Source organism: Streptacidiphilus melanogenes, assembly GCF_000787835.1.
In the GTDB taxonomy this organism is placed as follows: Bacteria; Actinomycetota; Actinomycetes; order Streptomycetales; family Streptomycetaceae; genus Streptacidiphilus; species Streptacidiphilus melanogenes.
In genome coordinates, this window is sequence record NZ_BBPP01000024.1 from 55,694 (window position 1) to 113,364 (window position 57,671).

The window sequence follows — 57,671 nt, forward strand, 5'->3', positions numbered from 1 at the left end:
AGTACCCCCGACCGGATTCGAACCGGCGCTACTGCCGTGAGAGGGCAGCGTGCTAGGCCGCTACACAACGGGGGCGAGATCACTATTTCATTGTGAGCTGGGGTACCAGGACTCGAACCTAGACTAACTGAACCAGAATCAGTCGTGCTGCCAATTACACCATACCCCATCGCACTGTCCAGGTGATCTTGGTGAGGACCTCTCGGGTCTCCCCCCGTCCCTCCCGGGCGGCGCAACAAGAAGAACACTACCGGATGGGGGGCGGCGCTCCAAAATCGATAACCCGGAGCAGCTCCGGCAGGTCAGCGAGGGTCCGCACGCGCGGCACGTCGACGCCCTCGCCGACTCCCCTCCGGTCCAGCCAGACGGCCCGCAGCCCGGCCGCGAGCGCGCCGTGCGCGTCGGTCGTCAGCTTGTCCCCGACGTAGACCACCTGGCCGGGCGGCAGGCCCAGCGCGGCGCAGCCGGCCAGGAAGGCTTCCGGAGCGGGCTTGGCGTGCCCGATCTCGCCGGAGCAGACCAGCGAGACGAAGCGCCCGCGCAGGCCGATCGCGGCCAGCTTGTCCTCCTGGTAGCGGCTGGAGGAGTTGCTCAGCAGCCCGTGCCGGTAACCGGACAGCGCGTCGAGCGCCGGTATCACGTCGTCGAAGACGCGACGGTGCCGGGTGAAGGCGTCGAGGTAACCGGCGAACCACACGTCGGGGTCCGCGGCGGCACGGCCGATCCGGCCGAGGAAGGCCTCGACCCGGACCCGGCGCTGCTCCTGGAACCCGAGCTCGCCGGCCAGGAAGCGCTCGTAGGCGGCCTCCATGTCCGCGTTCCACGACGCGTGCGCCTCCTCGGCGGAGGTGAAGGCGTCGAGCAGCCCGAGCGCGGCCAGGTACTCCAGGATTCCGGCGCGTTCGGCGCCGGAGTAGTCGAAGAGGGTGTCGTCGATGTCCCAGAGAACGCCTCGGACCTCCTCGGCGACCCTGTCAGCCACGCTTGACCACGCGGTTGCTCAGCGTGCCGATCCCCTCGACGGTGACGGCGACCTCGTCGCCGATCTGCAGCGGGCCGACGCCCGCCGGAGTGCCGGTGAGAATGACGTCGCCGGGGAGCAGCGTCATCGCGTCGGAGATGTGGACGACCAGGTCGGCGATCGAGCGGACCATCTGCGAAGTGCGGCCTGCCTGGCGCAGCTCACCGTTGACGGTGCAGGTGACGGCGAGGTCGGACGGGTCGAGGTCGGTCTCGATCCACGGGCCGAGCGGGCACGAGGTGTCGAAGCCCTTGGCGCGGGCCCACTGGCCCTCGCGCTGCTGGATGTCGCGGGCGGTGACGTCGTTGGCGCAGGTGTAGCCGAAGATCACGTCGGCCACCCGGGCGTGCGGGACCTCGCGGCACATCCGGCCGATGACGACGGCCAGTTCGGCCTCGTACTGCACGTCGGCGGAGAACGGCGGGTAGGCGATGTTCTCCGTCGGGCCGATGACGGAGGTCGACGGCTTGAAGAAGGTGAGCGGCGCCTCGGGCACCTCGTGGCCGAGTTCGGCGGCGTGGGCGGCGTAGTTACGGCCGACGGCCACGATCTTGCTCGGCAGCATCGGAGTCAGCAGGCGTACGTCGGCCAGCGGCAGCACCGCGCCGGTCGGCTGGAGTTCGCCGAACGGATGGCCGGCGAGCGCGGCGACGGTCTCGGCCTCGGCGTCGATGACCCCGAAGGTGACCTCGCCCTCGTGGGTGTACCTGGCGATGCGCACGGTGCGGACGTCTCCTCGGAGCAGAACGGGTGGATCACGACCCACCCTAGTCCGGACGACGCCGGCGGTCCGGGCGACGCGAAGGGCCCCGCCGAAGCGGGGCCCTCGACGAAGCGTGGCGCGGTTACTCCGCGACCTGCACCGGCGGCGCGACCATCAGGTTGGTCCGGCGCGGGTTGGCCGTCTGCTGCGGGAGCTCCGCGGGCCGCTCGGCGGACTGGCGCAGCGCGGGGCCGGCGTTCTCCGGCAGGGCGGCGAGCTGGGTCCGGCGCGGGTTGGCCGTGGGACGGAAGCTCATGGTCGTCTTGAAGGTCACCGGTGACTCACCTTGGTCTCGATCGGCAGGGGGCCACGTGCTGTGCCCACATCCAGGATCTCATTCCACAGGAGAGGCACTCGGCACCACCTCATATGCTGTGAGGTTGGTCACTTCCCGGCACTCCAGAACCGACAGTTACGGCATTGTGCCCCCATCCATAGGTTGGACATAAAGGCCATATCGGACAAAATCATGACGCGCCGTCACCCGCTCACGCGCAGCTCGGACGCACGCATGTCCGAAACGTACGGTTTCCTCGACCCCATTTCGCACGTTGCGTCACAGCCACACCACTGATGGTCACACGCTTCACTACCGAGCGTCGCCCCTTGTTGGAGATCGGGGGCTGTGCTGGAATGCCACGGACCGCCGGAGCCGCCCCCACCCAGCAAGAAGCTCGGCACCGGGGCTCCCGACGGCGGCTTGGAGACAAACTCCACCGGGCGAGGCTCGGACCCGACCGGGGTCCACGCCCTCCGAGAACTCGACACCGTTCCGCTGCTGCGCACAGCGCGGGACGCCTGGTCCAGAGGTTGCGACGCTAGTGCAGGGACGTATCAAGAGGGGCGGCGGCGCGGGCAACCCGGCGGACCGCGGAGCAGCTGGCCACCAGCAGCCGTCGCCGAATGCCCCCCACGCCGCCGAGGGCTCGCGCCCCGGAGCCGCCGCGGGCCGACCCGGCCCCGAGACCGCCGGTCCGGGCGCCACATCGGGCGCCGGGAACGCCAAGGGCGACCAGAAGGACGGCCCCTCCGGCGCGAGCCGGATCGGGCGGGTGACCCCGCCCAAGGCCGTCAGGACACGTCGGTACTCCCTCGGCAACTGGCGCATCCGCTCCAGGCTGACCGCGCTGCTGGTGCTCCCCGTGGTCGCGGCCATCGTCCTCGGTGGTCTGCGTATCCAGGGCTCGCTCCAGACCCAGCAGCAGCTGGACAACGTCGCCAAGCTCGGTGACGTGGCCCAGGCCGCCACGCTGCTCGCCATCGCGCTCGAGGACGAGCGCGACGACATGGCGCTCGCCAGCGGCATCCAGGGTCAGAGCGTGCAGAGCAACAGCCAGGTGCTCTACGACATGTCGCAGACCGCCAAGCGGCACCAGACGCTGAGCAACCTGATCGACTCGCTCGACAAGTCGCAACTCCCCGGCAACGGCGTCGACATCGTCTCGGTGCAGCTGAAGCTCGGACAGCTCCCGACCATCGAGAAGAACGCGTTCCAGTACCCGGCCGACGCCGGGAACGGGCCTGAGCTGCAGAAGACCGTCGCCGCGTTCGACGGCCTGATCACGCCGCTGACCCAGGTCACCCAGGACCTCGCCCTCGCGTCCTCCAACCTCCAGCTGGTCCAGGCGACCCGGTCGCTGCAGGCCTTCACGCAGTGGCACGAGGACATGGCCATCGTCCGCTCCACGCTGCTCGGCGCGCTCGCCTTCCAGCAGCCGAACGCGACGCAGCCGACGCCGACGATCGCCCCGAGCGACCGGGAGTACGCCAACTCGGCGCTCCAGGACGCGGCGACCGCGCAGACGGAGTTCCAGGCCCTCTACGGCACCTCCAAGGCGACCAACCTGATCGGCGCCTGGCAGTCGAACACCAACATCGACCTGGCCCAGCGCTGGGCCAAGAAGGTGCTGACGGCGACCACGCCGCTCGACGCCGAGACCGAGACCGCGCAGGACTGGTACTCGCAGTCCCACACGCAGATGCTGCAGATGGCCCAGGACGAGTCCTTCCTGGTCCAGGAGCTGAACACGACGTCCGCCAACCTGCGCTCGCAGGCCCAGGCCGACGCCTACGCCAACGCCGGTCTGATCGTCGCGGTCCTCCTGGTCGCCATCCTCGGCGCCGGTCTGGTGGCCCGCTCGATGGTGCGCACCCTGGCCAAGCTGCAGCAGACCGCCGAGGACGTCGCCGAGCACACGCTGCCGGAGATGGTCCGCAAGCTCTCCGAGGCCGACCCGCAGGACGTGGACGTCACGATCCAGCCGATCGGTATCGACACCAGGGACGAGATCGGGCACGTGGCCCGAGCCTTCGACAAGGTCCACAGCCAGGCCGTCCGACTCGCCGCCGAGCAGGCCCTGCTCCGAGGCAACATCAACGCGATGTTCACCAACCTCTCGCGCCGCTCGCAGGGTCTGATCCAGCGCCAGCTGGCGATGATCTCCGAGCTGGAGTCGCGTGAGGCGGACCCGGACCAGCTGGCCCAGCTGTTCAAGCTCGACCACCTCGCGACGCGTATGCGTCGTAACGGTGAGAACCTCCTCGTCCTCGCGGGTGAGGACCCGGGCCGCCGCTGGACCCGCCCGGTCCCGCTGGTCGACGTGCTCCGTGCCGCCGCCTCCGAGGTGGAGCAGTACGAGCGCATCGAACTGGCCTCGGTGCCGACCGCCGAGGTCGCCGGCCGCGTCGTCAACGACCTCGTGCACCTGCTCGCAGAGCTGCTCGAGAACGCGACGTCGTTCTCCAGCCCGCAGACCCGCGTCCGGGTCACCGGTCACGCGCTGCCCGACGGCCGCGTGCTGATCGAGATCCACGACACCGGCATCGGTCTCTCCCCCGACGACCTGGCCGAGATCAACGAGCGCCTGGCGAACCCGCCGGTGGTGGACGTCTCCGTCTCCCGCCGCATGGGCCTCTTCGTGGTCGGTCGACTCTCGCTGCGCCACGGCATCCGCATCCAGCTGCGTCCGAGCGACTCCGGCGGCACCACCGCGCTGGTCATGCTCCCGGTCGACGTCACCAACGTGGCCGAGCGCCGCGCCGGTGCTGCGGGCGGTGCCAAGGCCGCTCCGGGGGGTCCGCAGCGCACGGCGGCTCCCGCCGGGCCGCAGCGCACCCCGCTGGCCTCCGGCCCGCAGGGCGGCCTCGACGGCCGTGGCGGCCGTCCCACGCTGCCGCAGCAGTCGCAGCCGAACCTGGGCCTGCCGCAGGGCTCCTCGGCCGGCTCCACCACGCAGAGCGGCCTGCCGCAGCGCGGCGCACAGCCGACCGACGGCCGCGGCCTCCCCACCGGCCCGGGCGCCGGCCAGGACAACACCTTCGGTGGTCAGCCCCTCCCGCAGCGCGGCGCACAGCCGACCGACGGCCGCGGCCTCCCCACCGGCCCGGGCGCCGGCCAGGACAACACCTTCGGTGGTCAGCCCCTGCCCCAGCGCGGCGGCGCGGCGACGCCCGCCGCCCCGGCGGCCCAGCAGGGCTTCCCGCAGTCGGCGCCGACCGGTCAGCCGGGTGGCTTCGACTCCAGCCGCACCGACGGCCGCGGCATGCCGCTGCCCGGTGCCGGTCCGCTGCCGCAGCGCGGCGCGCAGGCCCCGGCTCCCCAGCAGGGCCAGCAGCAGCCGTTCGGCATCCCCGGCACTCCTGGTGCTCCCGGTGCCTCCGGCAGCCGCGGCGAGGCCGGTTTCGGCCAGGAGCGCGGCCTCGAGCCCTCGCTCTGGGCCGAGCAGCCGCAGCACGGTTCGCCCGCGGGCGGTCGCCACGACGGTGGCCAGAACCTCGGTGGTCCCAACCCCGGCGGGCAGAACCTCGGCGGGCAGAACCTCGGCGGGCAGACTCCCGGCGGGCAGACCCTCGGTGGCCAGCCGCTGGGCGGTCAGGGCCTCGGCGGCCAGAACGTCCCGGGTGACAGCACCGCGCAGTTCGCCCGGCCGCGCTTCGACGAGGAGCCTCCGGCCCGCCCGGTGCCGCCGGCTCCGGTCCCGCCGCAGCCGCAGGCCACGCCGCAGCAGGACTTCGCCTCCGACCCGCTCACTCGCGCGCTGCCTCCGGCGAGCGAGTCCGCGGCCCCGTCGCCGATCTTCGAGCAGATGGAGACGACCTGGTTCCGCGCCGGTCGCGCCGAGCGGATGCGCGGCGTGCAGGTGTCCGGCACCGAGGCGGGCGACCAGTCGGCCTCCGGGACCGCGCAGTTCGGCGGCCCGTCGGCCACCGGCCAGTTCGACACCGCGCAGTTCGGCGCGGACCAGTTCGGCGGCCGTCCGGCCGACGGCGGTCCGGCCCGTCCGGCGCAGGGCCCCACGGGCTCGACCGGTGTGACCGGCATGGGCGCCGACCAGACGCCGTGGCGCAGCTCGGCCAACGACGAGACGTGGCGCCGGGCCGAGCAGGTGCGCGAGCCCAGCGCGGGCGGCGTGATGCCGTCCGGTCTGCCGCGCCGCGTGCCCAAGGCCAACCTGGTCCCGGGCCAGGCGGAGTCCCAGGCTCTTCCCGGTCCGCAGGTCTCCCGCAACCCGGACGAGGTCCGCGGGCGTCTCACCAACCTGCGTCGCGGCATCCAGCAGGGCCGCGCCGCCGGTTCGTCCGGTCCCGGTCAGGGCTCCGGCCCGTACGGCAGCAACTCCCAGGAGCGTTGATCAATGAGTCAGATGAGCCAGGCGGCCCAGAACCTCAACTGGTTGATCACCAACTTCGTCGACAACACCCCCGGGGTGTCGCACACCGTGGTGGTCTCGGCAGACGGACTGCTGCTCGCCATGTCCGAGGGCTTCCCCCGCGACCGCGCCGACCAGCTCGCCGCCGTCGCCTCCGGCCTCACCTCGCTGACCCAGGGCGCCTCCCGCATCTTCGAAGGCGGAAAGGTCACCCAGACCGTCGTCGAGATGGAACGCGGCTTCCTCTTCATCATGGCGGTCTCCGACGGCTCCTCCCTCGCCGTCCTCGCCTCCCCCGACAGCGACATCGGCCTCGTCGGCTACGAAATGGCCCTCCTGGTCGACCGCGCCGGAACCGTACTCACCCCGGCCCTCCGCGCCGAACTCCAGGGCAGTCTTCTGCACTGACGCGGTGTCGGTCCGGTGTGGAACGGATGAGAGATAGACCACCTCGGCCCGTGAATCCCGACCCGGTCGGGACTCACGGGCCGTCGGCCCCGTACACTCCGGTGCCACTCGTGTCGCGGCGACCGCCGCGGCACCCCACGACAAGACCGACGGCCCACAGCAGCACCCCGCACGAGCAGCACCGCATCAGCAGCACGCCAGACCCGCAACAAGGCACCACCCACCCTCGCCGCGGAAAGGCACGACGGCCGCTGCAGCACTAGGAGGACTGATGACGACACCGCACGGAGGCCAGGGCGGCGCACGCCAGCCGCTGGTACGCCCGTATGCGATGACCGGCGGCCGTACCCGTCCGCGCTACCAGCTCGCCATCGAGGCGCTGGTCACCAGCACGCCCCAGGCGTACCGCTCGGGCACGCTGCTGCCGGAGCACGCGCGGATCGTCGACCTGTGCCGCGAGGTCAAGTCGGTGGCGGAGGTCTCCGCCCTCGTCCCCATGCCGCTCGGCGTCGCCCGCATCCTCGTCGCCGACCTGGCCGAGGCGGGCCTGGTCGCCATCCACCAGCCGGCCGCCGCCTCCGACAACGGCGGCGCCCCCGACGTCACGCTGCTCGAAAGGGTGCTCAGTGGACTTCGCAAGCTCTAGCCCGGCCACGGCCACCCGGGCCACCACCTCCGCGAAGATCGTGGTGGCGGGCGGGTTCGGCGTGGGCAAGACGACCCTCGTCGGCGCGGTCTCCGAGATCAACCCGCTGCGCACGGAGGCCGTGATGACCTCGGCCTCGGCCGGGATCGACGACCTGACGCACGTCGGCGGGAAGACCACGACCACGGTCGCGATGGACTTCGGCCGCATCACGCTCGACGCGGACCTGATCCTCTACCTGTTCGGCACCCCCGGACAGGACCGCTTCTGGTTCATGTGGGACGACCTGGTCCGCGGCGCCATCGGCGCCGTCGTCCTGGTCGACACCCGCCGCCTCGCCGACTGCTTCCCCGCGATCGACTACTTCGAGAACAGCGGCCTGCCGTTCGTCGTGGCCCTCAACAACTTCGACGGCTTCGCCACGCACAGCCCCGAAGAGGTCCGCGACGCCCTGCAGTTGGGGCCGGACACGCCCATCATCGCCACCGATGCCCGGCGGCGGGACAGCGCCAAGTCCGCGCTGATCACGCTCGTCGAGCACGCGTTGCTCGCCAGACTTCGCTGAGAGGCGGCGACGCCGCCGTCGCCGTTCCCGAGCCGGGGACGACCGCGTGCTGAACTTTCTATAACGGTTCGACACGCATTTCCCACCCGGCTCTCACCAGCGGTAAGCGAACGCATACGCTCCGCCCACAGCGGGGTGAGCATTCGCCGTTCGTGGGTGTTTATGTCCTATTTACACCAGGATCCCAGCGAAGCGGAGGGTGTTTGGCCCAGGCCATTCGCCCGTGCTGAAATGCCAGCCACCGTGGGATGACCCCCGGTATGCACGACAAGGCCGCCCCGGCCGAGAGGTTGAGTCGAGTGAGCCACAACGAGGCAGCTCCAGGTGCCGGTAGCGCACCCCAGGTCCGGCCTGCAGGTCGGCTCTCCCTGAGCAACCGACGCCTGCCCTTCAAGCTGATCGCCATCCTCCTGGTTCCCGTCGTCGCGGCCCTGGCCTTCGCCGGCCTGCGGGTGCAGAGCTCGGTCACGAGCTGGCGGAACGCCCAGGACGCGGAGAAGACGGCGAAACTGGTCGAGGCCGCGGCCGCCGTCGAAGAAGACATCGACCTGGAACGCAACGGTTCCCTTCCCTACCTGATGACGCCGGCCGAGGCGCAGAAGCCCAACGCGACGGTCACCGCCCTGCAGAGCACGACCAACGCTGCGATCGACCACTTCAAGCAGCTGGCCGCGAACGCGCCGAACATCGGCCACGTCCGGACGCGCGTCTCGGATGCCCTGAAGGAACTGCAGGGCATCGACACGATGCGGAAGATGAACTACAGCCAGCCGGGCACCTCGATCGAGGTGAAGTACTCCTCGCTCACCTCCGCGCTCCAGGGTCTCGACAACGAGCTGGTCTTCGGCAACGGCAGCAGCATCAACTCCGACGGCCGCGCGATCTACGCGATCACCCTGGCCAAGGACGCCGACTCGATCGTGCAGGCCATCGTGCTGCACATGCTGCTGGAGAAGTACGAGCCGGACGGCGACCCGAAGAGCGCGGCCTCCCAGGCCTACGGCAGCCAGCAGCTCGGCACCTACGCCTACTACTACCTCGAGGGCATCGCCCAGCAGGAGTTCACCAACGCCGCCGACCCGACGTTCGTCGCCGCGCTGAACCAGGGCCTGCAGAACGTGCAGGCGGCCATGGAGAACGCCTCCCAGCAGGCCGCGGCCGCGGCCCAGGCCAACGGCGGCAAGAGCCAGAAGCCGCTGACCATCGACCAGATGGTCGCGCTCATGTACACCGCCACCTCGTCGAAGGCCGCGAGGGCCGCGGGCGTCACGCCCGCGCTGTGGACCAACGAGACCAGCGCCGTGTTCGACGCGCTGCGCACCGTCGAGAAGAAGCTGATCGCCGACGCGGTGAACCAGTCCTCGACCGCGGCGGACAACGCCCGCAACGACGCCATCATGAACGGCGCCATCGTGCTCGTGGCGGTGCTCCTGGCCGGCCTGGTGACCACGCTCGTCGCCCGCTCGATGATCGGCAACATGCGCCGCCTGCAGCGTGGCGCCCAGCAGGTCGCCCACGAGCGCCTGCCCGACCTGGTGCGCCAGCTCTCCAAGACCGACCCGGGCAAGGTGGACCTCACGGTCGCCCCGATCCAGGTCGCCGGCAAGGACGAGATCGCCGAGGTCGCCCGCGCCTTCGACGAGGTCCACCGCGAGGCCATCCGACTCGCCTCCGAGCAGGCCATGCTCCGTGGCAACGTCAACGCGATCTTCACCAACCTCTCGCGCCGCTCGCACGGCCTGATCGAACGCCAGCTGGCACTGATCACGGACCTGGAGAACAACGAGGCCGACCCGGACCAGTTGGAGAACCTCTTCAAGCTGGACCACCTCGCCACCCGCATGCGCCGCAACGGCGACAACCTGCTGGTTCTGGCGGGCGAGGACCCCGGCCGCTCCTGGGGTGAGCCGATCCCGCTGGTGGACGTGCTCCGCGCGGCCGCCTCCGAGGTGGAGCAGTACGAGCGCATCGAACTGGCCGGCATACCCGAGACCGACGTCGTCGGTCCCGCCGTCACCGACCTCGTGCACCTGCTGGCCGAGTTGCTGGAGAACGCCACCACCTTCTCCAGCCCGCAGACCAAGGTCCGGGTCACCGCGACCCGCCTGCCCGACCAGCGCGTGCTGGTCGAGATCCACGACAAGGGCATCGGCCTCACCGCCGAGGACTTCGCAGAGATCAACGCGAAGCTGGCCGAGCCGCCGACGGTGGACGCCTCCGTCTCCCGGCAGATGGGCCTCTTCGTGGTCGGCCGCCTGGCCGAGCGCCACGGCATCCGCGTCCAGCTGCGCCCCTCCGGCGAGTCCGCCGGCACCACCTCGCTGGTCATGCTGCCCGAGCGGCTGACCCAGGTCGCCGGTGTCGCGCAGCCCGAGGAGCAGTTCACCGTCTCCCGCATCTACCCGGAGTCCGCCCAGGGCGCCGAGATGCCGGGCATGCGCACCGCGAGCGAGCTGGGCTTCGACGACAGCCGCTACGACCGGGCCCTGGGCGCCGGCGACCAGGCCTCCGCGCTCGACTCGGTGCAGCGCTCGCTGCGTCTCGGCCAGCGCCGCAACGCGGCCGCGCTGGAGCCGGGCGAGCCGTTCGACCCCGCCGCCTTCCACAACGGCCAGGCGCCCGCCGAGTACGGCGACTACGGCTCCGGTCAGGACTACGGCAACCGCGGCTACGACCAGAACTTCGAGCAGAACGCCGAAGCCCAGTACCGCTCCGAGTTCGGCACGCAGTTCGGCTCCGAGCCCGGCAACGACTACTCCGGCGCCGGCGAGTACGGCGGCGGCAACGGCTACGGCGGGCAGTTCGGCGCGGAGCCCGCGACCGGCCACCCGCAGGAGTCCGGCTTCGAGACCGGGCGCTACACCTCGCAGCACTTCGAGGCGGGCGTGGCGGACCAGGGCGGCTACGGCCAGGACTACGCCGAGGACACCTACTTCACCCCCGGCTCCACCCCGGGCATGCAGCACTACGGCACCTCCGCACCGGCCTACGAACCCGGCCCGGCCCCCACGCAGGGCGCACAGCCGCCCGCCACGGGCCCCGGCGGGCTGCCGACCCGGCGCCCCGGCGCCGCGCTCGGCGGCAACGCGATCGGCAGCCAGGGGGCCGGCGAGCGTCCCAACTGGTTCACCGGCGCCAGGGAGACCGGCCAGACGACCAGCGCCATGCCGGTCATGCCGCCCTCCAACGGCCGCCCCGCGGCCGCGCTGCCGGCGGCCGGTCAGAGCGGTGCCGCGGCCCGGGAGATCGTCGACGGCGGGAAGACCGTCTCCGGACTGCCCCGCCGCGTCCCCCGGCAGAACCTGCTGCCCGGCCAGATCGCAGACCCGGACGCGGCGGTCACCCCCGACCCGACCGCGTCCCAGCCCCAGCTGTCCCGTTCCCCCGAAGAGGTCCGCGGGCGTCTCACCAACCTGCGCCGCGGCATCCAGCAAGGACACAACGTGGGCGACAACCCCCACCAGGGCTCTGGCCCGTACGGCACCAACCCCCAGGAGCGTTGATCCAAGATGAGTCAGATGAGCCAGGCGGCCCAGAACCTCAACTGGTTGATCACCAACTTCGTCGACAACACCCCCGGGGTGTCGCACACCGTGGTGGTCTCGGCAGACGGACTGCTGCTCGCCATGTCCGAGGGCTTCCCCCGCGACCGCGCCGACCAGCTCGCCGCCGTCGCCTCCGGCCTCACCTCGCTGACCCAGGGCGCCTCCCGCATCTTCGAAGGCGGAAAGGTCACCCAGACCGTCGTCGAGATGGAACGCGGCTTCCTCTTCATCATGGCGGTCTCCGACGGCTCCTCCCTCGCCGTCCTCGCCTCCCCCGACAGCGACATCGGCCTCGTCGGCTACGAAATGGCCCTCCTGGTCGACCGCGCCGGAACCGTACTCACCCCGGCCCTCCGCGCCGAACTCCAGGGGAGCCTTCTGCACTGATCAGACGTCATAGCTGATGACGTCACCAAGAACCACGTCCGCACCATTTCGACTGTGAGGAGGAACCGTGACACCGCCCGAGGACCAGAACGGCCAGTACGGCGCTGCCTATCCGGGGACAGGCCACGACGCGTTCGGCGGTCCCGCCGGCGGCTACGCCCCGGCTCCTGGGTACGCCGGTTACAACCAGGCACCCCTTGCCGGGCAGTCCGGCTACTGGCAGGACCAGCAGCCGCAGGAGTGGCAGCCCCAGTCCCAGCCCTCCGGCCGCCCCCACGCTCCGGTCGAGATGGACCAGGACGACGAGCCGCTCATCCGCCCCTACGCGATGACCGGCGGCCGGACCCGTCCGCGCTACCAGCTCGCGATCGAGGCGCTGGTGTCGACCACCGCCGCCCCGGAGCGGATCGGTTCTCTGCTGCCCGAGCACCAGCGCATCTGCAGCCTGTGCACCGACATCAAGTCGGTCGCCGAGATCTCGGCGCTGCTCTCGATGCCGCTCGGCGTGGCCCGCATCCTCGTCGCCGACCTGGCCGAGTCCGGCCTCGTCGCGATCCACCAGCCTGCCGCCGGGGGCGAATCCGGCGGAACGCCTGATGTGACACTGCTCGAAAGGGTGCTCAGTGGACTTCGCAAGCTCTAGGCCGACTGCCCCGGCCGCGACCGGGGGCCGCAGCACGACCTCCGCGAAGATCGTGGTGGCGGGCGGCTTCGGCGTGGGCAAGACGACCCTCGTCGGCGCGGTCTCCGAGATCAACCCGCTGCGTACCGAGGCCGTGATGACCTCGGCCTCGGCCGGGATCGACGACCTCAGCCACGTCAGCGGCAAGACGACCACGACGGTCGCCATGGACTTCGGCCGCATCACCCTCGACGAGGACCTGATCCTCTACCTGTTCGGCACCCCCGGACAGGACCGCTTCTGGTTCATGTGGGACGACCTGGTCCGCGGCGCCATCGGCGCCGTCGTCCTGGTCGACACCCGCCGCCTCGCCGACTGCTTCCCCGCGATCGACTACTTCGAGAACAGCGGCCTGCCGTTCATCGTCGCGGTCAACGCCTTCGACGGCAGCCAGACCCACACCCCGGAAGAGGTCCGCGAGGCCCTCCAGCTGGGTCACGACACGCCGATCATCACCACGGACGCCCGCCGCCGCGACAGCGCCAAGTCCGCGCTGATCACGCTCGTCGAGCACGCACTGCTGGCCCGCCTGCGGTAGCCGGCACGACACTCGGAAGGGCGCGAGGAACTCTCCTCGCGCCCTTCGTCGTTCCCCGGCGGCGACGCGACGCGCGGAGCCGTACCCGGACATCACCGCCGCGGGCGGTCGCCGACCGGCTCGGGCCGAACATCGGGGAACCCGAGCCGGGCCACCGGGGCCGGGTCCGCATGCCCGGCGCGGTGCCCGCCCGCATCGACGAGCCGGTCGGACCGCTGGTGAGGCCGGGCCATGACGGGATCTTCCGGGTGTGGGCGTCCGATCCGAGGCGGGTGCTCGTTCAGACCCGGAGCCCGCGGGAGGCCGCCGCGGTGGCCGCGGCGGCGCTTGCCGAGGGGTGCGGGCCCGCCGTCACGGAGTGAGGCCGGCCCGGACGAGCCCGAAGGTGTAGGCGTCGTCGAGGGCCTGCCAGGAGGCGCCGATGACGTTCTCGGCGACGCCGACCGTGGACCAGGTGGACTCGCCGTCGGTGGTCTCGATCAGGACGCGGGTCTTGGAGCCCGTGCCGTGCTGGCCCTCCAGGATGCGGACCTTGTAGTCCGTCAGTTCCAGCTTGGCCAGCTGGGGGTAGAAGCGGCCCACCGCGGCCCGCAGGGCGGCGTCCAGGGCGTCGACGGGGCCGTTGCCCTCCCCCGTGGCGACGATGCGCTCGCCCTTGGCCCAGAGCTTGACGGTGGCCTCGTTGGCGGTCGAACCGTCGGCCCGCTGCTCGGCGATGGCGCGCCAGGACTCGAGGGTGAAGAAGCGGTCCTGGACGCCCTGGACCTCGGCACGGAGCAGGAGTTCGAAGGAGGCGTCGGCCGCCTCGAAGGTGTAGCCGGCGAGTTCCTTCTCCTTGACCCGGTCGACCACGCGCCCGGCGAGGTCGCGGTCGGTGGAGAGGTCGTAGCCCAGCTCCTTGCCCTTGAGCTCGACCGAGGCGCGGCCGGCCATGTCGGAGACCAGCATCCGCATGGTGTTGCCGACCAGGGCCGGATCGGTGTGCTGGTAGAGGTCGGGGTCGACCTTGATGGCCGAGGCGTGCAGGCCCGCCTTGTGGGCGAACGCGGAGACGCCCACGTAGGGCTGGTGCGTGGAGGGGGTGAGGTTCACGACCTCGGCGATCGCGTGCGAGATGCGGGTCATCTCGGAGAGCCGGTCCTGCGGCAGCACCCGTCGGTCGTACTTGAGCTCCAGCGCGCCCACGACGGGGAAGAGGTTGGCGTTGCCGACCCGCTCGCCGTAGCCGTTCGCGGTGCACTGGACGTGCGTCGCGCCCGCGTCGACCGCGGCGAGGGTGTTGGCGACGGCGCAGCCGGTGTCGTCCTGGGCGTGCATGCCCAGGCGCGCGCCGGTCTCCGCGAGGACGTCGGCGACGATCTCGCGGACGCCGCCGGGCAGCATGCCGCCGTTGGTGTCGCAGAGCACGACCACGTCCGCGCCGGCCTCGTGCGCGGCGCGGACGACCGACAGGGCGTACTCCCGGTTGGCCTTGTAGCCGTCGAAGAAGTGCTCGCAGTCGATGAACACCCGCTTCCCCTGGGCGCGCAGGTACGCGACGCTGTCGCGGACCATGGCCAGGTTCTCCTCCAGCGTGGTGCGCAGCGCCAGATCCACGTGCCGGTCGTGGGCCTTGGCGACGAGCGTGACCACCGGCGCGCCGGAGGCGACCAGGGCCCGCAGTTGCGGGTCGTCCTCGGCGGTGCCGCCGGCCCGGCGGGTCGCGCCGAAGGCGACCAGCTGGGCGTTCTCCAGCTTCAGTTCGTTCGCCGCGCGGGCGAAGAACTCGGTGTCGCGCGGGTTGGCACCGGGCCAGCCGCCCTCGATGAAGCCCACGCCGAACTCGTCCAGGTAACGGGCGATGGCGAGCTTGTCCGCGACGGTGAGGTTGATGCCCTCGCGCTGTGCGCCGTCGCGCAGCGTGGTGTCGAAGACGTGGAAATCGTCGCTGGGACTGGCGTTCATGGCCGGTGGTCTCCTGTCGGTGGCTGCTCGTTCAACGAAAAAGACCCCTCGCGGATGCGAGAGGTCTGCACGCTGGTCGGTTCCTGCTCAGGAACTCAGACCTGCGCGCTGCAGCTGATAATCAGTGCGAGCTTGGGCACGTTCGCAGTCTGACACAGTGGCCGCGGAACGGGCCGCGCATCTTGCGATGCGAGATACGCGGCCGTCCTACGAGATGCTCAGACGATCGGGTGCATCCAGCCGTGGGTGTCCTCGCGCTGACCGGTCTGCAGCGCCAGCAGCGTCTCGCGGAGCCTCATGGTGACCGGGCCGGGCTTGCCGTCGCCGACCTGCCAGTCGCCGCGGGCGGACTTGACCGAGCCGACCGGGGTGATCACCGCGGCTGTGCCGCAGGCAAAGACCTCGGTGAGGGTGCCGTCCGCGTTCGCCTCACGCCACTCGTCGGTGGAGATCTTCCGCTCCTCGGTGGCGTAGCCGAGGTCGGCGGCGATGGAGAGGAGCGAGTCGCGGGTGATGCCGGGCAGCAGCGAGCCGGAGAGCTCGGGGGTGACGACCTTCGCGTTCTCGCCCTCGCCGAAGACGAAGTAGAGGTTCATGCCGCCCATCTCCTCGATCCAGCGGCGCTCCACGGCGTCCAGCCAGACGACCTGGTCGCAACCGTGGCCGGCGGCCTGGGCCTGGGCGACCAGCGAGGCGGCGTAGTTGCCGGCGCACTTGGCCGCGCCGGTGCCGCCGGGCGCCGCGCGGACGTACTCCTCGGAGATCCAGACGGAGACCGGCTTGACGCCACCGGGGAAGTACGCGCCGGCCGGGGAGGCGATCAGCATGAAGAGGTACTCGTTGGCCGGGCGCACGCCCAGGCCGACCTCGGTGGCGAACATGAACGGACGCAGGTAGAGGCTGGCCTCCTCCTGGGTCGGCACCCACGCCTGGTCCTGGGTGACCAGAGCCTCGACGGCGGCGACGAACAGCTCCTCGGGCAGCTCCGGCATGGCCAGGCGGGCTGCGGACGCCTGGAAGCGGGCGGCGTTGGCCTCGGGCCGGAAGGTCTGGATGCGGCCGTCCGCGGTGCGGTAGGCCTTCAGGCCCTCGAAGATCGACTGACCGTAGTGGATGGTCATGTTGGCCGGGTCGATCTCCAGCGGGCCGTAAGGCACGAGCTGGGCGTCGTGCCAGCCGCGGCCCTCCGTCCAGCGGATGGTCACCATGTTGTCGGTGAAGAAGCGACCGAAGCCGGGGGAGGCCAGCCGGGCCTCCCGCTCGGCGGCGGGCAGCGGGTGGGCCGAGGGCTTGAGCTCGATAGAGAGGGAGGTCATCGACGTTTGTCCTTCACCGTGTCGTCTTGGCGGGGTGCTCGGCGGGCGAGTCCCCAGGGTCGATAGTCGCACTGATCGGGCGGTGAGCGACAGCCAGGTGCGGTGGACCCGCGTCGGTGAGGAGCGCAAACGCGCAGCACCGGGCCGTCGCCGGCCCGGTGCTGGGAGGAGCTGAAACGGGAGCCGGCGGGTCAGCCGGCTACTCGGGCGGCGAGCGCGTCGCCGATCTCGGAGGTGGTGCGCGGGGCGGTGAGCGAGGCGCGCCCGGCCAGGTCGGCGGCGACGGCGGCCTCGATCCTCGCGGCCTCCTCGGCGTAGCCGAGGTGGCCGAGCAGCATGGCGACCGACAGGATCGTGGCGGTCGGGTCGGCCTTGCCCTGGCCGGCGATGTCCGGGGCGGAGCCGTGGACCGGCTCGAACATGGACGGGAACGCGCCGGAGGGGTTGATGTTGCCCGAGGCGGCCAGGCCGATGCCGCCGGTGACGGCCGCGGCGAGGTCGGTCAGGATGTCGCCGAAGAGGTTGTCGGTGACGATCACGTCGAAGCGCTCGGGCTGGGTGACGAAGAAGATCGTCGCCGCGTCGACGTGCAGGTAGTCCGTGGTGACCTCGGGGTACTCGGCGGCGACCGCGTCGAAGATCCGCTTCCACAGGTGGCCGGCGTGGACCAGCACGTTGTTCTTGTGGACCAGCGTCAGCTTCTTACGCGGGCGCGCCTGCGCGCGGGCGAAGGCGTCGCGGACGACGCGCTCGATGCCGAACGCCGTGTTCAGGCTGACCTCGGTGGCGATCTCCTGGTCGGTGCCGGTGCGCAGCGAGCCGCCGTTGCCGACGTACGGGCCCTCGGTGCCCTCGCGGACGACCACGAAGTCGATGTCGGGGTTGCCCGCGAGCGGCGACTGCACACCCGGGAAGAGCTTGCCCGGACGCAGGTTGACATGGTGGTCGAAGGCGAAGCGCAGCTTCAGCAGCAGTCCGCGCTCCAGCACGCCGGAGGGCACGGACGGGTCGCCGATGGCGCCCAGCAGGATCGCGTCGGCGCCCTTCAGCTCCTCAAGGACGCTGTCCGGCAGCGTCTCGCCGGTGGCGTGGTAGCGGCGCGCGCCGAGGTCGTACTCGGCGGTCTCCACCTTCACGTCGGCGGGGAGGGCCGAGATCAGGACCTTCAGCCCCTCGGCCACGACCTCCTGGCCGATACCGTCACCAGGGATCACTGCGAGGCGGAGAGTGCGAGACATGTGATCGACCATACTCCGCAGGTCCAGCAGTTGGTACCGACTGTCCGCGATCCGGACGCAGGTGGCGCTCCGTCAGGTGAAAGAAGGGGCGTACGAACGGTCGGAACCAGAACATGTTCATGAGCGTCCTAGCGGTGAACACCATGTAAGGGGGGATGAAACCGCCTCTTACCGCATGCTCTTGCACGCCTGGTCTATCGTGCAGCGGCAACCTGTTGGCGAGACCAGTGACATGCACCGGAGTTGGTAGGGCTCCCCCCGCAATGAGGAACATTCAGGAGATGGCACCCGTCAGCCGCCGTCAGGCTCTGTGGCTGACAGGCGGAGCCGCCGCCACGGTGCTGGGAGCTGCGGGAGTCTGGCAGTTGCTGCCCTCCGGTTCGGGGGCCTCGGACGACTCCTCCGGGGGCGCCTCGCACGCCCAGAACGCCGCCGAAGTGCGCTCCGCCTCCTACGTGCACGTCATCGCCCACGCCGACGACGGACTGTTCTTCCACAACCCCGACCTGAAGCTCGCGATATCCTCCGGCGCGCCCGCCGTCACCGTCTGCCTGACCGGCGGCGAGTCCGACGGCGTCAACGAGCCGCTGATCGTGCGCCGCAAGGACAAGGGCAGGAAGTTCCCGGCCAGCCGCCCCAACTTCGTCCGCGCCCGGATGAACGGGCTGCGGGCCGCCCACTCCTACATGGCGACCGGCCGCTGGGACGCCCCCTGGACCATCGAGGCCGACGAGCTGATCCCCGGCTTCCAGGTCGAGAAGAACACCCTGCGCGACTTCCCGAACGTGAAGATCTACTGGATGGAGCTCCAGGAGGCGCGCGCCCTGGTGGCCCCGCGGCCGGCCAGCCTCCGCGGGCTGTGGGTCGGTGCGACGCCGACCCTGCCCACGCTCCTCCCGACGGAGAGTCCGGTCGAGGGCGCCTACGCCTACACCCGCCAGAACGTGATCGACAGCCTGGTGAAGCTCTTCTCCCAGCACAACCCCACGGTGGTGCGCACCCTGGACCCGAACCCGGTGCACCGCCCCCAGCAGGACCCGAACTTCGGCAACGGCAAGAAGCCGCCGGTCCCCTCGCTGCGGCTGCCCGAGTACCTGGACCACCAGGACCACACCTACTCCGCCTACTTCACCCTGCAGGCCCTCAACGAGTACTGGGCCCAGACGCGGCAGTCCCTGCGGCACACCTCGGTCGAGCACTACCGCGGCTACATGAACGCGAACCTCCCCTACAACCTGGGCCCGGTGCTGCTCGCGCCCAAGCAGGCCGCCACCGACATCTACGCCTGGAGCGACGGCCGCGACTGCGGCGACCCGGCCGGCTGCGGGGACCTCAAGGTCAGCACCTACGCCAGTGGCGCGTGGTCCCGCTCGACCCGCACCACCGCGCCCGGCGCGGTGGACTGGGTCGCGCAGCTGAGCGACGGTCGACTCGCCGCCTTCGCTGTCATGAACGGCACCACTGCGGTGTGGACCGAGCACCAGGCGGGCCAGGACCTCTGGGACGGTCCGACGCCGATCGCCGGAGGCGGCCTCTTCGGTCAGGTCTCCGCCGTACGGCGCCCGGACGGCAAGCTGGTGCTCTTCGGGGTGCGCACCACGCTGGCCCAGGCCCACACCGAGCAGTTCCGTGAGGTCGTCACCTGCGAGCAGACCGGCTACACCGGTGCGCAGCGGACACCCGCCTTCGGCCCGTGGCAGAGCCTCGGCTCGCCCGACAAGGACCCGCTCAAGTCGATGGAGATGGGCTTCCCCTCCGTCCTGGTCGACGGCAACGGCACCACCACGATGGTGGTCCGCGACTGGTCCGGCTCGATCAGCTACCGGCAGCAGCCCGCGAACGGAGCCTGGTCCGGCTGGACCTCCGTCGCGGCGCCGGCCTCCGCCGGTCCCGCGCCGCGCCAGCCCTACGTGGGCGTCCAGGACGGCATCTCGCTGGTCTCCTCGTCCGACGGCAACCTGCACGTCTTCGCCGCCGCGGCCAGGGCCGTCGTGCAGTGGTCGACCACCGGCCCGGGCGCGCCGCTGCGTCCGGCCCAGCCGACGGGCCTGCCGGCCTCGTGCACACCGGTCACCGCCCTCTCGCTGCAGGACGGCACGATCCGGCTGCTGTACCGCGAGCCGAACAGCGCCCAGGTGATCGTCGCGGACCTCCCGGCCGGCACCCAGAGCTGGCGGGTGACCGACACCCTGGACACCGTCGGCGGCTACGGCCGCGTGGCGGGCGTCGAGGTGAACGCGAGCAGCACCCCTGGGCTGGTGCTGGCCACCCGGAACAACAACGGCGGCGTCTCCGTCGCCGCCGCCTCCGGAGTCCCCGACAGCTGGGTGGACGCCCAGCGCTTCCACCTCCACCTCCCCGGAGTGGTCCTGGACGCCAAGGGCCGGGCGGTCGTCGTCGTGCTCGGCGCGGACGGACAACTGAGCTCCGTGCGCAAGACCCGTACCAGCGCAGATTCGCCGTTGACCCAGTGGCCGACGGCTGCACCGATAAGTCATTCGAACTGAGCACCCGGGTAGGATGCGGAGTTTGGCCCGCGAGAGAGCGCTGTTAGCGTGGCTCACAGCCCTCTCACAGCAGGCCCCGGCGCCGCGACCCGCCCGACGGGCTCGAAGCAGACGCAGGAAGCAGGTAGGCAAGAGGTGTCCGCCACCGCCGACTCCCTCAAGGAGGCGAGCGGCACAACGGGAACGCCGGCCACGGCGCCGTCCCCGGTGCCCTCCCTCCGGCCCCGGACGGAGCTGTCGGCCGGCCTGCTCGCCGCGGCCCTCGCCATGGCGGCGTACTGCGCGGCCATGGCCGCCCGCGGCACCTACCCGTTCGGCCCCCGCGGCCGCGCGATCAACGACCTGGGCAACCAGTTCGTGCCGTTCCACGCCCACCTGTGGGACCTCGCCCACGGCACCGGCCAGGGCGACCTCTTCTACAACTGGAACAGCGCCTTCGGCGTCCCGTTCCTCGGCGACGCGTTCACCTACCTCGCCAACCCCTTCTCCTGGCTCACCGTCGCCCTTCCGCGCGACGCCGTCAACATGTCCGTGTTCCTGGCCACCCTGTTGAGCATCGGCCTCGGCACCGGCCTGATGACGCACTATCTGGGGCGGCTCCGGCCGGGCTCGCCGTGGCTGCGGGCGCTGCTCGCCATCGGGTTCGGCCTCTGCGCCTGGACCGTCAACGACGCCTCACCGGACCCGATGTGGTGCTGGGCGCTCGTCTCGGTCCCCCTGATCGGCATCTGCGTCGACTGGGCTCTCGACGGACGCCGCTGGGTGCTGGGTTCGCTGCTGGTCGCGCTGTGCTGGTTCGGCAACTTCTACACCGCGGCGATGGCGACGCTGGCGGCCGGGCTGATCGCGCTGGTCCGCGTCTGCCTGCGCGACGCCGGACTCGGGGAGAAGGTCCGCTCGCTCCTGCGTGCGGCCGGGATGATGGTCGTCGGCGTCGCCCTGGCCGCCCCGGTCCTGCTGGTCTCGCTCCAGGCCAGCAAGGCGGCCGCGCCGATGCCGGACTCGCAGATCAGCATCCCCGGCGTCGTCGATCAGCTGGCGATGCTGCTGCCCGGCTCGCGCTACACCCTGTCGGTCCCGAACCTCGCCGTCGGCATGCTGGCGCTGCTGCTCCTGCTGGCCTTCCCGTTCGCGAGGAACGTGCCGGTCCGTGAACGGGCGGCCTGGCTCCTCATGTTCGGGTTCACCTGGGCCTCGATGATGTTCGAGCCCACCCTGATCCTGTGGCAGGGCGGCGCCAAGCCGAACGGCAGCCCGTTCCGCGAAGTCTTCGTGCTCAGCGCCATGATGGTGATGATCGCCTGGCTGTGCCTGACCCGGCGGCCGGGTGTGTGGGCGCTGCTGGGCGCCACCGTCCTGCTCGGCGGGGTCCTGCTCTGCGCCCGCCTCGGCCGGGTCGCCTCCGACGCCCAGGGGCCGCAGGGCTACATGCTGACCACGACGGCGGTGGCCGGAGTCCTCGCGCTCGGCGGACTCCTCGCGCTCAACCCGGCCCGCCGCCGGACCTGGGCGAAGCGTGTCGTGGGCGCGGTGCTGGGGCTCTCCGTCCTCACCTGCTCCATCATGTCCGTCTACGGCATCGACTCGCTCCGGGACGCGATCCGCCCGTACTTCGCGCCTCACGAGACCGTCAGCGTGAACACCAGGGCCGCCGCGGCGGCGCTGAAGGCCACGGACGCATGGCCGCTGTCCCGCACCGCACCCGGGCCGCACATCTTCGTCAACAACGACTCCGAGCTCCTGGACGCGCAGGGCGGCGACTACTACAGCAGCTACACGCCGCAGGAGACCACGCAGGCGCTCAGCGATCTGGGTTTCCCGTACACGATGGCCGGGCGCCACGTCTTCACCCCGACCGACCCGGCGTCGCGCGCCGTGTTCGGCATCACGGCGTACCTCGACGGTGACCGGTCCGCACCGGGCGGATTCGTCCAGCGCCACCAGGAGGCGTCACCGCTGCTCACCCTCCACCGCTCGGCTCCCCTGGGCGAGGCGGCGGACAACCCGTTCGCCAGGATGAACGACCTGCTGGGCGCGCCCGTCTGGACCGTGCCGAAGCTGACGCAGACCCAGGGCCCGGCGGTCACCCGGAACCCCGACGGCAGCCTGACGATCCCCTCGCACGTCCAGGGCAAGGCCTTCCCGACGCTCACCGGCTCCTGCACGGTCGGCTCGCGGGTCTTCGTCAACACGGCCTTCGCCACGGGCACCCTCCAGGCCAACGGACGGACCGTCGACCTCAGCGGCTCCTACCCGATGACCAAGGCGGGCCTGCGCCAGGTCGGCACCGTCGGCAAGGACGGCAAGGTCTCCGTGGGCCTCGGCACCTTCGAGGTGCAGCAGCTCCCGGCCGGTGTCCTGGGGTGCCTCGACACGACCGAGCTCGCCTCCGCGGTCGCCGCGCAGCACGCCGCCGCCCCGACCGACCTCAAGGTCGGCGGCCACGCCTTCAGCGCCACCCTCCCCGGCGGCAGCACCGGCTACGCCGTCATGGCCACCACCGTCCGCTCCGGCTGGAGCTGCAGCGTCGACGGCCGGGCCGTGCAGCCGGTCGACTACGACGGCCTCTTCGGGATTCCGCTCGGCGCCAAGGGCGGCAAGGTGCTGTCCTGTTCCTACGCTCCTCCCGGACTGAAGACCGGCCTCGCCGGCTCCGGCGTCGGTCTGCTCGGACTGCTCTCCCTGCCGGGTTACGCCTGGCTCCGCCGCCGCATCACTCTCCCCCGCGCCCGCGCCTGACCAGACCCGGAAACGCCCATGAGACTGTCGATCGTCGTCCCCTGCTACAACGAGGAAGCCGTCCTCGCGCTGTTCGACGCCAAGATCCGGGAGACGCTGGACGAGCTGCCCATCGAGTACGAGCTCTGCTACGTCGACGACGGCAGCCGTGACGGGACCCTCAACCAGCTGCGGACGCTGGCGAAGGAGAACCCGCAGACCACCAGGTACGTCTCCTTCAGCCGCAACTTCGGCAAGGAGGCGGGCATGCTGGCCGGCCTCAAGGAGGCCACCGGCGACGCGGTCGTCCTCATGGACGCCGACCTGCAGCACCCGCCGGCGCTGATCCCCAAGATGCTGGAGCTCTACGAGCTCGGCCACGACCAGGTCATCGCCCGGCGCACCCGCGAGGGCGACCGGTTCGTGCGGACCCTGTTCAGCAAGGCGTACTACCGCCTGATCAACCGCGCGGTGGACGTCGAGCTGACCGACGGCGTGGGCGACTTCCGGCTGCTGTCGCGGCAGGCCGTGGACGCGCTGCTGGCGCTGCCGGAGTACAACCGCTTCTCCAAGGGCCTGTTCTCCTGGATCGGCTTCGACACCGTCACCTTCGACTACCGCAATGCGGGCCGCGAGGCGGGCGAGACCAAGTGGCGCTTCAGCTCGCTGCTGAACTACGCCATCGACGGGCTCATCTCGTTCAACAACCGGCCGCTGCGCCTGGGCATCTACTTCGGCCTGGCGCTCAGCGCCCTGGCGGTCCTCTACGCGGCGATCATCATCGTGCTGGCGATCGTCAACGGCATCACCGCGCCCGGCTACGTCACCCTGATCGTGGCGATCGTGGGCCTCGGCGGCCTGCAGATGTCGATGATCGGCCTGGTCGGCGAGTACATCGGCCGTATCTACTACGAGACCAAGCGCCGCCCGCACTATCTCGTCAAGGAACGCGCCGGGGATCGGCTGGACCGGCGGTGACGGACGTGACCACACAGAGCCCCGAGAGTCCGGAGAACGCCGGGACGTCGCCCGGACAGGCCGCCCGCGGCGGCCCGCGGGTCGGCCGCAAGGACCTGTGGCAGATCATCAAGTTCGGCATGGTCGGCGGTGTGAACACGGCCACGTTCTACAGCTGCTACCTGCTGCTGCACCCGCACATGCCGTACTTTTTGGCCTACACGGTCGCGTTCGTGGTGAGCATGGTCGGCTCGTTCTTCATGAACACCTACTTCACCTACCGGACGAAGCCCACCTGGGCCAAGTTCATCCGCTTCCCGCTGACCAACGTGACCAACTACGTGATCACGAGCGTCGGGACGGTGGTGCTGGTGAGCGGCGTCCACATGAACGACAAGATCGCCCCGCTGGTGGCGGCGCTCGCCGCGATCCCGTTCACCTTCGTGCTGTCGCGGAAGATCCTCACCAGGACGGCGTAGCGCCGCCCACCGGATTTCGCTGTCAGTGGTTCTCGGAAAAAGCGAGGTAGCAGTGCCCCCCAAACCGGTCTCCACGGTGACCGGCGCCATGCCGTCGGCCGATTCGGCGACCACGCCGCAGCGGCCCTCGGGCCGAGGCGGCGTCCGGCTCCCGGCGGCCGTGCCGATCTGGGCGTGGCCCGGGGCTCTGGCGCTGCTGTTCGCCGTCTGGCACATCGGGCGGCCGCAGCTGTGGCGCGACGAGAACGCGACCTGGAGCGGCGTCGGGCGCACCTTTCCCGAGCTCCTGCACCTGCTCGGCAACGTGGACGCCTCCACGGGGCTGTACTACGTGCTGCTCCACGGGTGGACGGACGTCTTCGGCCTGTCGACGGTCGCGATGCGGCTGCCCTCGGCGTTCTTCGTGGCCGTGGCGGCCGGCGCCGTGGCGTGCGTCGGCCGGCGCCTCTTCGGCGACGCCGCGGGGCTCGCCGCGGGCGTCCTGTTCGCGGTCACCCCGGCGGTCTCGCGCTACGGGCAGGAGGCGCGCGCGTACGCCCTGGTCGTCATGGCCGCCGCCGTCGCGCTGCTGTTCCTGCTCCGAGCGCTGGAGCGCCCCGGGGTGACGCGGTGGCTGCTGTACGGCGTGGCGGCGGCGTTCATGGGCGCCGCACACCTGGTGGCGCTCGCGGCGCTGGTGGGACACGGCGTGATCGTGCTGCTCCACGCACGCCGGGACCGGTCGTGGCGGACGGCCGTCACCTTCGCCGGGGTCGTGGCCGGTGTGGCCGCGCTCCTCGCACCGCTGCTGCTGCTCAGCCACTCACAGGTGGGCAGACAGCTCTACTGGGTCCACCGTCCCGATCTCGTGCACCCACAGGTGGCCTTCGGCCATCTGTGGGAGGCGCTGGTCGGCTCGACGGCGAGCGCGGTCGTTCTGGGCCTGTTCGTGGTGGCGGGTCTCGCGCTCGCGCGGGGGAACGGTCCCGCCCGCGGCACGGCGGCCGCCGGCGCGATCCTCCCGATCGTCGCGGTGACCCTGGTCTCGGAGACGGGGACCTCGTACTTCCTGGCCCGGTACCTGCTCTTCACCCTGCCCTGCTGGGCGGTGCTCGCCGGCGCCGGTCTGGTCGCGGCCGGGCGCGCGGTCGCCCGCCTGCTGCCCGTGCCGCGGCAGCGCGCCGTACTGGCCCTGGTGACCGCGTGCGGGCTCGCCCTGACCGTGGCGGTCACGCTGCCGGACCAGCAGCGGCTTCGGTCCTTCCGGGCGCACGAGTGGATCAGCTACCCGGTGAAGCCGCTGGACACCTACTTCTCCTACCAGGGCGCCGCGCGAACCATCACCGCGCACGCGCGGCCCGGCGACGGACTGGTGTACGTGGCCTACTGGGGCGACATGATCGACCTGGGCGTGGACTACTACCTGGGGCCGCAGGCGAGAACGCTGGACCAGTTCTTCATGGCCCGGACCCCGCAGCAGAACGGGACCTACCGGCCGACGTACTGCGCCGTCCCGGCGTCGTGCGTCGCGCATGCGCCGAACCGGGTCTGGGTGGTCCGGCAGACGGCCGGTTACACGCATCCCGCCGCGCCGCTCGCGGCACAGCTGAAAGCGCTGCAGCAGGACTACCGCGTCGCGCAGACCTTCAGGCTGTCCCGCGTCGACGTCATGCTGCTGGTCCGCACGACGCCGTCCTGAGGCCGAGCCGGACCGCCCGAGTCCTCAGACGGAGGGCGTGGCGGCGGCCTCGGCGTGCAGCTCGTGGCCGGTGGCGCCGCCGTTGTCACGACGGTCCAGGGCGCGCTGCAGGGCGGCGGCCGCCTGGTTGCGGTCCTTGGCGGTGGCGGGGGTACGACGGGTACGCGTCTTCACAGAGTGCATGGGGAGACTCCTGGGGGAGATGCCTGCCTCAACAGGCGGCGGTCCGATCTGGGGAGAGAGGGCCGGACAGGGGTCTCCTGCGCAAAGGCCGAGCCGGACATGGCCGTGGATACGGCAGACCATCCGACTGCTTGCCATTTCACGTTACGACAAGCCGTCGGAAGTGTCTGCACGGATACTTGGATTTCCTACTATCCGAGACGGACCGCACACCCGGACGGCGGGACGAGCGGCCCGGCGGCGTCGGGGCGTGCCCGGACTCCCTGCGGTGACTAGGCTCGAAGCATGAGCTTCCAGGGTTGGCCGGCCGAGGCCCTCGAGTTCTACGAGGGGCTCGAGGCGGAGAACAGCAAGGACTACTGGTCGTCCCACAAGGACGTCTACGAGCGCTGCGTGCGCGAGCCGATGGAGGCTCTGCTCGAGGAGCTCGCGGCGCGGTTCGGCGAGGGGAAGATCTTCCGCCCCAACCGCGACATCCGCTTCTCGGCGGACAAGTCCCCGTACAAGACCCACATCGGCGCGGTCCTGGAGGGCGGCGGCTACGTCCAGCTCTCCGCCGACGGTCTGGGCGCGGGCAGCGGCTGCTACGTCATGACACCCGACCAGCTGGCCCGCTTTCGCGAGGCGGTGGCTGAGGAGAAGTCAGGCAGGGCGCTGGAGTCCGTCATCGCGAAGCTGACGAGGGCGGACATCGAGATGATGTCCCACAACCGCCTCAAGAGCGCACCGCGCGGCTACGCCAAGGACCACCCGCGGATCGAACTGCTGCGCCACAAGAGCCTTGCGGCCTGGCGCCAGTGGCCGGTCGAGCCGTGGCTGGGGACGGCGGAGGCGAAGAGCCACGTCGTCGGCTTCCTGAAGGCCACCAGGCCGCTGAACGACTGGCTCTCCGAACACGTCGGCGTCGCCGGGGACTGAGACGCCGACAGTCGCCCTCAGCCGTCCGTGGCGTCGGCAGGCTGCACGGGGCGGCCGCAGTCCGGACGGCCGGGAAGGGGGTCGGGCAGCGGCGTGCGCTTGACGCCGCCGACGCGGTTCGCCCACAGGAGGGTGACTTCGCGGACCACGAAGAGCCGGAGGCGTGGGTACGTCCCGGTCTTACGGAAGACCCCGACGCTGTCGCCCCAGTAGGCGTACCTGGCGTCGATCTCGCCGTACTGGTGCCAGATGCCTTTCTTCGGCGGGAAGTCGGTGTACGCCTCGCGCAGCTCCAGGCCGGAGAAGGCGGCCATGGCCCGGTAGCCGTCCGGGTAGTAGCGCCAGCAGTCCTGCGCGTCGTGGACGTGGCCGCGCGAGGGGGCGGTGATGAAGGCGTGCCCGCCCGGCCGAAGGATGCGGGCGATCTCCAGCATCGACGCCCAGAAGAAGGGGATGTGCTCGAAGGCCTGGCCGGAGAAGACGAAGTCGGCACTCGCGGACCGCACCGGGATCCGGTAGGGCTTCTTCATGACCCGGTCGACGTTCGGGCCGTCCTGGACGTCGACGCCGACGTACTCGACGTCGCGCCCGGTGAGCAGATCCCGGTGGGTCAGGGCCTGGTTCGGGGAGATCCGGGAGCCCAGGTCGACGACGCGGTGCCGACCCTCGGTCGGCATGTACTCCCGCACGCACAGTTCCATGTGCTCATAAGCGGACCTGTGCACGGCGCCCCGACCTTTCGAGCCCGCCGGGACCGGGTCCCGGCGGGGCTCACACGTTGGCGGATCAGGCGGAGAGGTTCACCGAGCGGGCGAACTTCGCACCGATCTCCGCGGCGATCTCGGTCAGCAGACCCTGCGGGATCTCGCTGTCGACCGTCAGGGAGACGAGCGCGTCGCCGCCCTCCTCGTCACGGGAGACCTGCATGCCGGCGATGTTGATGCCGGCGTCGCCGAGGAGCTTGCCGAGGGTGCCGACGACACCCGGACGGTCCTCGTAGCGGAAGAAGCCCATGAAGTCGGTGAGGGCGACGTCCACGTCGAACTCGTTGACGCCGACGATCTTCTGCTGGCGCTTGGGGCCGGTGAGCGTGCCGGCCACCGAGATCTCGCGGCCGTCGTTCAGGGTGCCGCGGACGGTGATGACGTTGCGGTACTCGGGGCTCTCGCTCAGCGTGGTCAGACGGACCTCGAGGCCGCGCTCCTGCGCGAACAGCGGGGCGTTGACGTAGGAGACGGTCTCCGCGACGACGTCCTCGAAGACACCCTTGAGGGCGGACAGCTCCAGCACCTTCACGTCGTGCTGGGTGATCTCGCCGCGCACCTCGACGTCGAGACGGACGGCGACCTCGCCGGCCAGGCCGGTGAAGATGCGGCCGAGCTTCTCGGCGAGCGGCAGGCCCGGACGGACGTCCTCGGCGATGACCCCGCCCTGAACGTTGACCGCGTCCGGCACCAGCTCGCCCGCGAGAGCGAGGCGGACGCTGCGGGCGACGGAGATGCCGGCCTTCTCCTGCGCCTCGTCGGTGGAGGCGCCGAGGTGCGGGGTGGCGACGACGTTGTCGAAGCCGAAGAGCGGCGAGTCGGTGCAGGGCTCCTTGACGAAGACGTCCAGGCCCGCGCCGGCGACCCGGCCCTCCTTGAGCGCGGCGGCCAGCGCCTCCTCGTCGACGATGCCGCCACGGGCGGCGTTGACGATGCGGACGGTCGGCTTGACCTTGTGCAGCGCCTCGTCACCGATCAGACCGACGGTCTCCGGGGTCTTCGGCAGGTGCACGGTGATGAAGTCGGCGACCTCCAGCAGCTCGTCCAGCGAGACGAGCTTGACGCCCATCTGCGCGGCGCGCGCGGCCTGGATGTAGGGGTCGTAGGCGACGATCTTCATGCCGAAGGCGGACATGCGCTGCGCGACCAGCACGCCGATGCGGCCGAGGCCGACCACGCCGAGGGTCTTCTCGGCCAGCTCGACGCCGGTGTACTTGCTGCGCTTCCACTCGCCGCCCTTCAGCGAGGCGTTGGCGGCCGGGATGTGACGGGCCGTCGACAGCAGCAGGCCGCAGGCGAGCTCGGCGGCGGTGACGATGTTGGAGGTCGGCGCGTTGACGACCATCACGCCCGCCTTGGTGGCGGACGGGACGTCGACGTTGTCGAGACCGACGCCGGCACGGGCGACGACCTTGAGCTTGCGCGCGGCGGCGATCGCCTCCGCGTCCACCTTGGTGGCGGAGCGGATCAGGATCGCGTCGACATCGGCGATGGCGGGAAGGAGCTCGGCGCGGTTGGCGCCGTCGCAGTGGCGGATCTCGAAGTCCGGCCCGAGCGCGTCGACGGTGGCAGGAGACAGCTCTTCAGCGATGAGAACTACAGGCTTGCTGCTCACGACAGTTTGTCCTTACTGTCCGGTTCTCCCCGAAGCCGTGCGAATGGGGGCGCACCCGCGTTGCTTGGACGGCATGGAGGGGACGGTGGCATGCCGCGTTGGAGACGCACGACGCTGTGAGCCTGACGCGCAGATTGAGTCTATCGGCGGAGGTGCTTCCGCCGAGCGCCCCTGCGGAAGAATCACCCGCCGGGGATGGTACGGACCGTACAAACGATCCCTACAGGAATGCTGTAATGCGGCGGGGGCGGCCGCTCGACCGCTCGGCCACCCCCAGTCGACTGCTGACGAGACGGACTTACGCCTCCTCGTCCACCCAGCTCATGAGCTTGCGCAGCTTCTTGCCGGTGGTCTCCAGCAGGTGCTCGCTGTCGGCGTTCTTGTACTCGTTGTACTTCGGCAGGCCCGCCTTGTACTCGGCGATCCAGGTGTTGGCGAAGGTGCCGTCCTGGATCTCGCCGAGGACCTTCTTCATCTCGGCCTTGGTCTGGTCCGTGATGATGCGCGGGCCGGTGACGTAGTCGCCCCACTCGGCCGTCTCGGAGACGGACCAGCGCATCTTCTCCAGGCCGCCCTCGTACATGAGGTCGACGATCAGCTTCAGCTCGTGGAGGCACTCGAAGTAGGCGATCTCGGGCTGGTAGCCCGCCTCGACCAGGGTCTCGAAGCCGGCCTTCACCAGAGCGGCGGTGCCACCGCAGAGGACGGCCTGCTCGCCGAAGAGGTCGGTCTCGGTCTCCTCGGTGAAGGTGGTCTTGATGACGCCGGCGCGGGTGCCGCCGATGCCCTTCGCGTAGGAGAGCGCGAGCTCCAGGCCCTTGCCGGTGGCGTCCTGCTCGACGGCCACGATGCAGGGGACGCCGCGGCCCTCCTCGTACTGGCGGCGGACCAGGTGGCCCGGGCCCTTCGGGGCGACCATGCAGACGTCGACGTCGGCCGGGGGCTTGATGAAGCCGAAGCGGATGTTGAGGCCGTGACCGAAGAAGAGGGCGTCGCCCGCCTTGAGGTTCGGCTCGACGACCTCCTTGTAGACGTCGGCCTGGATCGGGTCCGGCACCAGGATCATGATCACGTCGGCCTCGGCGGCGGCCTCGGCCGGCGTGACCACACGCAGACCCTGCTCCTCGGCCTTGGCGCGGGACTTGGACTCCGGCAGCAGACCGACGCGGACGTCGACACCGGAGTCGCGCAGGGAGAGCGCGTGCGCGTGACCCTGGCTGCCGTAGCCGAGGATGGCGACCTTGCGGCCCTGGATGATGGACAGATCGGCGTCGTCGTCGTAGAACAGCTCGGCCATCGCTGGCTTCTCCTTGCGGGATGGATTCCTTGTGGACACCGTACGCCGATGTCGATCAGCGGACGGTTAAGTCTCAAAGCGTGAGATTAGCGTCTCACAGAGGTGCAGTCTCCAGGGGCACGGGGAACTGCGCGAGAACCACCGGCGAGCGGATGGCCCTGCGCGTTCGGGGCTCCGGATCGTGCAACTAGGCCGATCGCTCGACAGCGCGGAGCGACCTGTCGGTAATCGACCGTGCCCCCCTGCCGATGGCGACCATGCCGGACTGGACGAGCTCCTTGATGCCGTACGGCTCCAGCATCTTCAGCATCGCTTCGAGCTTGTCGCTGCTGCCCGTGGCCTCGATCGTCACCGCGTCCGGGGAGACGTCGACCGTCTTCGCACGGAAGAGCTGGACGATCTCGGTGACCTGGCCGCGGGTCTCCGCGTCCGCGCGGACCTTGACCAGCATCAGCTCGCGGCGGACCGCCGCGGCCGGGTCGAGCTCGACGATCTTTATGACGTTGACCAGCTTGTTCAGCTGCTTGGTGACCTGCTCCAGCGGGAGGTCCTCCACGTTGACGACGATCGTCATGCGGGAGATGTCCGGGTGCTCGGTCGGACCGACGGCCAGGGAGTCGATGTTGAAGCCGCGCCGCGAGAACAGCGCCGCGATCCGGGCGAGGACGCCCGGCTTGTTCTCGACCAGGACGGAGAGGGTGTGCTTGGACATGGTTTTCGAAGGTCCCCTTCGTCTCAGTCGTTCTCGTCGCCGAAGTCCGGACGGACGTCGCGCGCGGCCAGGATCTCGTCGTTGCTGACACCGGCCGGGACCATCGGCCAGACCATCGCGTCCTGGTGGACGATGAAGTCGATGACGACCGGCGCGTCGTTGAGCGACATCGCCTTCTCGATCACCGCGTCCAGGTCCTCCGGGCGCTCGCAGCGCAGCGCGTGGCAGCCCATGGCCTCGGACAGCTTGACGAAGTCCGGGATGCGGGTGCCGGCGGCGGGACCGCGGCCGTCGTTGTCCGGGCCGTCGTGCAGGACGGTGTTGGAGTAGCGCTGGTTGTAGAAGAGGGTCTGCCACTGGCGGACCATGCCCAGCGAGCCGTTGTTGATGATCGCGACCTTGATCGGGATGTTGTTCAGCGCGCAGGTGACCAGCTCCTGGTTGGTCATCTGGAAGCAGCCGTCGCCGTCGATCGCCCAGACCTGCGCGTCGGGGCAGCCGGCCTTCGCGCCCATCGCGGCCGGGACCGCGTAGCCCATCGTTCCGGCGCCGCCGGAGTTCAGCCAGGTGGCCGGCTTCTCGAAGGAGATGAACTGCGAGGCCCACATCTGGTGCTGGCCCACGCCCGCGGCGTAGATCGCGTCGGGGCCGACCTTCTGGCCGATCCGCTCGATGACCTGCTGCGGGCTGAGCATGCCCTCCGGGGCCGGCTCGTAGCCCACGGGGTAGGTCTTGCGCCAGGCGTTGAGCTGCTCCCACCACTGGCCGTAGTCGAAGCGGTGCTCGCCCGCCGTCTGGCCGGCGGCCTGCTCCTGCTGGACCGCGACGATCAGGTCCGCGATGATCTCGCGGGCGTCGCCGACGATCGGGACGTCCGCCACGCGGTTCTTGCCGATCTCGGCCGGGTCGATGTCGGCGTGGACGACCTTGGCGTAGGGGGCGAAGGTGTCCAGCTTGCCGGTGACCCGGTCGTCGAAGCGGGTGCCCAGGGCGAACAGCAGGTCCGCCTTCTGCAGCGCGGTGACCGCGGCGACCGAGCCGTGCATGCCGGGCATGCCCAGGTGCTGGTCGTGGCTGTCAGGGAAGGCGCCCAGCGCCATCAGCGTGGTGACGACCGGGGCGCCGGTCAGCTCGGCCAGGATGCGCAGCTCGGCCGTGGCGCCGGCCTTCAGCACGCCACCGCCGACGTAGAGGACGGGGCGCTTGGCGGCCGCCAGCAGTCGCGCGGCCTCGCGGATCTGCTTGGCGTGCGGCTTGGTCACCGGGCGGTAGCCGGGCAGCTGCGGCTCGACCGGCCAGCGGAAGACCGTGCGCGCCTGCAGCGCGTCCTTGGCGATGTCGACCAGGACCGGGCCGGGGCGGCCGGTGCTCGCGATGTGGAACGCCTCCGCGATCACGCGCGGGATCTCGTCCGCGTCGGTGACCAGGAAGTTGTGCTTGGTGATCGGCATCGTGATGCCGCAGATGTCCGCCTCCTGGAAGGCGTCCGTGCCGATCGCCTTGGAGGAGACCTGGCCGGTGATCGCGACCACCGGCACGGAGTCCATGTACGCGTCCGCCAGCGGCGTCACCAGGTTCGTCGCACCCGGCCCTGAGGTCGCCATGCAGACGCCCACCTTGCCGGTGGCCTGCGCGTAGCCGGTCGCCGCGTGACCCGCGCCCTGCTCGTGGCGGACCAGGATGTGACGCACCCGGGTCGAGTCCATCAGCGGGTCGTAGGCCGGGAGGATCGCGCCGCCCGGGATGCCGAAGACGGTGTCCGCACCGACCGCCTCGAGCGAGCGGATGAGCGACTGGGCACCGGTCATCGGTTCGGGGCCCGCATGGTGCGGGACGGGCGCTGCTGCCTGCTCGGTCATCTGCTGTTCCTTCTCGGCTGCTCGGACTTCTCGGAGGGGGGTCTCTAGGGCGGTTCGCGCTGAGCGCGCTGCGCTGGCTGCCTCGCGGCAACAAAAAACCCCTCGTGCCCGTGTGGGCATGCGAGGGGTAGCGCGTCGGCCAGGTCAGCTCGGGAGTTGACTCCCGGCTCAGCCGACGCGCCCGCCAAGTACGAGAATTCGGGTGCGCATGCTGACGACCATCCTCCGACGCCCCGGGGGGTGTCAAGCCCACTCGATTCGTGTCTCATCATGCGGGATCTTCCTCGGACGTCCTGGTATCGGCCAGGAGCAGTTCCTTCAGTTCATCCTCCCGCATCGGCGGCGCGAAGTGCAGGCCCTGGCCTCGTGAGCAGCCGAGATCCCGCAGGATCCGTGCCTGCTCGGCGCGGTCCACCCCGTCGGCGACGGTCTCCAGACCGAGCTCGTGACCGATCCGCAGGACGGACGAGGCGAGCGTGCGCAGGAAGGCCGAGTCGAGCAGACCGTCCACGACGCCGCGTTCCAGCTTGAGCGCGTCCACCGGCAGCCGGCGCAGCTCGCTCAGCGGGGTCGCGCCGCCGCCGAGCCCGTCCAGGACCAGGCCGATGCCGAGCTGTTTGAGCCGCCCGAGACGCTGCACCAGTTCGTCGACGCCGTGGCTGCGCCCGTCGACGGGCCCGGGGCCGCTGTCGCCGAGCTCGACGACCAGCCGGCCGCCGGGCAGGCGGCAGCGGCGCAGCACCGTCTCCGCGGTCTCCACCACCCCCGGCGCGGCCAGCGCGCGCGGCGAGAGCCGCACCGTCACCGGCAGCGTGCCGCCGCGTTCGGCGGCCTGCTGGACGGCCTGCTCGACCATCCAGCGGGACAGCCGCAGCGCCCGCTCCCCGCCGCCCGCCGCATGCAGGAACTCGGCGGGCGTGAGCAGCAGCCCCTGCGCGGAGCGCCAGCGGGCCTGCGCGGCCAGGCCGCTGATCCGGCCGCCGCGGAGGTCCACGATCGGCTGGTGGACCAGGACGAACTCGCCCTCGCGCACGGCGGCGCGCAGCCGCTGGTCGAGCTCGGTGCGGCGGCGCAGCTCGCTGCGCAGCTCCGGCGAGTACTCGTGGACGCGGTCCTTGCCGCGCTTCTTCGCCTGGTACATGGCCAGGTCCGCGCTGCGCAGCAGGTCGGCGGCGCCCTCGGGGCCGAGGGCGGGCTCGGCGAAGGCGATGCCGATGCTGGCGGCGACGGTGTGTTCCTCGTTGCCGACGGCGTAGGGGGCGGAGACGGCGAGGCGCAGCCGCTCGGCGATGCCGAAGGCCCGCTCCCGGTCGACCTCGCCGACGAGCAGCACCGCGAACTCGTCGCCGCCGAGACGGGCGACCGTGTCACCCTCCCGCACGGACTCGCGCAGCCTCCTCGCGGCCAGCACCAGCAGCTCGTCGCCGACCTGGTGCCCGGCGGTGTCGTTGACCGCCTTGAAGCCGTCGAGGTCGGCGAAGAGCACCGCGACGTCCGGACGTTTCTCGGCCCTGGGGGTGAGCGCGTCGCGGCCGCGTTTGAGGAACAGGGCCCGGTTGGGCAGGCCGGTCAGCGCGTCGTGGAACGCGTTGTGCTCCAACTGCGCCTGAAGGCGCACCCGTTCGGAGACGTCGCGGCAGTTGAAGATCAGCCCGTCGCGGTAGCGGTTGACGGTGGACTCCACGTCCAGCCACTCGCCCGCGCCCGAGCGCACCCGGCACTCGATCCGCGCGGTCGGCTCGGCCGTGGGCCCGTGGGCGGGCGCCTTGGCGAGGTAGCGCTGCACCTCCCAGAGCACGTGGCCGAGGTCGTCCGGGTGGACCATCTCCGGCAGCCTGGTGCCGACCAGCTCCTCCGCCGGGCGCCCGTACACGCCGGCGGCGGCCGGGCTGACGTAGCGCAGCACCCCGTCCGGGTCGGCGATCATGATGACGTCGCTGGAGCCCTGGACCAGGGAGCGGAAGTGCCGTTCCTGGTGGCTGAGCCGCTGGGCCAGCGCCAGGTTGTCCAGCAGCATCACACCCTGACGCAGGATCAGTGCGATGACGACGGTGCAGCTGATGATCAGCACGAACCGGTCCAGGTGGTGCTGCCCGAGCGCGTTGTAGAGCAGACCGATGGTGCAGACCCCGGTGGCCGCGTACGGGGTCAGCGCGCTGAAGGTGGACGCCACGCGCGGCCGCCGCACGGACTCGCGGGTGAGCGCCCGCCCACCGCCCGCCCACGGGGCCCAGGCCAGCAGCATCGAGCCGCAGAACCAGCCCGCGTCGAGCAGTTGGCCGGAGTGGTAGGAGTCCTTGAAGGACTGGCTGGTGAAGACGGCGTCGCAGACCACCGTGAGGGCGAGGCCCACGACGGCCGTGTGCGCCGCCGCCCGGTTGCCGTCCTGGCGGCGGAAGCGCAGGCCGAGGACCATGCTGATGAGCAGGATGTCCAGCAGCGGGTAGGCCAGCCCGACCGTCAGCCGCAGCGGGCTGTGCTGGTCGCCCGCCGCCGTCCGGCCGAGGGCCAGCGACCAGCTCAGCGTCAGCAGCGAGCCGGCGATCAGCCAGCCGTCGAGCGCGAGGCAGAGCCAGCCGGCGGCGTTGCGGGGCCGGTTGGAGAGCATCAGCAGCCCGAGGATGGCGGGCGGTGCGAAGAAGAGGAAGACGTAGTCGGAGATCGAGGGCGACGGGAGCGACTGGCGCAGCACGCACTCGTACCAGCCCCAGATGCCGTTGCCGAGAGCGACCATGAGCGAGCTGAGCCCGAAGCAGACCCAGGCCCTGCGGTGCCGCCCGGCGGAGAGCCGGCCGTAGCCGAAGCAGGACAGCGAGGCGGTCAACGCGGCCCCGGCCAGGCCGAAGTCGCCCATGAAGTCCGCCACCGCGGGCGAGCCCCAGCCGTAGGCGGCGCCCGCGAGATAGAGCAGGCAGACCAGCATCACCAGTATCCGCGGCAGCCGCGCCGCCGCCTGCGAGATCCGGTGCGGCTCGGGTGGGTGGGCGTCGCGGCCCTCGTGCTGGGGCGGCCCCGCGACGAGGTCGTCGGGGTGCTGCATCTCCTCCTGGCCGCCCTCGCCGTAGGCGAAGGGCGACGCGGCGGAGCGGCCGTGCTCCTCGGCGGCCCAGGGGCGGCCCCGCCGGGTCTGGCCGGGCAGCAGCGTTTCGGTGGTCAGCTCGGTGGTCAGCTCAGTGCTCAGCATGGGCAATCCCCCTCCGGCCCCGGGTGCGATCGGACCAGCGGGGCGGACAACTCCGTACCGGGTCTCCCGGTCGGGAACCTACACCACAGTCGTCACTCAGAGACATGCACACTCAACTCAGAGTAATGGCCTCTGTCGAGGTAGCTGTACCCGATTCGAGCGAAGCCGGCCGGTGCTGCTGCGCAGCGAGGGGGTGCCCTGGGCGCACGCCGGGGGCGCACGAGCGTTCCTCGAGCGTCAGCTCCCGTTGGCGAGCGGCTCGCCGTTCTCGTAGCGCAGGATCTGCTCGCGCAGCGTGCGCTTGGCCCTGGGCAGGAACGCGCTGCTGGGTCCGCCCACGTGAGGGGTGATCAGCACCCCGGGGGCGTGCCAGAGCGGGTGCCCGGCGGGCAGCGGCTCCGGGTCCGTGACGTCGAGAGCGGCCCGCAGGCGCTGCGCGGCGAGCTCCTTGAGCAGCGCCTCGGTGTCGACGACCGGCCCGCGTGCGACGTTCACCAGCAGCGCGCCGTCCTTCATCCGGGAGAGGAACCCCGCGTCGACGAGGTGACGGCTCTCAGGGGTGAGCGGCGTCAACAGGACGACGACGTCGGCGGACGGAAGCAGAGCCGCCAACTCCTGCGCGCCGTGCACCTCCTCCTCGGAGCGTGCACGACGCGCGACCCGGACGACCTCGCACTCGAACGGCTCCAGACGCGCGGCGAGCGCGCGGCCGATCGAGCCGTAACCGAGGATGAGCACGGTCTTGTCGGCGAGCGACTCGTGGAACTCCTGGCTCCACCGCCCCTGCTCCTGCAGCCGGGTGAAGTGCGGGATCCCGCGGAGCAAGGCGAGGATCAGCGTCACCGCCAGTTCGGCGGTGCTCGCGTCGTGCAGCCCGCGCGCGTTGCACGCGACGACGCCGTCCGGCAGGTACGGCAGCACGTCGTCCATCCCGGCGGTGAGGGTCTGCACCACCTTCAGCGACGGCAGGTGCGGGATCACCGCGACGGCGGCGGGGTGCCGCATGTAGGGCAGGCAGAAGAACTCCACCCCCCGCAGCGCCTCGTCGGACGGCACCGGCCCGTCCCCGTCCCAGACCAGGACGTCGAGAGCGTCGGGCAGCCCGCCGATGGCCTCGGGGGTGTACGGGAGCAGATAGCGAGCATTCATGCCCCGACCTTAACCAGCCCCCCGGGCCCTGTCGGCCTAGCCCGCCGGGATCAGGCGGAGTCGGTGGGCCACCGCCGCGGCCTCGCCCCTGCCCGTGACGTCGAGCTTGGCGAGGATGTTGGAGACGTGGACGCTCGCCGTCTTCGGGGAGATGAAGAGCTCCTCCGCGATCTGCCGGTTGGTGCGCCCCAGGGCGAGGAGCTTGAGGACGTCGCGTTCGCGCGGGGTGAGGTGGAAGGTCTCCTCCTCAGGCGCGTGGGTCGTCACCGGCGCCAGGCGGGCGCGGCCCGTGAGCGCACGGAGGTCGCCCTGGAGGAGCTGGTTGCCCTGGCGGCGGGCGAGCTCCTCCGCCTGGGCTGCGGCCTGCGCCGCGGCGGCGCGTTCGCCCTCCGCAGCCAGGGACTCGGCGAGGCGGAACAGCGCGAGCCCGCGGGGGAAGGGGCACTCCAGGACGGAGAGCGCGTCGGCGGCCCGGCGCCAGTCCGCGGTCGTCGCGGTGCCCTCGGCGCGGGCCAGTTCGGCGTCGAGGACGGCCCGCCAGCCCGCGTAGAGCGGGAGTTCCGCGGTCAGGCCGGCGGCCGTGCCCCGGATGCGGGCCAGGACGTCCGCGCGGCCCGGGGCCATCGTCGGCAGGTACCGGGCGTCCGCCTCCACCGCCGCGCCGGCGGCGAGCAGCGCCCACCAGCTGCGGTCGTGGCCCTCGGGGCGGTCGCCGTCCAGGACGGCGACGAGCTCCGCCCGCGCCTCGGCGTACCTGCCCTGGGCGGCGGCGATCCGCATCGCCAGCAGCGCCGTCGGGACGTACTTCTGCGGCTGCCACACCAGCCCCACCCGCCGGCTCTCGGCGAGGTGCTCCGCCGCGCCCGCGACGTCGCCGCGCAGCAGCGCGATCTCCCCGCGGAGCCGGTGCATGAAGTCGCGGTGGGCGCGCTGGCCGGCCCAGTCCGGCTCCTCGGCGAGCAGCTGCTCCGCCTCGTCGAGCTCGCCGAGCGAGATCAGCGGTTCGGCGAGGTTGCCGAGGATGATCGTGCCCGAGTAGCCGGTCATGCCGTTGGCCCGGATCATGGCCAGACCCGTGCGGGCCACCTCCGCGGCCTCGCGGGAGCGGCCCTGCAGCTCGTGGTGGCTGGACAGGTTGGTGTAGACGCGGCTGAGCAGGTCCACGTCGCCGCTGGCCTCGGCGCGCTCGCGGATCTGCGCGAGCAGCGCGGCGCCCTCGTCCAGCTCGCCGAAGGCGCAGTGCAGCATGCCCAGCGTCAGCTGCGCGTGCAGCTGCAGGGAGGTGGCGCCGACCTGCTCGGCGATCATGACCGAGCGCCGGGCGATGTCCAGGTGCTCGCGGCGCGGGATGCCCAGCATTCCGTCGCACGCCTGACGGTGCAGCAGCTCGGCCAGGACCGCCGACGGCTTGCGGCCCTCAAGGAGCGCGAGCGCGTGCTCCATGTCGGGGAGGTTCGCCGCGCCGACGTCGTAGCGCAGCGCTCGGGCGCGGGCGAGGATGAACCAGGCGGCGCGCTCCGGGGTCTTCTTCTCGTCGATCAGGCGCAGCGCGCGCTTGGTGTAGCGCAGGCCGCGGTCGGTCTCACCGCTGAGCCGGGCGGCGACGGTGGCCTCCGCGAGCAGGTCGACGAGCTGGATGGCCATGCAGTCCCCGTCGCAGGTGCACTCGCCCTCGCAGGCGCACGCCGGATAGCTCTCGTCGGCATGGTCGAAGTCGCGCAGCGTGTCGCGGATCTCGGCGGGGGCGTCCTCCCACAGCTCCAACGCGCGGTCCAGCATGCGCAGCTGCTCGGAGAAGGCGTTGCGGCGGCGGGCCTCGCGCCCGGCGTCGAGCACGGCGGGCATGGCGCGGGCGGCGTCGTTGGCGCAGTACCAGTACCCGGCCAGGCGGGAGGCGCGCTGGTCGCTGGAGACGAGCGAGGCGTCGGCCTCCAGGGCCATGGCGTAGCGCCGGTTGGCGCGGGTGACCTCGCCCGGCATCAGGTCGTCGGAGACGGCCTCGCGGACCAGCGCGTGCCGGAAGCGGTAGCCGTCGCCGTCGGAGGTCTGCTGGATGATGTTGGCGCCGACGGCCGTGCGCAGCGCGTCGATCAGCTCGTCCTCGTCGAGCGTGCCGGTCGCCTCGACGACGGCGGCCAGCAGGCCGTGCTCGACGCGGGAGCCGCCCTGGGCGAGGATGCGCAGCATCGTCTGCGTGGGCTCGGGGAGCGCCTCGATGCGCACCAGCAGCAGGTCGCGCAGCGTCTCGGTCAGGCCGGTGCGGCAGCCCTGCTGGGAGGCGACCGCGAGCTCCTCCACGAAGAACGGGTTGCCCTCGGAACGCTTGAAGATCTGGCCGACCAGCTCCGGAGTGGGCCGGGAGGGGCTGAGGATGCCGGCCAGCTGACGGCCCACCTCGCGGCGGCCGAGCCGCGGCAGCTCCAGCCGCTGGACGGTGCGCAGCCGCTCCAGTTCGGCGAGGTAGGGCCGGACGGGGTGGCGGCGGTGCAGGTCGTCGCTGCGGTAGGTGGCGACCAGCACCAGCCGGGCGCTGTGCAGGGTGCGGATCAGGTACGCGAACAGCTCCCGCGTGGAGCGGTCCGACCAGTGCAGGTCCTCGACCGCGAGGACGAGCGTCCGGTCCGCGGTCAGCTGCTCGAAGAGCTGCGCGGTGTGCTCGAAGAGGCGGGCGCGCGCGTACTCGTCGTGGGCCTCGGGCGGCGCCTCGCCCATGTCCGGCAACAGCCGGGCCAGGCTGCTCTCACGGCCGACGGCGGCCGCGTCGAGCTCGCTCCCAAGAGCTCGGTGCAGCCGCCGCAGGATCGTGGCGAAGGGCGCGTAGGGCAGGCCCTCCGCGCCCACCTCGAGGCAGCTCCCGACCACGGCCGTGGCCCCCCGCGCCTCGGCCGTGATCTGGAACTCCTCCAGCAGGCGGGACTTGCCCACGCCTGCCTCTCCCCCGATGAGCAGGACCTGTGGCTGTCCCCCGTCGGCGCGCTCGAGCGCGTCGGTGAGGGCAGCCATCTGGGATCCGCGTCCGATGAACACGGGACTGACTGATATCCGCTCCACGTTCGGCAGCATCGCACAGAACCCCGCTGGTCAGCACGGATTAAGGCGTCATCGGGTGGCCGCGTGGAGGAACCGGCGGGCCGACCGCTCGCTCCGGACCGTGCCCCGGCGTTCACCCGCCCTCCGGGCCTTGTTCGCACGCTGGACCTCGCGGACCAGGCGCTCGTGCTCGGCCTTCGCCATCAGCTCGTTGGTGCGGGCGACGATCAGCTGGTACTCGAACATGTCGTTCCCCCTGTGAATGGGTCGTCCGGGTTTCTTCTTCCTGACGACCTCTAATCTCCTCTGCCAGGGGGGTGCGCTACATCGGGCGCTTGCCTGATCTTGACGGGCCCAGGGTCCTTAGAAACGCAGGACCGCCGCCCCGAGCACCCTAAGTACTCCGAAGCGGCGGTCCGTACGGGCTAAGACGCCTTACTGCGCCTTGCTCCGGCTTGCTTCGATCCCTACTCCGGCGTGACGCCGAGCTTCTCGAAGATCAGCTCCTTGACGCGGGCCGCGTCGGCCTGGCCGCGCGTCGCCTTCATGACCGCGCCGACGAGCGCCCCCGCCGCGGCGAACTTGCCCGAGCGGATCTTGTCGGCCACGTCCGGCTGCGCCGCGAGCGCCGCGTCGATCGCGTCGCCGAGCGCGGAGTCGTCGGAGACGACGGCCAGGCCGCGCTTGGCGACGACCTCGTCCGGCCCGCCCTCGCCGGCCAGCACGCCCTCGATGACCTGGCGGGCCAGCTTGTCGGTCAGCTTGCCCTCGGCGACCAGTGCCGAGACCCGGGCCACCTGGGCCGGGGTGATCGGCAGTTCGGCGAGCTCGACGCCGTCCTCGTTGGCACGGCGGGCCAGCTCGCCCAGCCACCACTTGCGGGCCTGGTCGGCCGGCGCACCGGCGTCGATCGTGGCCAGGATCAGGTCGATGGCGCCGGCGTTGAGCGCGGACTGCATCTCGACGGCCGAGATGCCCCACTCGCTCTGCAGGCGCTGACGGCGCAGTCGCGGCAGCTCCGGGAGCTCGCCCCGCAACTGCTCGACCCACTCGCGCGCGGGCGCGACCGGGACCAGGTCGGGCTCGGGGAAGTAGCGGTAGTCCTCCGCCTCCTCCTTGATCCGGCCCGAGGTGGTGGTGCCGTTGTCCTCGTGGAAGTGGCGCGTCTCCTGGACGATCGTGCCGCCCTCGTTCAGGACCGCGGCGTGCCGCTGGATCTCGAACCGGGCGGCGCGCTCGACGCTGCGCAGCGAGTTGACGTTCTTCGTCTCGCTGCGGGTGCCGAACTTGTCCGCGCCCTTGGGCATGAGCGAGAGGTTGACGTCGCAGCGCATCTGGCCCATGTCCATGCGGGCCTCGGACACGCCGAGGGCACGGATGAGCTCACGCAGCTCCGCCACGTAGGCGCGGGCCACCTCGGGCGCGCGGTCACCGGCGCCGACGATCGGCTTGGTGACGATCTCGATCAGCGGGATGCCTGCCCGGTTGTAGTCCAGCAGCGAGTACTCCGCGCCGTGGATGCGGCCGGTGGCGCCGCCGACGTGGGTGGACTTGCCGGTGTCCTCCTCCATGTGGGCGCGCTCGATCTCCACGCGGAAGACCTCGCCGTCCTCCAGCTCGACGTCCAGGTAGCCGTTGAAGGCGATCGGCTCGTCGTACTGCGAGGTCTGGAAGTTCTTCGGCATGTCCGGATAGAAGTAGTTCTTCCGGGCGAAGCGGCACCACTCGGCGATATCGCAGTTCAGCGCGAGGCCGATGCGGATCGCGGACTCCACGCCGATCGCGTTGACGACCGGCAGCGAGCCCGGCAGACCCAGGCAGGTCGGGCAGACCTGGGTGTTCGGCTCCGCGCCCGGGACGGTCGCGCAGCCGCAGAACATCTTGGTCTTGGTACCCAGCTCGACGTGGACCTCAAGGCCCATCACCGGGTCGTACGAGGCCAGTGCCTCCTCGTACGGGACCAGGTCAATGACGCTCACGAAGGCGTCCTTTCGGGGGAAGGCTTGCGGTCTTGAGGTCAGTCGGCGAGGACATCGTCCTGGCCCAGCCGGCGCAGCTCGCGGACGAGCAGCAGCGTGCTGGTGACCAGGGCGAGCGCACCCACGGCGGCGTTGATGAGCTTGAGGTTGTCGTGCTCGTCACGGGCCCGGCGCACGTCCTTGACGATGCCGAACGCGCCGAAGGCGCTGCCGCCGATGCCCAGGATCAGGCCCGGCTTGCTGTGCTTGAAGCCCTTGGCGCTTTCCAGCTTGCTCATAGTGCCGGTGCCTCCTCCAGCAGGGAGTGTCCCCACTTCTCGTTGAGTGCCGCCTCGACCGCCGCACCCACGCGGTACAGCCGGTCGTCGGCCAGCGCGGGCGCGATGATCTGCAGGCCGACCGGGAGATTGTCCTCCGGGGCGAGGCCGCAGGGCACCGACATGGCCGCGTTTCCGGCCAGGTTCGACGGAATGGTGCACAGGTCCGCGAGGTACATCGCCATCGGGTCGTCGGCGCGCTCGCCGATCGGGAAGGCGGTGGTCGGGGTGGTCGGCGAGATCAGCACGTCGACGTCGCCGAAGGCGCGGTCGAAGTCGCGGGTGATCAGCGTCCGGACCTTCTGCGCCGAGCCGTAGTAGGCGTCGTAGTAGCCCGAGCTCAGCGCGTAGGTGCCGAGCATGATGCGGCGCTTGACCTCCGGGCCGAAGCCGGCCTCACGGGTCAGCGCGGTGACGTCCTCCGCCGAGCGCTCGCCGTTGTCGCCGACGCGCAGGCCGTAGCGCATGGCGTCGAAGCGGGCCAGGTTGGAGGAGCACTCGGACGGCGCGATCAGGTAGTACGCCGGGAGCGCGTAGGTGAAGGAGGGGCAGGAGATCTCGACGATCTCCGCGCCGAGCGAGCGGAGCAGCTCCACCGACTCGTGGAAGCGCTGCATCACGCCGGCCTGGTAGCCCTCGCCGCCGAACTCCTTGACGACGCCGACGCGCATGCCCTTGACGTCCGCCTGCCGGGCCGCGGCCACGACCGCGGGGACGGGGGCGTTGATCGAGGTCGAGTCCATCGGGTCGTACCCGGCGATGGCCTCGTGCAGCAGCGCCGCGTCCAGGACCGTGCGGGCGCAGGGGCCGCCCTGGTCGAGAGAGGAGGAGAAGGCGATCAGGCCGTAGCGGGAGACGCTGCCGTAGGTCGGCTTGACGCCCACGGTGCCGGTGACGGCGCCCGGCTGACGGATCGAGCCACCGGTGTCGGTGCCGATCGCCAGCGGCGCCTCGTACGCGGCGAGCGCGGCGGCGGAGCCACCGCCTGAACCGCCCGGGATGCGGGAGAGGTCCCACGGGTTGCCGGTCGGGCCGTAGGCGGAGTTCTCGGTGGAGGACCCCATGGCGAACTCGTCCATGTTGGTCTTGCCGAGGATCACCACGCCCGCCTCCTTGAGGCGGCGGGTCAGGGTCGCGTCGTACGGCGGACGCCAGCCCTCGAGCATCTTGGACCCGGCGGTGGTCGGGATGCCCTTGGTGGTGAAGACGTCCTTCAGTGCGAGCGGCACGCCGGCCAGCGGACCGAGCTCCTCGCCTGCGGCGCGCTTGGCGTCCACGGCGCGGGCGGCCTCGAGCGCGCCGTCGGTGTCGACGTGGAGGAAGGCGTGCACCTTCTCGTCCACGGCGTTGATGCGGTCCAGGTGCGCCTGCGCGACCTCGACGGCGGAGACCTCACCGGAGGAGATCGCCTTGGCGGTCTCGGCGGCGGTGTAACGGATCAGGTCAGCCACGTTTCTCAGTCCTCCCCGAGGATCTGGGGGACGCGGAAGCGCTGCTCTTCCGCGGCGGGCGCGGCGGCCAGCACCTCGTCGGGACGGAGCGAGGGGCGGACCTCGTCGGCGCGCATGACGTTGGTCAGCGGCAGCGGGTGCGAGGTCGGCGGAACGTCTTCGGCGGCGATCTCGCTGACGCGGGCGACCGCGTCCACGATGTCGTTCAGCTGCTCGGCGAAGTGGTCAAGCTCTTCGCTCTTGAGCTCCAGCCGCGACAGCCGGGCGAGGTGGGCGACCTCCTCGCGCGTAATGCCAGGCATGCAGCGATCCTCTGATGGGTGAAGGAAACGGACCTGGCCGAGTCTATTGACACGGAGGTGTCCCCATCCTACGGAGGTGGAGCGGGCCGACGCAGCCGCGTTCCCGCAGGGGCGCAGGGAACTGCGCGAGAAACCACCCGGAGCGGACGCCCCTGCTCGTTCGGCACGCCGTCTAGGCGGGTGACTTGTCGCGCGGTTCCCCGCGCCCCGGGGCAGGTGTCACGCTGAGCAAGGTTCGGAAGTAGCCCGACGGGTGGGGTTCGCCCACCGGTTCGCCGTCGACCTGGATCCAGGCGTGGGCCGCGAAGGGGTGCGTGCGCACCCCCGTGCACCAGGTCGGCCAGCTCCCCCGCATGCGGCACAGCAGCGCGGCGGCGATGGAGCGTTGGAGGCAGTTGTTGCCCGCGCAGCGCATGCTCACGGCCACGATCTCGTCCCGTGCCCGTTGTGCCTCTTCTTCGCTCGCGGGCCTGCCGCCGCGACGGGCGAACTGAAGGACCTGGCGGAGCCGCGCGGGCTTGACCCGCGCCAGGACGCGGGCCGCGGCGACGGCGAGCAGCGGCAGCGCGCGGTGCCGGACGGGGAGCGTGGCCCGGTGGTCGAGGGACATCTGCACGCTCACGGCAGCACCAGCTCCGCCGACGCCAGCTGTGCCAGCACTGCCTTGACGTCGTCCTTCGCACGCTCCGCGCCGATGCCGTGGGCGGCCGCGAGCCCGTCCGCGACCTGGGCGGGAGCGTGGCCGTCGAGAAGGCCGCGGAGGACCTCTCGGCCGGTGAGGTTCAGCTGGAAGTAGCGGCCGGTGCGGCCGTGCAGGAGGACGGTGCCGTCGTCGGTGTCGGTCATCGAGACATCGGGGTGGAGCCGCATGGATCAGTCCTTGGGAGCGGGACGGGACGGAGGGAGGGAGCGGAGCCAGGTCTCGCAGCCGACGAGGCTCTCCAACGCCTGGACGGCGCTGTTGTCGGCCTGCGGGCCGGTGAGGCGGACCCGCAGGGCGTCAGGGTCGAGCAGGCCGCGCCCGGCCAGCCGGGAGTCGGGGCCGAGCAGGTCGAGCAGCGCGGGCAGGTGGGTCCGCAGCCCGCGGCGGACGTCCTCGCCGAACTCGCCCTTGGTGGCGCGGGTGCGGACGGGCTCCGGGACGATGCCGCGCATCGCCTCCGCCAGCAGGGGTTTGAAGCGCCACGGTCCGGCGTGCGCGTCAGGGCGCACCCGCAGGGCGGCGTCGACGACCCGGTCGTCGAGCAGGGGCGCCTCGAGGGCGATGCCGCGTTCCGCGTAGAGGTCGGCGAGCAGGCGATAGGTGCTGGTGTTGGAGCGGATCACCACCAGCGTCTGATGTGAGCCCAGGTTCGCGGCGAGCGGCGACGCGGTCGCCGCGGTGCGGCGCAGCGCCGCGCGGGCGAGCTCGGCACCGGCGGGGGTGATCCAGTCGGGGGCGCGGATCGGACCGAGTCCCCAGCCGAGGGCGGCGCGGCGCAGCGGCGGAGGCGGCTCGGTCAGGACGTCCGCCTCGGCGGCCCACCAGCCGGCGAAGGAGCTCGGGCGCAGCAGCTCGGCAAAGGTCGCCCGCAACGGCCAGCGCCGCAGCGCGGCGTGCGCGCGCAGGTGCCGCAGCGCGGTGACCGGGCGGCGGCGCAGCAGCGGGTGCAGGTAGCCGGGCATGGGTGTGAACAGCTCGTCGCCGCCGTGGCCGGAAAGGTGCCGAACCGATCCGTGTTCGGCCAGCAGCGCCACACTGCGCCGGATCCGGGCGGTGGCCCGGGTGAGCGGGCTCGGCATTTCCGCGCTCACCGGATTTTCCGCCTCGGCGAACATGTCCGGGAGTTCGGCCTGCGGGACGACGAGGTGCTCCGCGCGGCCGAGTTCTTTCATGGCCAATTCCGCGAAAACCGTGTCGTCGTTCCCTTCCTCGGCCTCGCCCCAGCGAAACGTGAGGATTTCCGGATCCTCCCTGGCCGCGAGAAAGCAGACGGAGCTGGAATCGAGCCCGCCGGAGAGGTCCGAGCTCAGCCGGCCATTTTCCGGGCGTTTTCCGTGGGTGGCCGCGAGCAGCGCCTCGCGCACCGCGGCAACCCCGTCGGCCAGGGACAGTTCCGGCTTCGGCGGCTGCCACCAGCGGACCTCTTCGAGGGCGTCCGCGTCCCATTCGAGCGCGTGGTCCGGCGCGAGCGCGGCGACGCCCGACCAGAGGCTGCGGGCGTTGGCCGGGTAGGGCAACTGGAGTCCGCAGACGGCGCGCAGCGCGAGCGCCTCCTCGTCCAGGCCGGCGCCGGTGAGCGCGGCGAGCAGGTCGGCGCGGTCGGCGGCGAGGGCGACGGCGCCGGCCCGGGTGTGGAAGAGCCGCCGCAACCCGGACGCGCTGCCCTGGAACCGGGACCAGTCGGGCAGGGAAACGCCCAGGTGGCAACTGCCGCGCAGGCCGACAAGGGCCCGGGCGGCGTCGGCGGGCCCCGTGATCCGCCCGGCGGTCTGCGCCAACCGGGCGCGGCTGGCCGGCGCGTCGCCGACGACCACGAGACGCACCGGGCCGGACTCGACGACCGTCACCGCGTCCGCCGGCCAGCGGCCGACGATCCACGGCCGCCCGGAGGCGTGCGGGATGACGCGGGCGCCGTCGAGCGGGACGCGTGGGAAGAGCCGCTCGGCCTGCGGCCGGTCCGGAAGGACCACGAACCCGGAGCTCATGTGCTGCTGCGACCACCGTTTCCGGATCGACCGCGGACCGGACCCCGAAAGGGCCGGCCCGCGGCGCGGATCGTCTCGACGAATTACCACTTCATGTTGAAGAACCAGTCCGGAACGGTTCCCCAGCCGCCGAGGGTGTCCTCATTGAACTCGCCGACCTCGACCAGTGCCGGTGCCATGTACTCGTTCGACTGCTCGGTGGTGTCAGCCACGGGAGCCTCCCAGATCCGAATCCGCCATTACGAAGCCCGTTAATTCCCAGGCGACGGCCGAATCTAGCATGTACACGGTCAACGGTTAAGTGATCTAGGTCACGCGATTTTCGGCCACGAATTCCGGTCATTCTCCGGCCGGCGTGTTTAGCCGCAGCTCGGCGTGATCCTGCGCCCTCAGCGCTGGTGCGGGGCGGTGACGCGGCCACGGAGCCAGGCGGTGGCCTGGTCGGCCGGCATGGCCTTGGAGACCAGCCATCCCTGGACCGCGTCGCAGCCCATGCCCTGGAGGCGCTTCCAGGTCTCGTCGTCCTCGACGCCCTCGGCGACGACGGTCAGGCCGAGCGAGTGCGCGAGCTGGACGCTGCAGCGCACCACGGCCGCGTCGTGGTCGTCGGCGACCATGCGGCTGACGAAGGAGCGGTCGATCTTCAGCTCGCCGACCGGGAGCCGGCGCAGCCGGACCAGGGAGGAGTAGCCGGTGCCGAAGTCGTCCAGGGACATCCCGACGCCGTGGCCGCGCAGCTCCTCCAGCGTCTCGGCGGCCCGCTGCCCGTCCTCCAGCAGCAGCCGCTCGGTGATCTCCAACTGGAGCGCACCGGCCGGCACCCCGTGCCGTTCGAGCCGGCCGGCGACGCCCGCCGCGAAGCCGGGACGCAGGACGTCACGCGGCGAGATGTTGACCGCGACCGGCACCTCGATGCCCTCCGCGCGCCACCGTGCGAGCTGGGAGACGGCGGCCTCCAGCACGTAGTCCGTCAGCTGGGGCATCAGACCGCTGGATTCAGCGAGCCCGACGAACTCCTCGGGACTGACCGGCCCGCGCCCGGCGCGCGACCAGCGCACCAGCGCCTCGAGACCGACGACGCTCCCGTCGAAGGCGACCTTGGGCTGGTAGTGCACCTGCACCTCGCCCAGGTCGAGCGCGCGACGCAACTCGCCGAGCAGCCCCAGCCGCAGCGGCGTGTCCTCCTCCTGCCCCGGCTGATAGAGGGTCACCCCGGCGCGGCTGCGCTGCGCGTGGGCCATGGCGATGTCGGCGCGGCGCAGCAGCGACTCGGCGTCAGCCGCGTGGTCGGGCAGGACCGCTACACCGGTGCTGGACTCCAGGATCAGCTGCAGGCCGCCGAACTGGATCGGCGCGGCGACCTCGGCGGCGAAGGCCCGGGCGAGCCCCAGCAGCGCGGCGGTCTCCTCCGGCGGCTCGGGCACGAGTACGGCGAACTCGTCCCCGCCGAGGCGCGCCACCAGCGCACCGGTGTCGAGCGCGAGGGCCTGCAGCCGCTGGGCCACCTGGACCAGCAACCGGTCGCCGGCGAGATGCCCCAGAGTGTCGTTCAGGGAGCGGAAGCGGTCCAGGTCGATCAGGACCAGCGCGTGCCGGGCCCGCTCGGTCGCCGCCTGCACGGCGGCGAGGCGTAGTGCGTACCGGTTCGGCAGGCCGGTGAGCTGGTCGGTCACCCCCTCGCGCACCCGCTGCCGGCCGAACCACCAGGCGGCGAACAGCACCGCGATGGGCACGCCGAACAGCGGGAGCAGGATGGGCTCGTGTCGCGCCACCACATCGGCCAGCGGCACCAACGGCGCCGCCCCGGCCAAACCCACGCCGAGGAAGACCGCCGTTCTGACGGCAAACCCGGCACGGTCAGGACCCAGCACTGACCGACGCGTGCGCTCCATCGGTTTTCCTCTTGCTTCCCCGCTCGCCGGTTGCACCGCACAGGACGTACGGACCGACAGGATCGGGCTGCTTCCAGCGTAGGCGGACTGCCCCTGCAGAGAGTGGCAATCCACCAGGCTGTGACCGAGTGGTGTCCTCAACCGATGGACAAATGAGCTGATTGTCCGAATATGCCCGACAACAGCGTGAGCAAGGAAACGTGACAGACCGCCACGGACCGCACTCACCAGGCGACCCCGCGTCACCTGACACAGAGTCACCCGGTGTCGTGACGCCCGGAACTCCCCCGCTACTCGCGGGTCACTCCTCGACGGGCAGCGCGGCCGCGCGAGCCGCCTCCGGGCCCTGCTCCAGCAGGACGGCGAAGCCGGCGTCGTCCAGGATCGCCAGCTTCAACTGGACCGCCTTGTCGTACTTGGACCCCGGGTTGTCGCCGACAACGACGAAGTCGGTCTTCTTCGACACCGAGCCCGTCACCTTCGCGCCGCGCACCTGGAGCGCGTCCTTCGCCCCGTCACGGGTGTGGTCCGCGAGGGTGCCCGTCACCACGACCGTCAGCCCCTCCAGCGGCCGCGGACCGGAGTCCTCCTCGGACGTCTCGTCGACGAAGCGGACGCCTGCGGCGCGCCACTTCTCGATGATCTCCCGGTGCCAGTCCTCGGCGAACCAGTCGACGACGGCCTTGGCGATCGTCGGGCCGACGCCCTCGACCGCAGCCAACTCCTCCTCGCTCGCGTTCGCGATCCGGTCGAGGTCGCGGAACTCGCGGGCGAGCGCGACGGCCGCCACCGGCCCGACATGGCGGATCGAGAGGCCGGTCAGGATCCGGGAGAGCGGGCGCTGCTTGGCCGCTTCGAGATTCTCCAGCAGGGCGGTGGCCGTCTTCTTCGGCTCGCCCTTGAGATTGGCGAAGAAGGAGACAACCTTCTGCTCGCCCGTCTTCTCGTCGCGCTTGGGCAGGCCGGTGTCCTGGTCGCGGACGACGACCTTGATCGGCAGCAGCTTCTCGATGGTGAGGTCGAAGAGGTCGCCCTCGTTGAGGATCGGTGGCTCGGCGGGCTCCAGCGGCTGGGTCAGGGCGGTGGCCGCGACGTAGCCGAGGGCCTCGACGTCGAGGGACCTGCGACCCGCCAGATAGAAGATGCGTTCGCGCAGCTGCGCCGGGCAGGAGCGGGCGTTGGGGCAGCGCAGGTCGATGTCGCCCTCGGACATCGGCCGCAGCTCGGTGCCGCACTCGGGGCAGACGCTCGGCATGACGAACTCGCGCTCGGAGCCGTCGCGCAGGTCGACCACCGGCCCGAGCACCTCGGGGATGATCTCGCCCGCCTTGCGCAGCACCACGGTGTCGCCGATGAGGACGCCCTTGGCCTTGACCACGTCCTGGTTGTGCAGGGTCGCGTACTCGACCACCGAGCCCGCGACGTGGACCGGCTCCATCACCGCGTACGGCGTGCACCGGCCGGTCCGGCCGACGTTGACGCGGATGTCGAGCAGCTTGGTGTTGACCTCCTCCGGCGGGTACTTCCAGGCGATGGCCCAGCGGGGAGCGCGGGAGGTGGAGCCGAGGCGGCCCTGAAGGGCGATCTCGTCGACCTTGACGACCACGCCGTCGATCTCGTGCTCGACGCTGTGGCGCTGCTCGCCGTAGCGGGCGATGAAGGCCTTCACCCCGGAGAGGGAGTCGACGACCTCGTTGTGCTTGGCCGTCGGCAGGCCCCAGGCGTGCAGCAGCTCATAGGCGTGCGACTGGCAGTCGATGTCGAAGCCGCGCCGCGCCCCGATGCCGTGGACGATCATGTGGAGCGGGCGCCGAGCGGTGACGGCCGGATCCTTCTGGCGCAGCGAACCCGAGGCGGAGTTGCGCGGGTTGGCGTACGGAGCCTCACCGGCCGCGACACGCGCGGCGTTGAGCTCCTCGAAGGCCTCGATCGGGAAGTAGACCTCACCGCGGATCTCGACGAGCTCCGGGACCGGATGTCCCTGATCGCCCCGGAGCACGTGAGGGATCTCCTGGATCGTGCGGATGTTGGCGGTGATGTCCTCGCCGGTGCGGCCGTCGCCGCGCGTGGCGGCGCGGACCAGGCGGCCGTTCTCGTAGGTGAGGTTGACCGCCAGGCCGTCGATCTTGAGCTCGCACAGGTAGTGGAACTTCTGCCCGGCGAGCTCCTTCTCGACCCGGTCGGCCCAGGTGTCGAGCTCCTGGTCGGTGAAGGCGTTGTCCAGGCTGAGCAGCCGCTCCAGGTGCTCGACCTCGGTGAAGTCCGTCGAGTAGGTGCCGCCGACCTTCTGGGTCGGCGAGTCGGGGGTGCGCAGCTCCGGGTGGCGCTCCTCGATCGCCTCCAGCTCGTGCATCAGCCGGTCGAACTCGGCGTCGCTGACGGTGGGCGCGCTCTTCACGTAGTAGGCGAACCGGTGGTCCTCGATCTCCTGCGCGAGCTGCGCGTGCCGGACGCGGTCGTCCAACGCCACTGCAACTACCCCCTTTTGCACCTATTCGGGATTGTCGGCCAGGCTCTGCGCCGCGATGACGCTGTGTGACAGCGCCGTGCGCGCGTAGGCCGGGGACGCCCCCGCCAGGCCGCAGGTGGGGGTGACCACGACGGAGCGCGGCAGCAGCGCGGGGGCCAGGCCCAGGCGCCGCCACAACGTCCTCACACCGCTGACACTACCGGCCGGGTCTGACAATTTCCGGTCCGTGGAGGGCACGACACCGAGCAGGAAGACGGTGCCGCTCTCGACCCCTTCGCCGATCGCGTCGTCGTCACGCTCCGTCAGCAAGGATGCGTCCAGCGACACCGCCGAGGCGCCCGCGCGGCGCAGCAGTGGGATCGGGACCGAGGGGGCGCAGCTGTGGACGATCACCGGCGCGTCGACGCCGTCGATCACGGCCCGCAGGATCTCCTCCCCCACGCCGCGGTCCACCGCGCGCAGGCGCTGCCAGCCGCTGGCCGTCTTCACCTGGCCGGCCAGGACCGCCGGGAGGGACGGCTCGTCGAGCTGGAGCAGCAGCTGCGCGCCGGGGATGCGGCGGCGGACCTCGGCGAGGTGGAGCCGCAGTCCCTCGGTCAGCGAGGCGGCGACGTCGCGGACCGCGCCCGGGTCGGCGAGCGCCTTCTCACCGCGCGGGAGTTCCACCGAGGCGGCCAGCGTCCACGGGCCGACGGCCTGGACCTTCAGCGGGCCGGTGTGGTCCTGGGTGAACTCCTCCAGCGCGTCGAGGTCCTCACCGAGCCAGGAGTGGGCGCGGCGGGTGTCGCGCCCCGGGTGGTCGCCGAAGCGCCAGCCGGAGGGCTCGACGCGGGCGTACAGCTCGACCAGCAGGCCCAGGGTGCGGCCGATCATGTCGGCGCCGGGGCCGCGCGCGGGCAGCTCGGGGAGGTGCGGCAGCACCTCCAGCGAGCCGGTGACGGTCTTGGCCGCCTCACGGGCGTCCGTACCGGGCATGGAGCCGACGCCGGTCGCCCCCGGTCCGGCGAGCGCGGGGAACGTGCTCACAGCCTCTGTCGTCACCGGCCCGGCCGCACCGTCACGTCGGTGATCTCCGCGTCCCGCGGCAGGTCGATCGCGGTGAGCACGGCCTTGGCCACCGACTCGGGCGCGATCCACGCCTCCGCGTCGTACTCCCGGCCCTCCTGCGCGTGCACCTTGGCCTGCATCGGGGTGGCGGTGCGGCCCGGGTAGACGGTGGTGACCCGGACGCCGTTGCCGTGCTCCTCCTCACGCAGCGAGTCGGCGAGCGCGCGCAGGCCGAACTTGGACGCCGCGTAGACGCCCCACTCGGCATTGGCGCGCAGACCCGCGCCGGAGTTGACGAAGACCACGTGCCCCTGCGAGACGCGCAGCGTCGGCAGCAGCAGGCGGGTCAGCTCGGCCGGGGCGAGGAGGTTGACCGCGAAGGTCTCCTGCCAGACCTTCGGCGTCATGTCGCCGATCGTGCCCAGCTCGACCACGCCGGCGACGTGCAGCAGCGAGTCGATCCGGTCCGGCTGCGGCTGGTGGCTGAGCGCCCAGCTCAGCCGCTCCGGCTGGGCAAGGTCCCCGACCAGCGTGCGCGCGCCGGGGAAGCGCTCACGCAGCTCCGCCGCACGGCGGGCGTCCCGGGCGAGCAGCCACAGCTCCTCGCCTCGCTCGTCGAGCTTCGCGGCGACGGCCGCGCCGATGCCGGAGCCGGCTCCGGTGATCACATGCGTTCCCATGGGTTCATCAGTACCACGCCCGGGACCCCGCTCCGTGCGCCACCATGGTGATCATCAACGCTGGCGCGGGCGAGGGGCGGAGACGGTGCCGGACGGGACGGGGCGACACGAGGCCGAGGCGGACGACGTGACGCGGGGCGTGGAGGTCCGCGGGCACATGGTCGTGGTCGGCAACGACGCACTGACCCAGCGTCTCGCCGGGGACCTGGCGGGGCTCTACCAGGAGCGCGTGATCGTCGTCGTGCCCGAGCCGAAACAGGACCACGGGCCGCAACTGCTGGCACTGCACCAGGAGTCGGGCCCGATCAGCGTCATCGCCGGACGCCGCCCGGACGAGGCGACGCTGCGTCAGGCCGGCGTCGCCGACGCCGACGCGCTGGCGATCGTGCTCGACGACGACCAGGCCGTCACCGCCGCCGCGCTGACCGCGCGCAGCATCAACCCCCACGTGCGGCTGGCGCTGCGGGTCCACAGCAGCGCCCTCGGCAAGCGGCTGCGACGGCTGCTGGACCGTCCGGACGCGCCCACCACCGTGGCCTCCGCCTCGGAGACGGCCGCGCCGGCGCTGGTCTCCTCCGCGCTGCCGCATCAGGAGCAGGTGATCGCGGTCAACAACGGCACCTGCACCGTCGTCTCCAGGGATCTCCCGGAGGGCGCGGAGAGGCTGCTGCCGGGGCCGGACATCCCGATCGCGGTGCTCACCGAGGCCGAGGGCGTGCTGCTGCCCGATCCGGAGAGCTGGACTCCGCCGACGGACGAGCGGGTCACCGTGGTCCGCCTGCGTCACCACCAGGAGACCGCCGCTCCGAAGGGGCCGCCCGCCTGGTCCCGGATGATGGCGGTGATGCGCGCGTTCGTCTCGCGCAAACTGCAGGTGGCCGCGGCCGCGCTCTCGGTGGTGGTGGCCCTGCTGACCGTGCTCACCTGGCAGTTGACCGGCACCGACCTGGGGCGGTCGCTCTACCTGGTGCTGCTCGACCTCTCCTCGGCGGGCAACCCGGCCTTCGGCGAGCCGGTGGCCCGTCAGGTGCTGCAGATCGTCACCATGTTCACCGGGATGCTGATCCTCGGCCTGGTCGCCGCCATCGTGCTGGACAGCGTCGGCGCGGTCCGTCCCGCCGACGGCACGCGGCGGGTGCGGCGGACCCTGAACAACCACATTCTGCTGATCGGCATCGGCAGCGCCGGGACGGCGGTCGTCTCGCGGCTGGCGGACATGCGGCGACAGGTGGTCGTCGTCGAGCGCAACCCGAACGCCCGCAACCTCGCGGCCGTGCGGGCGCGCGGCGTCCCGGTCGTGCTCGGCGAGTTCACCAGCGACTCCGTCTGGCAGGCGGCGCGCGGCGACCGCGCGTCGGCGGTGATGGCGCTGACCAACAACGACAGCGCCAACCTGCAGGCGGTCCTCTTCGCCCGGGAGCGCCGCCCGGACGTGCCGGTCGTGCTGCGGCTCTTCGACGAGGGTTTCGCGAGGACCGTCTACAAGGCGCTGCGCGAGGCGCACCCCAACTCGCGCACCCGCAGCCGCAGCGTGTCCTACCTGGCCGCGCCCGCCTTCGCCGCGGCGATGATGGGCCGCCGGGTACTGGCCGCGATACCCGCGCGCCGGGAGATCCTGCTGCTGGCGGAGGTGACCGTGACCGAGGGCGACGCGCTGGCCGAACGGACCGTCACCGAGGCGTTCGAGCCCGGTGACTGGCGGGTCGTCGCGCTCCGCCCGGCTGGGCGCGGGCAGCACTTCGGCTGGAGCCCGGAGGCGACCCACCGGCTGCGCGCGGAGGACCGGGTGGTCGTGGTGGCCACCCGCGCCGGCCTCGGCCGGCTGCTGCGCCGCGCGGACGCGCCGCCGACGACGACCGGACTGCCCGAGCTTCCGGCCCAGACGGCGCAGACGGCCCGGACGGCTCAGGCGGAGGCGGGCACCGAGGCGTCGCCGGCGTCGTCCGCAGCTCCCTCGGCGTAGCGCAGGGCGGACTCGCCGTCGGGCGCGAAGCGCACCAGCTCGTCCAGCGTGCGGGGCAGGAAGCCCTCCTGCTCCATCCGCCGCAGCTGGGTGCGCATGCCGTCGTAGAAGCCCTCGGTGTCGAGCAGCACCACCGGCTTGTCGTGCAGGCCGTGCTTCTTCAGCTCCAGCACCTCGGTCACCTCGTCGAGCGTGCCCAGGCCGCCGACCAGCACGACGAGCGCGTCGGCACGCTCCAGCAGCTGCGCCTTGCGCTCGGCCAGGTTCGCCGTGGTCACCAGCTCGTCGGCCCCGGAGTACGCCTTGTGCGCCAGCATCTCGACGGAGATGCCGACCAGCTTGGCGCCCGCGGCCTTCGCCTCGTCGGCGACGATCCCCATCAGGCCGGCGAACGAGCCGCCCCAGACGAGCGTGTGACCGCGTTCGCCCAGCGCGCGGGCGAACTCGCGCGCGGGCACGGTGTAGCGCTCCTCGAGGGCGTTGGCGGAGCAGAAGACGGTGATGTTCACGCGGGTTCCCCCAGAGTGCGGAGTGACTCGAAGACTCAGAGCTGTGCGGCGGTGCTCTCGGCGGCCCGCTCGGTGGTGGCGATGGTCGCCGACCCGACGACGCGGGCGCCGTCGTAGAGCACGACCGCCTGCCCCGGCGCGATGCCCCGCAGCGGCTCGTCCAGGACGACACGCAGGCCGCCGTCCTCGGCCACCTCGGCGGTGACCGGCACCTGCTCGCCGTGCGCGCGGATCTGCGCGAGGTACCGCGCCGCCCCGTACGGCGGCTCTGCGCCGCACCAGCGCGGCTTCACGCCCGTCAGCGCGCTGATCTCCAGCGCCTCGGCCGGGCCGACGGTGACCCGGTTGTCGACCGGCGAGATGTCCAGCACGTAGCGCGGCTTGCCGTCGGCCGCCGGACGCCCGATGCGCAGGCCCTTGCGCTGCCCGATGGTGAAGCCGTAGGCGCCGCTGTGCTCGCCGACCACGGTCCCGTCGACGTCCACGATCTCGCCGGGCGCGGTGCCGAGGCGCTGCGCCAGGAACCCCTGGGTGTCGCCGTCCGCGATGAAACAGATGTCGTGGCTGTCCGGCTTCTTCGCCACGGCGAGGCCGCGGCGCTCGGCCTCGACGCGCACCTGGTCCTTGGTGGTGTCCCCCAGCGGGAACATGGCGTGCGCGAGCTGGGGCGCGGTGAGCACGCCGAGCACATAGGACTGGTCCTTGGCCGGGTCGACGGCCCGGTGCAGCTCGCGGCCGCGCTCGGGGTGGTCGATGATCCTGGCGTAGTGCCCGGTGCAGACGGCGTCGAAGCCGAGGGCGATCGCCTTGTCCAGCAGCGCCGCGAACTTGATCTTCTCGTTGCACCGCAGACACGGGTTGGGCGTCCGCCCGGCCGCGTACTCGGCGACGAAGTCGTCGATCACGTCCTCGCGGAAGCGCTCGGCGAGGTCCCAGACGTAGAAGGGGATGCCCAGCACGTCCGCGGCGCGGCGGGCGTCACGCGAGTCCTCCAGCGTGCAGCAGCCGCGGGCCCCGGTGCGGAAGCTCTGCGGGTTGCTCGCCAGCGCCAGATGCACCCCGGTGACCTCGTGCCCTTGTTCCACGGCCCGCGCGGCGGCGACGGCGGAGTCGACCCCGCCGGACATCGCCGCGAGCACGCGCAGCTTCCCGCCCGGCAGGGCGGAGGAATCGGGAGCGGGGGCGCCGGGGAAGTCAGACATAGTGCTTACAAGAGTACGGGGCTCCGGGATTCGCTCCCGCACGCAGTTGCACGGTCCGGGGGCGCGAGGAACTGCGCGAGAAGCCACTGGCGAGCGGTTGGTCCTCATCTCGAGCAGGTCCGTCCGCACCGGCTGTCTGCCCGCGCAGTTCCTCGCGCCCCCGGGGGCTACCTCGTGCCGGCCATGCGGGCGCGCTCCACGACGGGGCCGATCGCCTCGGCGAGGGCCTTCACGTCCGACTCCGTCGAGGTGTGGCCCAGGGAGAAGCGGAGTGACGCCCGGGCCAGCGCGGGCTCCGCGCCCATCGCCAGCAGGACATGGCTGGGCTGGGGGACGCCCGCCGAGCAGGCGGAGCCGGTCGAGCACTCGATGCCGCGGGCGTCGAGCAGCATCAGCAGGGCGTCGCCCTCGCAGCCCGG

General features: G+C 71.5%; 44 protein-coding genes, 2 tRNA genes and 2 pseudogenes (1 of these 48 cut by a window edge). 15 read left to right on the plus strand and 33 right to left on the minus strand.

Going from position 1 to position 57,671, the window contains the following annotated elements; all coding sequences use genetic code 11:
• Positions 1 to 2: 2 nt before the first annotated feature.
• The 5 genes from TR49_RS23865 to TR49_RS23885 all read right to left on the minus strand — a co-directional run bounded on the left by TR49_RS23865 (position 3) and on the right by TR49_RS23885 (position 2,058).
• A tRNA-Glu gene (locus TR49_RS23865) sits at positions 3 to 75 on the minus strand.
• 22 nt (positions 76 to 97) lie between these two features.
• Positions 98 to 169 (minus strand) — tRNA-Gln (locus TR49_RS23870).
• Positions 170 to 247: 78 nt separating this feature from the next.
• Positions 248 to 982 carry an HAD family hydrolase gene (locus TR49_RS23875; protein ID WP_042384946.1) on the minus strand — a complete coding sequence of 245 codons (735 nt, stop codon included), beginning with the start codon at positions 980 to 982 and terminating at the stop codon, positions 248 to 250.
• The gene (locus tag TR49_RS23880; RefSeq protein ID WP_042384948.1) at positions 975 to 1,742 is read right to left on the minus strand and encodes a fumarylacetoacetate hydrolase family protein; all 768 of its coding nucleotides are present in this window, start codon (positions 1,740 to 1,742) and stop codon (positions 975 to 977) included. Before TR49_RS23880 ends, TR49_RS23875 begins: the two co-directional genes overlap by 8 nt.
• A gap of 124 nt (positions 1,743 to 1,866) precedes the next feature.
• Positions 1,867 to 2,058 (minus strand): hypothetical protein, encoded by a 192-nt coding sequence (locus tag TR49_RS23885; protein ID WP_042384951.1) that lies wholly within the window; start codon positions 2,056 to 2,058, stop codon positions 1,867 to 1,869.
• A 547-nt stretch (positions 2,059 to 2,605) separates the two neighbouring features.
• On the opposite strand from TR49_RS23885, the gene TR49_RS23890 reads away from it, so the two are divergent.
• From TR49_RS23890 to TR49_RS23925, 8 genes are all read left to right on the plus strand, one after another.
• The gene (locus TR49_RS23890; RefSeq protein ID WP_042384954.1) at positions 2,606 to 6,415 is read left to right on the plus strand and encodes an ATP-binding protein; all 3,810 of its coding nucleotides are present in this window, start codon (positions 2,606 to 2,608) and stop codon (positions 6,413 to 6,415) included.
• A 12-nt stretch (positions 6,416 to 6,427) separates the two neighbouring features.
• The gene (locus TR49_RS23895; RefSeq protein ID WP_037610761.1) at positions 6,428 to 6,841 is read left to right on the plus strand and encodes a roadblock/LC7 domain-containing protein; all 414 of its coding nucleotides are present in this window, start codon (positions 6,428 to 6,430) and stop codon (positions 6,839 to 6,841) included.
• A 271-nt stretch (positions 6,842 to 7,112) separates the two neighbouring features.
• A complete protein-coding gene (locus TR49_RS23900; RefSeq protein ID WP_042375445.1) occupies positions 7,113 to 7,487 on the plus strand; it encodes a DUF742 domain-containing protein in 375 nt (124 codons plus the stop codon).
• A complete protein-coding gene (locus TR49_RS23905; RefSeq protein ID WP_042375447.1) occupies positions 7,468 to 8,052 on the plus strand; it encodes a GTP-binding protein in 585 nt (194 codons plus the stop codon). The genes TR49_RS23900 and TR49_RS23905 overlap by 20 nt, the downstream gene beginning before the upstream one ends.
• 299 nt (positions 8,053 to 8,351) lie before the next feature.
• Entirely contained in the window at positions 8,352 to 11,555 is a 3,204-nt protein-coding gene (locus TR49_RS23910) for a sensor histidine kinase (protein ID WP_052434582.1), read from the plus strand.
• A 15-nt stretch (positions 11,556 to 11,570) separates the two neighbouring features.
• The gene (locus tag TR49_RS23915) at positions 11,571 to 11,984 is read left to right on the plus strand and encodes a roadblock/LC7 domain-containing protein (protein ID WP_037610761.1); all 414 of its coding nucleotides are present in this window, start codon (positions 11,571 to 11,573) and stop codon (positions 11,982 to 11,984) included.
• 67 nt (positions 11,985 to 12,051) lie between these two features.
• Positions 12,052 to 12,627 (plus strand): DUF742 domain-containing protein, encoded by a 576-nt coding sequence (locus TR49_RS41705; protein WP_084725335.1) that lies wholly within the window; start codon positions 12,052 to 12,054, stop codon positions 12,625 to 12,627.
• Positions 12,608 to 13,204 (plus strand): GTP-binding protein, encoded by a 597-nt coding sequence (locus tag TR49_RS23925; RefSeq protein ID WP_084725337.1) that lies wholly within the window; start codon positions 12,608 to 12,610, stop codon positions 13,202 to 13,204. The genes TR49_RS41705 and TR49_RS23925 overlap by 20 nt, the downstream gene beginning before the upstream one ends.
• Before the next feature lie 351 nt (positions 13,205 to 13,555).
• Here TR49_RS23925 and cimA read toward each other — a convergent pair whose 3' ends face one another.
• The 3 genes from cimA to TR49_RS23945 all read right to left on the minus strand — a co-directional run bounded on the left by cimA (position 13,556) and on the right by TR49_RS23945 (position 17,702).
• The gene (gene cimA / locus TR49_RS23935) at positions 13,556 to 15,148 is read right to left on the minus strand and encodes a citramalate synthase (protein WP_042384973.1); all 1,593 of its coding nucleotides are present in this window, start codon (positions 15,146 to 15,148) and stop codon (positions 13,556 to 13,558) included.
• Between the two features lie 218 nt (positions 15,149 to 15,366).
• Positions 15,367 to 16,464 carry a branched-chain amino acid aminotransferase gene (locus TR49_RS23940; RefSeq protein WP_042384976.1) on the minus strand — a complete coding sequence of 366 codons (1,098 nt, stop codon included), beginning with the start codon at positions 16,462 to 16,464 and terminating at the stop codon, positions 15,367 to 15,369.
• 191 nt (positions 16,465 to 16,655) lie between these two features.
• Positions 16,656 to 17,702 carry a 3-isopropylmalate dehydrogenase gene (locus tag TR49_RS23945; protein WP_042385080.1) on the minus strand — a complete coding sequence of 349 codons (1,047 nt, stop codon included), beginning with the start codon at positions 17,700 to 17,702 and terminating at the stop codon, positions 16,656 to 16,658.
• 281 nt (positions 17,703 to 17,983) lie between these two features.
• On the opposite strand from TR49_RS23945, the gene TR49_RS23950 reads away from it, so the two are divergent.
• The 5 genes from TR49_RS23950 to TR49_RS23970 all read left to right on the plus strand — a co-directional run bounded on the left by TR49_RS23950 (position 17,984) and on the right by TR49_RS23970 (position 26,041).
• Positions 17,984 to 20,209 carry a PLL family lectin gene (locus TR49_RS23950; RefSeq protein WP_052434583.1) on the plus strand — a complete coding sequence of 742 codons (2,226 nt, stop codon included), beginning with the start codon at positions 17,984 to 17,986 and terminating at the stop codon, positions 20,207 to 20,209.
• Positions 20,210 to 20,344: 135 nt separating this feature from the next.
• Positions 20,345 to 22,948: a YfhO family protein gene (locus TR49_RS23955; RefSeq protein ID WP_052434584.1), complete on the plus strand. Its 2,604-nt coding sequence runs from the start codon at positions 20,345 to 20,347 to the stop codon at positions 22,946 to 22,948.
• Positions 22,949 to 22,966: 18 nt separating this feature from the next.
• Positions 22,967 to 23,905 (plus strand): glycosyltransferase family 2 protein, encoded by a 939-nt coding sequence (locus TR49_RS23960; protein WP_042384978.1) that lies wholly within the window; start codon positions 22,967 to 22,969, stop codon positions 23,903 to 23,905.
• Positions 23,906 to 24,024: 119 nt separating this feature from the next.
• The gene (locus TR49_RS23965) at positions 24,025 to 24,363 is read left to right on the plus strand and encodes a GtrA family protein (protein WP_042385087.1); all 339 of its coding nucleotides are present in this window, start codon (positions 24,025 to 24,027) and stop codon (positions 24,361 to 24,363) included.
• Between the two features lie 52 nt (positions 24,364 to 24,415).
• The gene (locus TR49_RS23970; protein ID WP_042384981.1) at positions 24,416 to 26,041 is read left to right on the plus strand and encodes a glycosyltransferase family 39 protein; all 1,626 of its coding nucleotides are present in this window, start codon (positions 24,416 to 24,418) and stop codon (positions 26,039 to 26,041) included.
• 24 nt (positions 26,042 to 26,065) lie between these two features.
• Here the strand turns inward: TR49_RS23970 and TR49_RS44590 are convergent, their stop codons facing one another.
• Positions 26,066 to 26,224: a hypothetical protein gene (locus tag TR49_RS44590; protein WP_169790003.1), complete on the minus strand. Its 159-nt coding sequence runs from the start codon at positions 26,222 to 26,224 to the stop codon at positions 26,066 to 26,068.
• Between the two features lie 285 nt (positions 26,225 to 26,509).
• Here TR49_RS44590 and TR49_RS23975 point away from each other — a divergent pair, with 285 nt between their 5' ends.
• Positions 26,510 to 27,142, plus strand: a complete 633-nt coding sequence (locus tag TR49_RS23975; RefSeq protein WP_042384983.1) for a DUF2461 domain-containing protein — start codon at positions 26,510 to 26,512, stop codon at positions 27,140 to 27,142.
• 17 nt (positions 27,143 to 27,159) lie between these two features.
• Here TR49_RS23975 and TR49_RS23980 read toward each other — a convergent pair whose 3' ends face one another.
• The 21 genes and pseudogenes from TR49_RS23980 to TR49_RS24070 form a co-directional block, all read right to left on the minus strand.
• Positions 27,160 to 27,867 (minus strand): methyltransferase domain-containing protein, encoded by a 708-nt coding sequence (locus TR49_RS23980; protein ID WP_042384985.1) that lies wholly within the window; start codon positions 27,865 to 27,867, stop codon positions 27,160 to 27,162.
• A 61-nt stretch (positions 27,868 to 27,928) separates the two neighbouring features.
• Positions 27,929 to 29,521, minus strand: a complete 1,593-nt coding sequence (gene serA, locus TR49_RS23985) for a phosphoglycerate dehydrogenase (RefSeq protein ID WP_042384988.1) — start codon at positions 29,519 to 29,521, stop codon at positions 27,929 to 27,931.
• Positions 29,522 to 29,819: 298 nt separating this feature from the next.
• Entirely contained in the window at positions 29,820 to 30,818 is a 999-nt protein-coding gene (ilvC, locus tag TR49_RS23990) for a ketol-acid reductoisomerase (protein WP_042369294.1), read from the minus strand.
• Between the two features lie 187 nt (positions 30,819 to 31,005).
• Positions 31,006 to 31,530 (minus strand): acetolactate synthase small subunit, encoded by a 525-nt coding sequence (gene ilvN / locus TR49_RS23995; RefSeq protein WP_042384992.1) that lies wholly within the window; start codon positions 31,528 to 31,530, stop codon positions 31,006 to 31,008.
• A 23-nt stretch (positions 31,531 to 31,553) separates the two neighbouring features.
• Positions 31,554 to 33,428: pseudogene (locus TR49_RS24000) on the minus strand (acetolactate synthase large subunit); the annotation flags it as partial.
• Positions 33,429 to 33,657: 229 nt separating this feature from the next.
• The gene (locus TR49_RS24005) at positions 33,658 to 36,573 is read right to left on the minus strand and encodes a putative bifunctional diguanylate cyclase/phosphodiesterase (protein WP_052434585.1); all 2,916 of its coding nucleotides are present in this window, start codon (positions 36,571 to 36,573) and stop codon (positions 33,658 to 33,660) included.
• A 237-nt stretch (positions 36,574 to 36,810) separates the two neighbouring features.
• Entirely contained in the window at positions 36,811 to 37,722 is a 912-nt protein-coding gene (locus TR49_RS24010) for a 2-hydroxyacid dehydrogenase (protein WP_042384998.1), read from the minus strand.
• A 36-nt stretch (positions 37,723 to 37,758) separates the two neighbouring features.
• Entirely contained in the window at positions 37,759 to 40,785 is a 3,027-nt protein-coding gene (locus tag TR49_RS24015) for a helix-turn-helix transcriptional regulator (protein WP_042384999.1), read from the minus strand.
• A gap of 36 nt (positions 40,786 to 40,821) precedes the next feature.
• A complete protein-coding gene (locus TR49_RS43985; protein ID WP_160311630.1) occupies positions 40,822 to 40,998 on the minus strand; it encodes a hypothetical protein in 177 nt (58 codons plus the stop codon).
• Positions 40,999 to 41,219: 221 nt separating this feature from the next.
• Positions 41,220 to 42,731: an Asp-tRNA(Asn)/Glu-tRNA(Gln) amidotransferase subunit GatB gene (gene gatB, locus TR49_RS24020; RefSeq protein ID WP_042385000.1), complete on the minus strand. Its 1,512-nt coding sequence runs from the start codon at positions 42,729 to 42,731 to the stop codon at positions 41,220 to 41,222.
• A gap of 38 nt (positions 42,732 to 42,769) precedes the next feature.
• Positions 42,770 to 43,009 (minus strand): hypothetical protein, encoded by a 240-nt coding sequence (locus TR49_RS24025; protein WP_042385003.1) that lies wholly within the window; start codon positions 43,007 to 43,009, stop codon positions 42,770 to 42,772.
• On the minus strand, positions 43,006 to 44,499 hold the full coding sequence (gene gatA / locus TR49_RS24030; RefSeq protein ID WP_439654125.1) for an Asp-tRNA(Asn)/Glu-tRNA(Gln) amidotransferase subunit GatA: 1,494 nt from the start codon (positions 44,497 to 44,499) through the stop codon (positions 43,006 to 43,008). The genes TR49_RS24025 and gatA overlap by 4 nt, the downstream gene beginning before the upstream one ends.
• 5 nt (positions 44,500 to 44,504) lie before the next feature.
• Entirely contained in the window at positions 44,505 to 44,801 is a 297-nt protein-coding gene (gene gatC / locus TR49_RS24035) for an Asp-tRNA(Asn)/Glu-tRNA(Gln) amidotransferase subunit GatC (protein ID WP_042385005.1), read from the minus strand.
• 172 nt (positions 44,802 to 44,973) lie between these two features.
• Positions 44,974 to 45,423: a lasso peptide biosynthesis B2 protein gene (locus TR49_RS24040; protein WP_042385006.1), complete on the minus strand. Its 450-nt coding sequence runs from the start codon at positions 45,421 to 45,423 to the stop codon at positions 44,974 to 44,976.
• A complete protein-coding gene (locus tag TR49_RS24045) occupies positions 45,420 to 45,671 on the minus strand; it encodes a lasso peptide biosynthesis PqqD family chaperone (RefSeq protein ID WP_042385008.1) in 252 nt (83 codons plus the stop codon). Before TR49_RS24045 ends, TR49_RS24040 begins: the two co-directional genes overlap by 4 nt.
• 3 nt (positions 45,672 to 45,674) lie before the next feature.
• Positions 45,675 to 47,489: an asparagine synthase-related protein gene (locus TR49_RS24050; RefSeq protein WP_042385011.1), complete on the minus strand. Its 1,815-nt coding sequence runs from the start codon at positions 47,487 to 47,489 to the stop codon at positions 45,675 to 45,677.
• A gap of 83 nt (positions 47,490 to 47,572) precedes the next feature.
• Positions 47,573 to 47,701, minus strand: a complete 129-nt coding sequence (locus tag TR49_RS43040) for a keywimysin-related RiPP (RefSeq protein WP_236653506.1) — start codon at positions 47,699 to 47,701, stop codon at positions 47,573 to 47,575.
• A 177-nt stretch (positions 47,702 to 47,878) separates the two neighbouring features.
• Positions 47,879 to 49,351: pseudogene (locus TR49_RS24055) on the minus strand (putative bifunctional diguanylate cyclase/phosphodiesterase); the annotation flags it as partial.
• Positions 49,352 to 49,682: 331 nt separating this feature from the next.
• Positions 49,683 to 51,851 (minus strand): NAD-dependent DNA ligase LigA, encoded by a 2,169-nt coding sequence (gene ligA, locus TR49_RS24060; RefSeq protein ID WP_042385014.1) that lies wholly within the window; start codon positions 51,849 to 51,851, stop codon positions 49,683 to 49,685.
• A gap of 21 nt (positions 51,852 to 51,872) precedes the next feature.
• Positions 51,873 to 52,877, minus strand: a complete 1,005-nt coding sequence (locus tag TR49_RS24065; RefSeq protein WP_268874112.1) for a methionine synthase — start codon at positions 52,875 to 52,877, stop codon at positions 51,873 to 51,875.
• An 11-nt stretch (positions 52,878 to 52,888) separates the two neighbouring features.
• Positions 52,889 to 53,578: an SDR family oxidoreductase gene (locus tag TR49_RS24070; protein ID WP_042385016.1), complete on the minus strand. Its 690-nt coding sequence runs from the start codon at positions 53,576 to 53,578 to the stop codon at positions 52,889 to 52,891.
• 85 nt (positions 53,579 to 53,663) lie between these two features.
• On the opposite strand from TR49_RS24070, the gene TR49_RS24075 reads away from it, so the two are divergent.
• Positions 53,664 to 55,541 (plus strand): NAD-binding protein, encoded by a 1,878-nt coding sequence (locus TR49_RS24075; protein WP_052434588.1) that lies wholly within the window; start codon positions 53,664 to 53,666, stop codon positions 55,539 to 55,541.
• Here TR49_RS24075 and TR49_RS24080 read toward each other — a convergent pair.
• From TR49_RS24080 to TR49_RS24090, 3 genes are all read right to left on the minus strand, one after another.
• On the minus strand, positions 55,484 to 56,050 hold the full coding sequence (locus tag TR49_RS24080; protein WP_042385018.1) for an LOG family protein: 567 nt from the start codon (positions 56,048 to 56,050) through the stop codon (positions 55,484 to 55,486). The two genes, TR49_RS24075 and TR49_RS24080, sit on opposite strands and share 58 nt — an antisense overlap.
• Positions 56,051 to 56,085: 35 nt before the next feature.
• On the minus strand, positions 56,086 to 57,252 hold the full coding sequence (mnmA, locus tag TR49_RS24085) for a tRNA 2-thiouridine(34) synthase MnmA (protein ID WP_042385020.1): 1,167 nt from the start codon (positions 57,250 to 57,252) through the stop codon (positions 56,086 to 56,088).
• A 167-nt stretch (positions 57,253 to 57,419) separates the two neighbouring features.
• On the minus strand, positions 57,420 to 57,671 hold the final stretch of the coding sequence (locus TR49_RS24090; protein ID WP_042385023.1) for a cysteine desulfurase family protein. It continues 924 nt past the right edge of the window; the window shows 252 of its 1,176 coding nt (coding positions 925-1,176); the start codon falls outside the window, past its right edge; it ends in the stop codon at positions 57,420 to 57,422.

Excerpts from the sequence above, each read along its gene's own strand:
- TR49_RS23895 (WP_037610761.1), top strand. The coding sequence starts at position 6,428 with ATGAGCCAGGCGGCCCAGAACCTCAACTGGTTGATCACCAACTTCGTC.
- TR49_RS23900 (WP_042375445.1), top strand. The coding sequence starts at position 7,113 with ATGACGACACCGCACGGAGGCCAGGGCGGCGCACGCCAGCCGCTGGTA.
- TR49_RS23915 (WP_037610761.1), top strand. The coding sequence starts at position 11,571 with ATGAGCCAGGCGGCCCAGAACCTCAACTGGTTGATCACCAACTTCGTC.
- cimA (WP_042384973.1), bottom strand. The coding sequence starts at position 15,148 with ATGAACGCCAGTCCCAGCGACGATTTCCACGTCTTCGACACCACGCTG.
- TR49_RS23940 (WP_042384976.1), bottom strand. The coding sequence starts at position 16,464 with ATGACCTCCCTCTCTATCGAGCTCAAGCCCTCGGCCCACCCGCTGCCC.
- TR49_RS23945 (WP_042385080.1), bottom strand. The coding sequence starts at position 17,702 with ATGTCTCGCACTCTCCGCCTCGCAGTGATCCCTGGTGACGGTATCGGC.
- TR49_RS23950 (WP_052434583.1), top strand. The coding sequence starts at position 17,984 with ATGGCACCCGTCAGCCGCCGTCAGGCTCTGTGGCTGACAGGCGGAGCC.
- TR49_RS23960 (WP_042384978.1), top strand. The coding sequence starts at position 22,967 with ATGAGACTGTCGATCGTCGTCCCCTGCTACAACGAGGAAGCCGTCCTC.
- TR49_RS23965 (WP_042385087.1), top strand. The coding sequence starts at position 24,025 with ATGGTCGGCGGTGTGAACACGGCCACGTTCTACAGCTGCTACCTGCTG.
- TR49_RS44590 (WP_169790003.1), bottom strand. The coding sequence starts at position 26,224 with ATGCACTCTGTGAAGACGCGTACCCGTCGTACCCCCGCCACCGCCAAG.
- TR49_RS23975 (WP_042384983.1), top strand. The coding sequence starts at position 26,510 with ATGAGCTTCCAGGGTTGGCCGGCCGAGGCCCTCGAGTTCTACGAGGGG.
- ilvC (WP_042369294.1), bottom strand. The coding sequence starts at position 30,818 with ATGGCCGAGCTGTTCTACGACGACGACGCCGATCTGTCCATCATCCAG.
- ilvN (WP_042384992.1), bottom strand. The coding sequence starts at position 31,530 with ATGTCCAAGCACACCCTCTCCGTCCTGGTCGAGAACAAGCCGGGCGTC.
- TR49_RS24005 (WP_052434585.1), bottom strand. The coding sequence starts at position 36,573 with ATGCTGAGCACTGAGCTGACCACCGAGCTGACCACCGAAACGCTGCTG.
- TR49_RS24010 (WP_042384998.1), bottom strand. The coding sequence starts at position 37,722 with ATGAATGCTCGCTATCTGCTCCCGTACACCCCCGAGGCCATCGGCGGG.
- TR49_RS24015 (WP_042384999.1), bottom strand. The coding sequence starts at position 40,785 with ATGCTGCCGAACGTGGAGCGGATATCAGTCAGTCCCGTGTTCATCGGA.
- TR49_RS43985 (WP_160311630.1), bottom strand. The coding sequence starts at position 40,998 with ATGTTCGAGTACCAGCTGATCGTCGCCCGCACCAACGAGCTGATGGCG.
- TR49_RS24025 (WP_042385003.1), bottom strand. The coding sequence starts at position 43,009 with ATGAGCAAGCTGGAAAGCGCCAAGGGCTTCAAGCACAGCAAGCCGGGC.
- gatC (WP_042385005.1), bottom strand. The coding sequence starts at position 44,801 with ATGCCTGGCATTACGCGCGAGGAGGTCGCCCACCTCGCCCGGCTGTCG.
- TR49_RS24045 (WP_042385008.1), bottom strand. The coding sequence starts at position 45,671 with ATGCGGCTCCACCCCGATGTCTCGATGACCGACACCGACGACGGCACC.
- TR49_RS24050 (WP_042385011.1), bottom strand. The coding sequence starts at position 47,489 with ATGAGCTCCGGGTTCGTGGTCCTTCCGGACCGGCCGCAGGCCGAGCGG.
- TR49_RS24070 (WP_042385016.1), bottom strand. The coding sequence starts at position 53,578 with ATGGGAACGCATGTGATCACCGGAGCCGGCTCCGGCATCGGCGCGGCC.
- mnmA (WP_042385020.1), bottom strand. The coding sequence starts at position 57,252 with ATGTCTGACTTCCCCGGCGCCCCCGCTCCCGATTCCTCCGCCCTGCCG.